Origin of the sequence: Chitinophaga tropicalis (assembly GCF_009758205.1) — a bacterium.
GTDB classification, from domain to species: Bacteria; Bacteroidota; Bacteroidia; order Chitinophagales; family Chitinophagaceae; genus Chitinophaga; species Chitinophaga tropicalis.
In genome coordinates this window covers 230,687-285,436 of the sequence record NZ_WRXN01000011.1, presented here as the reverse complement: position 1 = coordinate 285,436, position 54,750 = coordinate 230,687, and the positions used below count along the sequence as shown (strand labels likewise).

Here is a 54,750-nt window from a genome sequence, read left to right as displayed (position 1 = left end):
TACCTATCTCTATGTGAGTTAAGTACCCTTCCCAATGCTTTATTCTGATGGGCCGCCGTATACGGAACCGTACGTACGGTGGCTAGAGGGGACAGGTAGGGAACTAATCCCTACCTTCCTACTCAATCAGTTCCCTGCTATAATTAATTACTCTTGAAAGCTATCTTCTCCACAACCACTTCCAGCTTCTTCAATGCAGAAAGATCAGAACTGACTTTCTTATCCCCCGTCACCTGGTCGTATAATTTGGGATCCCCGGAATTATTAGCTTTAAACAGGATAGCTACTCCCTTACCATCTATGGCCCCACCATTCCAGCTGGCTACAGTTCCGCCATTATCCCATTCAAATCCATTGATCTTAAAGCTCCTGCCATTCACTTTATTCACTTTCTCCACAGGATCGCCTACTTTCAGCCCAAACGGAGATTTCCATTTTGAGCGTTCGCCTGCAAATGTCACACTGGGGGCATTATCTCCATCAAATACTACCTGCATTTCATTCTCTGTATCAGGAAACACATAATAGGCTTTTGCCTGGATTTCATTGCCCAGCAGGTCTGTGGCAGGGCGTTCCACAACATTATCCTTACCATATAATGCTTCCAGCTGTTCGGGCTGGCGTAGCTTGAAAATGGTCCTCACATCCCAGTTATAGGTATCTTCTGCAGGAGCAGCTGTTGCAGTAGCCGGTGTTGTAGTAGTTGTAGCAGGGTCCGTACCCGGAGTCACATCCGTAGAAGTGGAAGGTGCCGGTTCACTGCCTGGTTCCTGTGGTGCATTCGTTTCCTTCGCTTTAGCCAGGGCTGGTATATATACCGGTCTTGGAGAAGTGGCAGGAATAGCCCCGGTTTTATAGAGAGTGGATTTCTCTTCTGCCAGGTCTTTCGCCTCATTCTTAAATTTGTTCACGGTATATGTTGCCAGGGGGAACACACTGTTGTTGAGCAGGTTCAGCTTCCGGAGGTTAGCGATGAACCCCTGCCTGTTACAGTCGCTGAACTGGTAGAGATATTTCAGTGCCGCATCCAGGGCGGCAGGATCACTTTTAAGTTCGGTCATCGTCTTGTCTATATCCAGTCCGCCGGCCCCGCTTCTTGACATCTGTTCGGTAACAAAAAGTATCAGGGAGTCATCTCTCAGCTCATATCGCTTAGCCATTTTTGTAGAAAAATCCTCTGTAATGGTTTCTGTAAGTTTGGTCTGGGCAATTGATCCGAGCGGCAAAATGAATGCGATCAATACAATAATCCTTTTCATGCAATAAGCAATTTAGTGATGATAAACCCTCCGTTTAACGATCAGGATGGTTTACCATTACTAAATTATGTAATAATCCTGATTGTTAGCGTGGATACAGCTTTTTTACCTTCTGTATAGGCTGGAGGGTAAAAAAGATGGCCATTCCACCCGCCAGTAAACCAGATAGTACAGCCAGCATGGTGCCGTTAAAGCTGTAATTTTCCGGTAAAGAGACATGGATGCCAAGCATAGCGGCTAACGTAATACTCAGGGTAAATATTGCATTTACCCCTGCCGTTTTTAACATGAAGCGGATCTTCAGGGTTTTGCTGGATAACTGCTCGCTGATATATTCCCCTTCCAGCAGGGCAATAGTTTTCTTTAATATATCGAGAGTAATAAAAAAAGGCAGCAGGAGGGACATGGGTAAAAGGAACCTGGCCAGCGGGTGTTCCCCTCTGAACAGGTAAACATTATTCAGGTCGTCAAATCCATAATAGGGTACCAGGCCATTAATGACCAGGTTGGTGATGGCATAGATGAGCACCTGCTTCTGTGTGAATTTCTTTAGCGGCTGCATATTCATCAGTTACAGTTCCTGTAAAACAGATTCTTTTTCCTCCAGCAACGCCTGCATCCTGTCGCTAATGGCCCGGGCGTCCTTTTCTGCCAGGAAATGCTCACCGGAAATAAAGGAGAAATCTGCCTGGTCCCTGAATGTGCTTATTACCAGGGTGTTAGGATTTCTCCATGGAAAGCCTGCGCTGGGGCTATAAATGGTTTCAAGATGGAATGAGTTGTAGTTATCTGGAATATCCAGCTTGCCCATATTTGAAAGCGTCACATCATGATTGCCTTCCGTAGCTTTCAGAAATGCTATCATTTGCGGAGCGGAGGAATGGAAGTACTCGCTCATGAATAACAGCTCATGTATATTCATGCCATCTATTTTGGCTGTAAGGTCATTTTTCAGCATCCTGGTCTTTGTCCAGAAACCGGCCGTGCTGTCTTTTTCGACAGATAGCTCTGCAATTGGGGCAAAGGCGAACATCTGATCTTTTTTCAGCTCCGGCAGGAAGCGCCTGATATCTACCGGGCATATCACCCTGCCTTTGGCGGCATTGCCCATCACATGCTGGTATGCCTCCAGGAAGGCTACGGAGAAGGCTGCATGTAAAGATGTTTTCTCTTCTCTGCAACGGTTTACCAGTGCGCGGGAGGCCTCAGCATCCATCTTCCAGTGAACCATGTAACTATTACCGGGGGGCGTTTTAATACGCGGTGTTTTTAACCGGAGCACTATCCCGGCTATAGCCCTGATCATTCCGGCCTTGATACGCAGCCATTTATTGGCCAGCAAGGCAGGAGGCAGGAAAGCCTGTACAGAACTGAACGGTTCATATGGCGTCAGTACTGTATCCGGCTCATCAAGCACCTGTAGTATTTCCCGCATCAGGGTAAGTATGGAGGAACCGTCACAGATGCAATGTGCACAAACCAGCATTAATTCAGATACCTCTTCGCCCCGCAGCCATACCACCCTTGCCAGGGGCATTTTCCTGACCTGGAAAGAGTGATGCCATTCTGAGGCAGATACTGCCAGCCAGTCGTTGTCAGACTGCCGTTCCCGTATTTCAACAGGGATAGGTGGGATCTGTGTATCTGAAACAAAATATGGCCGTCCTTTCTCATCCTCTCTGATCACAACTTTTAAGAGCGCATGTTTATCCTGCACCTTTTTTAAAGCATTGGTAAGTCTTTCGGGAATAATATTGCCCCGCACTTTTGCCGTGAAAATACAGTTCACCGTGGCGCCGGCCTCCACAAACATGATCCGCTCGCCAAGTATTAAATATCTGTTCATTTTAAACGCTTATACTATAGCCACACCGGTTTGCGGCACAGGCAGTTCTCCCAGCAGGAGTGACATTGATTTTTCTTTGACGCTCAACGCTTCCATATAAGTAAGGAATACGTCGTTAGACACAAATGAAAAATCTATCTGCCCTTTATAGGTGGATGTAATAATTGTATTAGGATTGCCAAACGGGCCAATTACCGTGGGACTGAAAATTGTTTCTATTGCTATATTATCATACTTCTCCGGTAGGTCCAGTTTGCCCATATTGGAGAACATCAGGTCATAGTTCACCTTTCCGTAGGTAAGCACTTTCCTGATATGAGGTAGTGAACTATGCGCCTGTTCGAAAGGCAGCAGGAAATCGTACGGGTCCATCCTGTCCATTTTCTTTGAAACGATCTGTTGCAGCTCACGGACCTTTTCCCAGAAGGAAGCCCTGGATGGTGGTAATGACAGCGTAAGTGAAAGACCAAATGAAAAGATGGTATCCTGCCTGATCTCTTTCACAAACTTCCTGATATCTACAGGACAGGTGATCTTGTTCCGTGCCGTTTTACCTTTTACCTGCCGGAATGCCTCCAGGAAAGCTACGCAAAGTGCTGTATTGACCGTTACTCCCTGTGCTGTGCATTGTTTGAACAGGGCGGCAGATTGTGAGGGGCTGAGCTTCCAGTGCACCAGGTAATCCCTTTCCCTGTAAGAGCGGGGCTTATTCTGGGTAGTGGTCAGCGCTGCCAGTAATCTCAGGCCGGCCCTGATCAGTACTGCCTGGAAACGGGCTTTCAGCTTTCTGCTTTTACTGTTCAGAACTGTTGCCGGCACTATTTCTTCAATGGTACAGATAGAGCCATGTCTGCCTATATCCCTGGCGGGATTGTCCAGCAGGGCTACCAGGTCTTTGATCAGCATAAGGCCTGCCCCGCCATCGCACATGCAATGATGAAAAGCCATAACAAGATCTGACATACCGGTACCACTGATCCAGTGCAGCTTGATCAACGGACCGTTAGCGGTATCAAATACCGTGGCCCAGTCATTGATAGACTGCAGCACCCAGTCATCATCATAGAACTGTTCTGTAACGGTAACGGGTATTTCAGGACAGGATTCATTGACCGTAAAATAAGGAGTACCGTCCTTGCTACAGGTAATACCCGCCCTGAGCAGCGGATGTTTGGCCTGTAGCTTGTTCAGGGCATTACGTAAAAGTTCCATGGTGACAGTGCCTTTGATCCTTATTACAAAGACGCCATTAAAAGGGGTGCGGCCGTCACCCAGCATCAACCGTTCAAGAAACAGGAGTTTACGTTGCATTGTTAATGGATTACTGCTGAATGGATATGATATTGGTTGCCCGTTGTGCGAATGTTTCCAATAGTTCTACAGCTTTGTCATTACCACCTGCACTGATGAAAGTATCCCTGACACGTTGCGCGGCCTGGCGGTAGGCCGGATTTTCCAGTACTTCCCGCATAGCGGCTTTCAGATCGGGCACCCTTAAACGTTTATATCTTAGTTTGATGCCACAGCCGGCATTCTCTATTAAAGATGCCGTGTGGAAGTGATCATAGGCAATAGGGGTGATCAGCATGGGCAGTCCGTTCATGAATGCGTCGTTCACTGTATTAAAACCTCCGTGACAGATCACAGCATCCATTTGCGGCATCAAAGCAGATTGTGGTACAAACCCCTGTACAATGAAGTTGTCTGGCCATTGTGGGAAAATAGCCGGATCAGTGGCGGCTACAATGGTAACAGGTTCGTCTGCAAATGCTTCAACCAGTTTGGCAAAAAACTCCTTCCTGATATCTACCAGCAAGGTACCCAGAGATACAAATACTTTGGGGGATGTTACTTTTGATAAACGCTCCCAGTCAAACGGAGTATCATTAGGCCGTCCTTTTACCGGGCCTACAAACCGCATATGCGGCAGCGGATCGGTACTGCCGGCAAATTCTCTGGAGGTGAATACGATATTCATCTCGCGGGAGTGGATCACATATTCATCTGTATAGATACCAAATTCATGCTGCAGATTGCGGATCAGCTGCTGCTGCCATTCAAATATCTTAGGCGCCTGCATGGCGTCTCCGGTTACATCAGGAGGTACAGGCGTGGTAGTGACACAGGGAATATCTTTAAGATAGGCGGTAATGGCGCCGGCAAAAGTGATACAGTCGCTGACAATCACATCCGGCTGAAACTTATCAGCCACATGAGATACGCCGGGCACCATAAAACGGCAGAAGGGAATATAGGTGCCTTCCAGCGCCAGCTTTAATGTTTCCACACCTGACAGTTTAGGACCATCGTCCTGCATTTTCAGGATCTGCTGAATGGCTTCCTGGTAAGGGGCCAGTTGCTCATGAGGTACAATAAATTTGCCACCGGCAGGGATATGTGATGCTGACAGTTCCTGGATGCCTACCCAGATCACTTCGTGACCTTTGGCCAGTAAACTGCCTCCTACGCTTAACGTGGGACTGATATGCCCAAAAAAGGGCGGCACCACGAACATGAATTTTGCCATCTTGCACTTGCTTTTTTAATGATAGAAACGGTTACGGTAGAAGGCCTGTGAACCGGGCACTCCATAGGATTCATGCCGGGAGATCAGCTCTTCCAGCATAGTGGCGGCAGCAGCAGCTCCTCCTGCTTCTTCAAAAGAGCGTTGTATCAGCTCTGCTGCAATTTTATAGGAAGGGTCCTGTAATACACCATATACGGCATCTTTCAGGTGATTAGCCTTAAACCGCCTGTAGTTCAGTCTTATACCACTGCCGGCACTTACTACCCGGCCGGCCACGTGTGACTGGTCATAGGCAATAGGTATTACCACCAGCGGCAGCCCGTGCAGTAAGGTTTCACTAACGGTATTATGCCCGCCATGACATACTACGGCATCCAGGTGGGGCAGCAATTCCAGCTGAGGCACCCGCTCACTTACTATGAAATTGTCCGGCCACTTTTCAAAAAGCTGTTCATCTGAAACCACCACTACAGACAATGCTTCATCTGCAAATGCTTCTATCACTTTCCCGAAAAATTCTTTCTTGTAACAATGATCGAACGTAGTGCCGATAGATACCAGTATCCTGGGTTGCTTCATACTGTTGAAACGTTCCCAGTTAAATCCGCTGATGACAGAACGGTTACGGATAACCGGGCCTACAAACCTGTAAAATCCCGGGAGCCGCATATCACCGAAAAAATCTTTTGAGGTGAATACCATGGTCAGGGCCTCAGAGCATACAATACCCTTATCTCCCGGAATACCCAGTTCCTGCTGCAGCCCTGTTATCTGTTTCATTTCCCATTCATGAACACCTGGAAGATCGTCCATCATTTTAATGGCTGCCGGCGCCGTTACAGAAGTGGCATAAGGTATCCGGCGCTTGTAAGCGGCAATAGCGCCTGCAAACAGCTGATGATCGTTGATCACCACATCAGGTTTGAAATTTTCCAGCTGGGTAAGTATGCCGTCAAACATGAACCTGTTCAGCGGTATCAGTACATCTTCGTACAGGAATTTAATGCTTTCAATACCCGACACATTCTTTTTGGTGATCTGGTCAAGGTATTCTTCACTATTCTTTTTGTCGGCATCATCCTGGTCATATTCAACAAGCAACAGCTCTCCATACTTAGGCAGCCGGGTTATCAGGGAGGCGTCCAGGCTGATCCACGCAACGCGGTGACCGCGTTGCAGTAATTCGGCTCCAAGGCTTAGGGTAGGATTTACATGACCCGTCAGGGGCGGTACTATAAACGCAAAGCGTGCCATAATCTGTGGTTGATCTGTTTGATTTTAATCTGCCAGCCGGTGAAGAAATCTTTCAGCCGCTGACCAGTTTCGGCCGGCTGTTGTATAGGAACATTATGATCTCCCTCTATCAGCACCAGTTTGGAGCGTGGTATCCGGTGATAGAGCTTGCGGCCGGAAGAAAGGCAATTGGAATCCTTTCCGTAGATCAGCAGTGTGTCATGTGGTATCTGGTCAATGAACGGACTGGCAAAAAAAGACCGCTCATTATTCATATCCGCCTTGATAGATGTTTCATTGAACAGGTATTCATACATCTTATGGTTCTTGTCCAGCTGCCGCTTGCCCATACGCATCCTCGTAGTATCCGTATAGTTGTTGATATAATCTACCAGGAACTCTTTACTGTAAATTTCCATGATACCCCTTGTTTCATCGTCATTCGGATCAGGAGCTTCTATGATAGCCAGTTTCTTTACCCTTTCAGGATAGCGCATAGCGGTTTTTAACGCTACCAGCCCGCCAAAGCTGTATCCCGCCAGGTAAACTGATTTCAGGTGCATAGCGTTCATGAGGTCAAACAAATCGTCCGACATGGAATCCAGGTCATAACCATCGGGGCATTTTTCGCTCATGCCATGGCTTTTCATATCATACATCAGCACATGAAAATGCTGGGCAAGAATAGGCGCTATGTTGAAGTAGTAAACGGAAAGATTACTGAACATACCATGTACCAGCAATACTGTTTCCCGGGCGCCCTTGTTGAATTCCTGGATATGTACTGACCTGTTGTTTACTTTGATGACTGGCATGATTCAATGTATTTAATGATATGGTCCAGGGTAAGGTTGATCAGCTGGTCCAGGTCCATGCCTGACAGCCAGCCGGTAAAGTCTATATGCTCTCCGAAATGAGCTTTGACCTTTTCAGAGAATGATACGATCTCAATACTGTCCATCTCAAGGTCACGGGTAAAAGAGCTTTCACGGGAAATGTCCATGTCTTCCACAAATTCTTCTCCTATCACTTCAGTAATGAATCCTTTAAGTATGGCGAAGATCTCTTCGCTGTTTAATTTTTTTTGTGTAGTTATAGCGTCCATCCTATGATATAATTATTGTGTTTAAAAGTTTGAATGCTGATGTCTTTTATGCGTAGTATGTCTCCGTTAATTTCCTCTATCACATATGCTTTCGGATTGCCCTGAAGCCCTTTGCCAAGATATTTTCCATAAGCTTCTTTGGCCACCCAGCAGCGTATGGTCCATTCTGTTTTATCCCTTTGTGCTATCAGCGCAAGTTCTTCCGGCTGGAATACCAGTTCGCTGAACCCTTCACTCTGAGGCTTTATCTCTTCTATATCTATTCCTGCGGGAGTATGATAACGTGCCATCGCCACAGCTATTTTTTCTTTATGGGCGATGGAGATCTGTATACCATGGGTCATCTCTCCATGCGGGAAAGGCTTACCAGCGTCGTCAGATCTTATTTCGAACTCTATAGGATAATATGCTTCCTGCTTTTGCTGCAGCAAAGCCCTCACAGCATCTTTTGCAGCTGCCCGGCTGATGATCTTCTCCTTTCTTTTGTTAGGCAGCAGGGAACGCAGAAAGGCTTTTTCGTCCTGGTTGAAATAGCGCTTCATGATAAAGTCCCACGATACTACGCGCTGGTAGTTATGCCTGAACAGGAAAATACCCGGTACTATTTCTTCTGACATCCTGTTATGCAACGGCGACATGGAAACGCGCCACAGGGCTTCGTCTATTTCCAGTCTCGCATTCTGCCAGCCGGTGATGATGGCCCATACCTGCTGGTCTCTTTTCAGGATGAAATTGGCGGTGGCAAATTCATCTGTCAGCTCTGTCAGCTCACAGGTGCATTCAAACACGCCCTGCTGGTTCTGCATGTCACCATAGAAAGCTACTTCCTGGATCTTAACAGGAAATGCGATCCTGTCTTTCGGCAGAGTGAGTTGCAGCCATAGCCCGAACAGCTGACCTGCATTATCCAATAGTGATCCTTTACCCATACTGCCGGTTATAATACCGGTAATGCCTTTATCTCCTACGGTCACTATTTCACGGATGCCCTGGTAGGCAGGGCCGTGAAACATATGTTCTTCGTAGATCTGTCCGGGTGTTCTGGTAATGGGTAATGGAGTGCCTGTACTGAGCCGTGAGTACGGAGGCTGACTGTATTGCTCTGCTACGGTCACCTTTGCATTGGCATACTTTTCCATGTTCATGGAAATGGTGTCCTGGTCCAGCCATTGGCCGGTGATGGTTTCCCGGAAAGGAGACGCTACATTCATCCACTGGAATACCTGTATCTGTGATATTTTCTGAACAATGCTGCCTGGTGCATTTTCCAGCGCTATATCTGCAAACATTTCAAAGATCATGGTCATCGGAATTACCGGGTCCATATCATCCGGGCAATGCCATCCCGGTTTCTGCCGCAGCAGTGCATGATCTATGAGATAAGGCGTGTTCTGTAAAGAGATGTCCAGCTGCCTGCTTACCGCTTTTCTTACGGGAGGAGCCAGTGTAGTGGCAGTGTTAGTATTGTTGAACAATGCAATGATCTCTTCCTGTATAGCCGTGATCTCGGCATAGTTTTCTCTGAAGGCCTGCAATACAGGAGAGGAATATGCCGGCTCCGGCTGTTGTACGGCGGCTGGCCTGATATGTTTGAACGCATCTATCTCTGCTACAAAAGGAGAGCCCAGTTGCAGCTTCATAGGTACTCCCTGTGCTGGCTTATTGATACCCAGGAAGGAGAGGTCTGTTTCTTTTCCTTCTACAAACAGTGCCGCCAGCACTCTTTGTAATTGTTCTATTCCACCTCTTGTAGGAAGGTTGGCAGCTATAGAGCTGTATGGTTTGCCTTTCAGCGTATCATCCACAAAACCTACCAGTCCTCCGGACCCTGCCTGCACAAATACCCGGACGCCTTCTTCATACAGTTTCTCTGTCAGCTCTCTGAAGCGCACAGGTTTTATCAGGTGGTCAACGCTCAGTTCCTTTATGGCTTCAAAGTCTTCAGGATAGGTGCTGAGTGTTGTGGCAGACCATAACGGGATCTTTGTTTTCCGGAAGTTCACCTTGCTGATGCCTGCCAGTAATATATCCAGCTTGCTGGCTACAAACGGAGAGTGGAAGCCGGACTGGAAAGGAAGCAGCTGGTGGAAGATCTGTTGTTTCTGGAGAATGGGTACCAGCTCATCTACTGCTTCAATGGTACCGCAGAGGATCACCTGTTGCGGACAGTTGTCCATCGACAGATAGATGTCTTTAATACCTTCCATCAGTGGGGCCAGTCGCTCATATCCACACCCTGCCACGAGGAACCGGGTGTTCTTCTGTTCAAAGGAGGAAGGGTTCAGCTCCTGGAGCAGGGTAAGTACAGATGCTTCTTCTGCAAGGCCGGAAGAGCGTCCTGCCAGCCATTCACCCAGGCTGTGGCCTGCGTTCATGTCCGGCTGTATACCCAGCTGTTTCAGGGCTGCGTCCATGATAAAGCTCTTTTCCAGCAGTTGTATGGCAGAGTCAAATACACCGTCTTTTGAAGCACTGGCCTCTGTTGTATGGGGAAGGTCAAAGTAGCGTGCCACGCTGTCAATCTCCCCGCCGGATAAGCCGTCCAGGCCAGGGAACAGGAATGCTATCCTGCCTCCTTTGCTTATAAGCGGCTCATTTGTAAACCAGATATCCTGTTTGTTGCGCCAGGAGGTATCTCTGTCCACTATTTTGATGGCCTTGCGTATACGTTCCGGAGTAGGGTCAAACAGGGCTATCCTGTAGTTGCCTTTTCCCGGGTCTGTTTCCTGTGCTTCCAGGGCTTTTATGAGAGATTGTTTATCCTTTCTTGCCAGCAGGAGGACAGCGTCTTTTTTAGCAGGCCCCATACCGTTGAATAGTGTTCTGGCAGGAGTGCTGTGAGCTTCAACTACCACATGAGCGTTGATGCCGCCAAATCCGAATGCGTTTACGCCTGCCCGTTTAGGTAATCCTGACTGGTCCCAGTCCTGTACTTCCCTTACGGGCTCAAAACGTGTATGCTGCATAGCTTCCAGTGGCGCGTCACAATGCAGGGTAGGAGGGAGTTTGTTGTAGAACAGCCCCAGTGCGGTTTTGATCAGTCCTGCAATACCGGCTGCCGGCATTGCGTGGCCTATCATTGATTTGATAGAGCCGATACCTGCTTTGGGCAGTTTTTTATCATTGCCGAATACCTGTGCCAGTGTTTCCAGTTCTGTTTTATCGCCCAGGGGGGTGCCGGTGCCGTGTGCTTCTATATATCCTACTTCGGTTATGTCGATACCTGCCTGCTGCCAGGCTTGTGTGATGGCGAGCGATTGTCCTTTTACGGAAGGGCTCATCACGCTGGTGCCGGCTCCGTCGCTCGATACGCCGGTGCCTTTGATCACGGCATATACCCGGTCGTTGTCTTTGAGGGCATCTTCCAGGCGCTTCAGCACTACAAATCCGCAGCCTTCTCCTATCAGCAGGCCATCTGCCTGCTGGTCAAACGGGCGGATCTGCTGGCGTCGGGACAGGGCGCCCAGCTGGTGGAAAATGCTCCAGAAAGGAGCGTTCTGCGATACATGTACGCCGCCGGCAATCACCATATTGGCGCGGCCGGTACTGAGTTCCTGTATAGCATGGTCTACCGCTATCAGAGAGCTGGCGCAGGCAGCATCTATTGTGTAGGCTGCCCCGCCCAGGTTCAGGCGGTTGGCCACCAGGGAGGCTACCAGGTTAGGTATCAGGCCCATAGCGGTATCAGGTCCGAAACGTCCCTTCTTCACCTGGAACTCCCTTTTTACTTTATCGAGATCTTCCTGTTGCAGATGAGGTAACAGGGATTGCAGCAGTCTTACTATCTGCTCTCCTGTTCTTACTATCTCAATGGCCCTGGTAGCGCCGGCGCCGGGGTAGTTGCCTTTCCCGATAATGATGGCGGTTTTGTCCAGTGCAAGGTTCTTCTCAAAAACTGATGCATCCTGTAATGCCTGTCTGGCCAGGGAAAGGGCCAGCAGCTGTTCAGGTTCTGTGCCTTCCACAGCAAGCGGAAGGATACCGAATTGTATAGGATCAAAAAGCGCAAATTCATCGATGAAACCACCTCTTTTACAGTAAAAGCGATCTACTGTATCCGGCTGCTGACCAAAAAATGTATCATCCAGCCGGTTGGCAGGTACGGGCTGTATGGCATCGGTCTTTTGTATGATGTTCTGCCAGAATGAGTGTATGTTGCCGGCGCCGGGAAAAATACCCGACATACCTATAATAGCTGTGTCAACCTGTGTCTTCATGTCAAAGCTTTAGATGTGTTTATTCTGCCATTATCAGTACCTGGCTTTCGTTACCGTATTTCAGCTCATTCACGAAGGTTTCTATACCGGCCTTCAGTGGTATAAGGGCAATGCCCCTGCGTTCATATTCTTTCTCCAATGAAGGAGATACCATGCCCGTGCCTTTCCACGGACCCCAGTTGATGGCAGTCACTTTCCCTTTAATGGTTTTATTAAGTTCCCAGGCATATCTGTCAAGTACGCTATTTGCCGCCGCATAATCGGTCTGGCCCCGGTTCCCGTATACAGATGCTACGCTGGAGAACAGGATCACGAACTGCGTGTCCTGCCGTAGTTGTTCGGCAAGGATCCTCAACGGGGTCACTTTAGTGGAGAAGACTCTTTCAAAGGAATCGGGCGTTTTCTGACGGAATAGCTTGTCTTCCAGCAATCCTGCACCGTGTACAACACCATCTATCCGTCCATGTGTCTGGTATATCTGAGAGATAAGGTTCTGTAACTGGTCCTCATTCCTGAGATCCAGGGCCTGGTAAGCTACCGTTGCCCCGTTTGCCGTCAGCGCCGAAATGGTGCTGAGTATCTGGTTGGCCTTGTGAATATCAGCCGCCCGTTTTTCTATATCTGCAGGCTTCTGCAGCTGTCCTTCTTTTATGAGTTGCTTTTTGATGTCTTCTTTGGTCTGAAACGCGGTGTAGTTATTCAGCCCGCCCTCCCTGGGATCGGCAGACCGGCCTACCAGTATATAGTGGCAGGGATAGTCTTTGGAGAAACGCACCATCAGCTCTGCCGTAATACCCTGGGCGCCGCCAAGCACCAGTATGACGGAATCTTTGTTAAGGTCTATCTGAGGCTTCTCTGCCGGAGCCAGTGTTTCCGGTATCAGGTCATATACATGCCTGCTGCCGTTGTGATAGATAATTTCAGAAGGAGCGTCAGGATAGAGGATCTCTTCCAGCAGGAGGGCAGGGATTTGCTCCGGTTGCCAGCTGTCCATAAGACTGATACTTCTGCATTTGGTATGGTCCCACTCTTTATCAAGGCTTTTCAGGAACCCGGGATATCCCTGCACATGACGCAGGTTTTTCGTATGTCCTGCAGAGATAGCGTACACCCATTTTACATGATCTGCGTCCAGTGTTTTAATGGCAGTGAAAGCAGAGATGATATCCGGGCGGAGAGGAGAAGCAGGCCTGTCAATGATGATCAGGCCTTTGTATCCTTCCAGCAGGGCGTCTGTGCTTACAATGTCAGCCTCAGCGCCCTGTGCCTCCAGCCGGGCTTTAATGCCTGCGGGGATCTCGCTGCCATCGTCCATAATGGCAAACCTTTCTCCGCTGATATTGGTTTTTGATGATGGATCAAATGGGGCAGGTACAAGGGCAAACCGTATCCTCGATAAAGATGTGGGAGCAGTTGCCGGTACTGTAACTGTCACAGATGTGGTGGTAGTGGTTTCTGCGGGGATATTACCTGAAATCCAGCTTACCAGTCCGTTCAGGGTTTTGATGCCTGCCAGTGCCTCTGCTTTTTCGTCTGACTGTGGCAGTCCGCCTATCTTTATTCTCAGCTCTCCCAGTATTTCCATGCGTTTGATGGAATCAATGCTCAGATCTGCTTCAAGGTCAAGATCAAGGCCCAGCATATCCTGCGGATAGCCTGTTTTTTCACTCACCGTCAGCAGGATGGTACTGCGTATGTCCTGTTCTGTCCAGCGTTTACTTTCCGGCGCTGCGGTTGCGGGATGTTCAATGGCATGCTGCAGGGAAACTCCACCGGTATCTGATGGCTGGTCTACATTGTTGGCTATCCATTCCAGTAGTCCCTTCAGGGTTTTAATGCCGGCCAGCTGTTCTACTACTGTTTCATCACTTTTACCGCTGGATTTGAAGCCGCCCATCTGTGTTCTCAGTTCTCCGATAATCTCCATACGCTTAATGGAATCTATGCTCAGGTCAGCTTCCATATCCATTTCCAGTCCCAGCATTTCGTGTGGGTATCCTGTTTTATCGCTCACCACTTCTATCAGTATCCGTTTCACATCACGCTGACCATTTCCGTTGCCGGCTGGTACTGCCGGTTGGGGAGTTTGCACCGGCGGTAGCTCTTTTTTAGTGACCGCAGGTGTTTCCGGTATTTCGACATGGCTGATAGTTCTGGGAGTATGGCCCAGGTAACCCAGTATGACATCGCGCTGGGCCTGGACCAGGTATTTCACGCTGTTCAGGTATTCCTGCACCATCTGTTCTGCATTACCGCCGGGTGCCGCAACAGTCCGTACTTCGGTATTTTTCAACCTTACGGGCTGTAATACCGGCATGGCGCCATGAGCAGGCAGTTTGCCGGTGGCCGGTACAGATAGTTGTCCGTTCACATACCAGATAGTGCTGCTCTTTTTGTATTGTGCAGGTGTATCCAGGTCCAGCTTACGGGCATCCCTGCCTGTAAACAGCTTTTCCAGGTCCACGCTTCTGCCGCTGCTGAGGTATTGTGCAATAGTATTGAGCAGGAAAGCAATGGCATGCTGGGTTTTATCTTCTGTATTTAACAGCAGGGTGTCTTTATCTGTAATGGCGCGTGTGAGGTTGGTAAGCACTTTGCCGGGGCCCGTCTCAATGAATACCCTGGCGCCGGCAGCATACATCTGTTCTACTTCTTCAGAGAAGAGTACCGGCTGTACCAGGTGTGCGGCCAGCCTTTCCCTGATGCCTTCAGCAGTGTCAGGGTACAACGCTGCCGTGGTATTAGACCATACGGGGATAGTGGGTTTGCCGAACGCTGTATCCTTAATGGCTGTTTTGTACAGAGTGGCAGAACGGGCAATCAGCGGACTGTGAAAAGCGCAGGCCACCTCCATTTGTTTGAAGGAAATGCGTTGCTCTTTCAGTTGCTCCATTACCTTTTCCATGTCTTTGGTGGCGCCGGCCAGCACCCATTGCTGTGGAGAGTTGTGGTTAACAGCATATACACCACTGCCGGGTTGGGTAAACGGCGCCAGCGTTTCGGCAGTGCCGTTCACTGCTACCATCACGCCCTTATCGTCTTCAATGGCGTTCATGATGGCCTGGGCCCTTTTCTCGCTAAGGGGCACCAGTTCTTCTTCTGCAAATACATTGGCAAAGCAGAGTGCGGGAAGCTCTCCGTAGCTATGTCCGGCTACCATGTCCGGTACAATTCCCAGGTCTTTTAAAAAGGATGCCAGTGCCAGGTCTACTATGCCCAGCGCCGGTTGGGTGATGCGGGTGTCTTTGAGGGTTTCCTTTTGTTTTTCAGCAGCTTCGGTATTGAAGGCGGCAGAAGGGAAGATCAGCTTTTCATAAGCAGGATATTTTTTCAGCAGCCTGCGCATAACAGGGAAGGCTACGAAAAGTTCCCGGGCCATATTTACCCGTTGGCTGCCCTGTCCTGAAAACAGGAAGGCCACCTTACCGGCTACGGGATGTATGGGGTAGATCTCTTTTGATGTAGCGCCGGACAGGGCCAGATCTGTTTTCATGATCAGGTCTTCACGGCTGCCTGCCACTATGCTTAAACGCACAGGCGCATCGCTATAACTGGCAAGGCTGTATGCAATATCTTTCAGGGCAATGTTGTCATTGTAGTCCAGCAGGTCCCTCACAGACTGTAGTAGCCGGCGTACATCGCTGTCCTGTTCTCCGCGAAATACAAACAGCTCTGCCGGCCAGTTTTTGAGAACAGGGGTGTCTTCAGTCAGATTGCCATCGTTGGCAATCACCGCATGGAAGTTGGTGCCGCCAAACCCGAAAGCGCTCACGCCTGCCAGCCTGTTATCATCCAGCCATATGCCTGCTTCTTTATTGAAGAGGAAGGGGCTGGTATTTTCATTATAAAAACTGTTGGGCGCCTGTATATGCAGGGTAGGGGGCTTAACGCCATGATAAACAGAGAGTGCGGCTTTGATCAGTCCTGCAAGGCCTGCGGCGCATTTGGTATGGCCTATCTGGGTCTTGACAGATCCCAGGTGTGTTTGTCCGGCTATGGCGCCTGATTGTATCAGCATATCTGTCAGTGCGCTCAGTTCTGTTTTATCGCCCACCACGGTGCCGGTGCCATGTGCTTCTACCAGTCCTACGGCAGAAGGTGAGATACCGCTTTGTTCATACGCTCTTTCCAGTGCTTTTATCTGTCCGGCTTTGCGGGGAGCGGTAAGGCCCAGGCTTTTACCGTCGCTGGAGCCGCCAACACCTTTTATCACCGCGTAGATCTTATCTCCGTCGCGTTTCGCGTCAGTATAGCGTTTCAGCACTACCATGGCTACGCCTTCTCCCAGGGCAATACCGTCAGCCCCGGAGTCGAAGGTCATGCAACGTCCTTTTCTTGACAGGGCATGTGTGCTGGAAAACATCAGGTAATCGTTGATACCGTTGTGCAGGTCTGCTGCGCCGGCCAGCACCATCTCTGATTTACCCAGTATCAGTTCCTGGCAGGCCAGGTCTATGGCTGCAAGGGAGGAGGCGCAGGCGGCATCTACAGTATAGTTCCTGCCGCCCAGGTTCAGGCGGTTGGTGATACGGCCGGAAATGACATTGGCCAGCACGCCGGGAAAAGAATCTTCCGTGAGCTTAGGCAGTACTTCATCCAGTTCTGCAGGTATCTCTCCCAGGTACTGCCGGTAAAGGGACCTGAAGCCGTAGTTATTGGCCAGGTCATTACCTCCCTCAGCGCCTATGATCACAGATACATCTTCCGCATTGTAGTCTGTGCCCCCGTAACCGGCATTGTCCAGCGCCTGTTTGGCTACCAGTAAGGCCAGTAACTGGGTGGGGTCAATAGCAGCGAGCGACTGTGGAGGTATGCCGAATGCTACCGGGTCAAAATCTATACGCGGAATGAAGCCACCCCATTTGGAAGGTGTTTTATCCCCGTCATTGGAATTGCCGTCATAATACAGCTCTTTATTCCAGCGTTCGTCAGGAACTTCCGTAACACAATCTTTTCCTGCAAGTATATTGCTCCAGAACTCTTCTATATTTTTTGCACCGGGGTAGATGCAGGCCATACCAATGATGGCAACATCCAGCGCTTTGTCTGACAGCTGAACCGCCTCCGGCATTATAGCCTGCTGAATAAGTGTGAAATTATTTACCGCTACATCTTTATGTAATGCCACCATGGTAACAGCTTCGTTTCTCATGGCCGCTACCTGGCCTATCATGTACATACCTTCCTGCAGCTGCTGGAGAGTGTCTATCTGCACAAGGCCTTTGTCTGTCCGCTCTACGCCTTTGGCGGCTATCCTTAACCTGCCTACGTTCAGTGCTTCCAGCTGTGCCCAGATATCTTTTTTGTCAACATTGGCTGCCGCAAGCCTTTCTTTTTCCTTAATAAAATAATCTGTAAAAGGAGAATAGAGGCAGCGGGTTTCATGGCCGGGGGCTGTTTCCAGTAATACTGTGCCTTTGTGAAGAATGGCCTGGTCCTGGAATTGCTGAAGTATAGCGCCTGTTTCTACGGCTTCACGGGTATAGATATATGCAGTACCCATCAGTACCCCGATCTTTGCGCCTCTTGCTGAGAGGGAGGCAGTCATGACTGCAATAAAAGCGGCGGACAACGCATCATGGATGCCGCCTGCAAAGAAGATGTTCAGTTGTTCCACCTGTTCTTCCTGCAGGAGCCTTTCCACCTGTTTTTCCCATAATACGAGGCTTGACAGAGGGCCCACATGCCCGCCGCATTCTCTTCCTTCAAATACAAACCGCCTGGCGCCTTCTTTCAGGAACATGTCCAGCAGGGAAGCAGAAGGAACATGCAGGAAGGATTTGATACCCATCTGTTCCAGTTCTTTTGCCTGTGAAGGACGGCCTCCTGCTATCAGCACTAATGGCGGTTTAGCTTCTTTTATATAAGAGATCTGCTCATCCCGCAGTTCCTGCGGGGCAAAGCCCAGTATGCCTACGCCCCAGGGTCTGGAGCCGGCCAGCGCCTTGGTATCGCTGATCAGTTGTTGTGCTGTTGTGCCTTTCAGCAGGGATAATGCTACAAATGGCAAGGCTCCTGCTTCTGCTACTGCTGCGGCAAATGCAGGTACATCGCTTACACGGGTCATGGGCCCCTGGGCAATAGGATAGGTGATGTTCAATTCTTTTGCCAGCGGGTTGTCCGGGCTGATCACGTTCAGGGTTTTAGCCTGCTGGAGATGGCCGCGAATAGCTTCCTGTATGCCTGTTACCAGCCGGTCCAGTTTCCTGTACCGTTTTACCAGGTCTGTAGAAATAGCGATGTCCTGTCCAAGCGGAAGGTATCCTTTATCCAGGTCTGCAATGCCCAGGTAAGGTTCAAGATCTTTCAGTGTGGCCGTTTCCGGTAGCGCGGGAGAATTGGGTCGTACCAGTACCCTGTAATTATCTATGACACGGGTTTCATTACCATTCAGTTTGCTGCATACATTTTTAATGTCTGCCGGGGCTTTACATTCAGGAAAAAGCAGCAGCTGGCTATCCAGCACTATGCCGCTGGCGCCGGTAGCTATCAGCGCGGCGCTGGTATGTATACCTGCGCCTCCCTGTACCCATACAGGAATATCCGGAAAAGCTTTTATAGCCTGCTGGAACAGGATGAAGGAAGATTCAGCGCCTACTTTACCTGCACTTTCATTTCCTTTAACAATGATCCCGTCTGCCTTTGCTTTCTTTGCGATCTGTGCTTCACTGAGATCATGTACCTGGTAAAATAACTTTACATTTTTAGGCTTGCTGATAGTGATGCCAACGGGTGCTATAATAAGTGAGACTTGCTTAGGTAAACTGATATCAGCCATGGATGATGTTCCTATACAAACTCCAAAGGGCTGTTCATTCTTACTGCATAGGTCTTTGAGGGCCTGGGTGGCAAGGCTTTCGTTACGGCCCAGGTGAAGTACGGGGAATGCCTTTGCTTTTGCTAAAGCCAGCGCCAGCATAACGTCGGGTCTTTCTAATGGGGTGATCCCAATAATTGCAGGTCTTTCCATAATTTTTTTTTGGTAGGTGACAGGGCATACCTTTCCCATCTCACGATCCGGGGATCATGCGGGTGACAATACCGCTGAATAAAATCTGATTATAACTGACGATTCCGGGTAGCGCTTCGAATGACGTCTGGACAAAGCACTTCCATCCTGTTTTACGAACTGGGAAATTTCATACCGCGGATTTAATAAAGGCTAAACGACCGATTCTCTCACATGACCAACACAGTATGCTGTGTTGATATACCTATCACTGTTCATTATAAAAGGTTAAATACGCTTTCGCATAGCAGCAGCCAGATTTATATCACTTTTGACAGTGAATAATGATTATGTAATCCGGAAAACAGCACAAGCGGGATTTCTCCTCTGGATTTTTTCGCGTTGCGGGTTATAGGTTTCATACTAATTTTTAAAATGAATATGGTGACTAGGTTATTTGAGCAAAATTCTAATGAGTAAACTCTCAATGGCTAAATCTTAAAGGTCTGTTAAAACTAAAGAAATTATCTCAATTAAAGAAGGAGAAGATGCAAATAAATGGGCTGGAGTAACGGAATGATAATATTATAAATAATTCGATTGTATGAAGCTGCAGCAAAAAAAAAATAAGTGGAATACAATGAGATGGCTCACGTATTCCACTTATTTTTCGTGTTTATGGTGCTGTTTAATTGTCGGCAGACATTTTTCCCACTACCTTATAACCCCGTGAATTATCGGAGTTGATCACTTCCTGATAATACATGCCGTCCGGAGAAACATACAGTTGCTGCCCGTTGATTTCTACACCGCGGCTGCCCTCGGGTAAAGTTGCCATTACATCTCCCTGCACTGGTGCGGCATTGTCCTGCTGATTGCCGTTATTATTGTTATTGTTTTCATCTGTTTCCAGCTGACCATCTTTACCAACTACCACATACTTCCTTACATTATTCTGCATTACTTCCTGGTAGAGGGTGCCATTCTTTTCATAATAAGTGTTGCCGTTTATCTCTACTTGTTTTGAGCCATTTGGCAATTTAGGGATCACTACTCCCATAGGAGGGTCTACTACCTGGTACTGTTCGGAAGAAGAGGATGATGAAGAGCCCGCATATGGCTGATAGAAGAAGCCATCATAATAATAGTAAGGCCCCCAGGCTGTATTAAATGTAAGGAAGCCATAAGGCAGTACTCCTACACGGAAACCAATGGGCGGGCCATAATAGTGATAGTAAGGTCTGTAATAATAGTAAGGTCTTGGTGCGTAATGATAATATCCGCCATAGAAGCCAGGGCCTCCTATTCCTATCCCTACAGATACACGTGTGCGTCCTCCTCCTCTGTAGAAACCTCCTCGGTGTTGTGCATCGGCGCTGCTAGCTGTTGCCATGCTTACCAGGACCATAAGCGAGAACAACAGATATATTTTGTTTTTCATTTGTTGAGTGTTTTACACCTGCTCGTTGCAGTTTCTGATAATTAGATCATTATCTAACGCTAAGGTTTAAGAATTAGTCTATTTTAACAATTCCTGTACCAATTGTCAGAAGGGCTGATGGATAGAGAGTTAGCGTGGATGGGCCTGTTAATAAAGCTGGTTGCGCAGAATACGCCTGATCATCTGAATGGTGGTCCGGCTGATCTGGCCTTTGTATTTTTCGAGAATGGCTGTTTCACTTACGCCGGAGCCGAGGTCATTGACCACCAGGAGCCATTTACTAAGGAATTCGGAATTAGGGGTACGGTATTTCAGGAGGCGGCGTACGGTTTCTATTACGGCTTTGCTTACCTGTCCTTCATTCAGTTCAAATATTTCATCGGTGTTCAATCCCAGTTCTATATCCTGGGCCACGCGGGAATAATCCTGCAGGTATTTCTCATTCGCTTCCATGACCTGCAGCAGGGGATTGTCACTGTAGCGGATCACGGCATATTTCCTGGCCTGTTTGTGCAGTTCTGTCAAAGCATAGTTGCGGGCAATATTATCGCAGATCACCAGGTCGTCTTTACCCAGTTCAAACCATTCTCCTTTTACGCGTTTATGCTGGAAAACAATGTGCAGGCATTCCTCCAGTTCTGTCATGTTAGCGGAGGCATACTGCCTGATAACCCTGAACATAACGGGCAGGTGGGTATGATAGGAAGATAACCGCTTCTGAAGATCCTGGGTCTTCCCGATCTTATAGAGGTTCTTCCCTGTATTGATAATGTATACACACTTGCCAGTCAGTACCTGCTCCATGGGCTTGGTAATTAGAAAACGATTATCCGGGTTTAAAAACAAATCTATTGAAAATTTTATTGATGGCTGGTATCAGCAGGCAGAATAAAATAAAAAGCCGCCGGGAAATTATTTTTTGCACTATTGAAAATCAGTTCATTAATAACTTTTGGTTTTATTATGCGGCTCACCGCAATAATATAAATGTTGTAATAGTATTCGTAATATCATGTATTTCAATCAGTTATATTGTTTGTTTGACTTTTCTTCCTACATTGCACCTGTATACAACCCCGGGGAATAAATAAGTTTAAAACCACTAACACAATGGAACATTCAGGCATTATAGATATCAAAAATAATATGCTTCCCAATTACAGTGGATTGCTTTCTGCTGATAAACAATATATTTTCTGGAATCAGAAAAGATTCTCCAGGGACAAGCCCGGAGCGCGTTTTTATTTCATAAACCGCTGGAAAGGGGAAGCGCTGCGTGTAGTATTGAGTGAGGAGAAAGTATCAGGGAAGTATGATAAGGGTTCTGACATTTGGAGGTTCCATTACAATAACCAGGTACACAGTTCTTCCATAGGACCGGATTTTGTACGTCTGGATATACTTGAACGCAGGCGGGTGCCAGAAGAGTGGAAATGGCAGGCCCCGCTGGGCCGCAGCCAGCGGGCAGATATATGGAAGCCTGGTATCAAACCGGACAATAAGCGCATACTGAGAACAGATGATCTCATGAAGATATTCAATAACGGGCAGGGGCATGATGAACTGAAATATTGCAGGATGTTGTTACAGGAAAAGCTATCTCCCGGAGAGGGGAATTTTTCAGAGAAGAAAACCAGCTTGTTAAGCAACATCAGTTTCCAGGATGCACAGCGTAAAGTGCTTATGGCAATTAAAACCAAGCCATTCCTGATACTTGCAGGTGTAAGTGGAACAGGCAAGTCCCGGCTTGTCAGAACACTGGCTTACCGGACCTGTACGGAGAAAAGCCTGCGATATAAACACTGCCCCGGCAATTTTGAGTTGCTGAAAGTAAAATCCAACTGGCATGATTCAACTGAACTGTTAGGGCATCCTACACAGTTAGGAGGAATATTAAAATATGTGTCATCTGCTTTCATCCGTTTCCTGATAAAGGCATGGAAATATAAAGACGTTCCTTTCTTCCTATGCCTGGATGAAATGAATCTGGCCCCTGTGGAAAGATACTTTGCGGAATATCTGAGCCTGCTTGAAACCCGCAGGTATGATAATGACAGCATGAACTCTGATGCCTTTATCAGCAAAGAAGACATACGTCGTTATGCTGAAGCGGACAATGCTTTCTGGTCACAGCTGGAGCTTGATACAGATCCAGTATTACGCCGGCAGTTCCTGAAGTATGGCATCACACTCCCGCCAAATCTTATAGTAATAGGTACGGTAAACATGGACGAAACCACCCATACATTCAGCAGGAAAGTGCTGGACAGGGCAATGACCATTGAAATGGATATTGTGGATATGGAAGACGGGCTGCTTGAATATTCTCAAAGCTGGGAGTATCCTTCAGAATTTATTGCTCCGGGCTTTTTACTGGACCGTTTACCTGGCGGATATGATGCTTATCACAAAAATGTTACTGTGGGAAAACGGATCATCGATGAGTTAAAAGCTATTAATGAAGTACTGGAGCATTCTCCTTTCAGGATAGCGTATCGTGTAAGAGATGAAATACTGGCATATTGCGCCTATAACGCGGAAATTGCCGGCAGCAGTGAACAACATGGGGATTGGCTGAACACATGCCTGGACGAGATGCTTCTGATGAAGATACTATCGCGTATAGAAGGCAGCGAAGCAAAGTGCGGAGAGATCATAAAGAAGCTAATGCAGAAAGTTTATAACAAATTTCCCGGGAGTTATGGTAAACTGGAGAAAATGCAATGGCGGCTGAATAACTGGGGATATACTTCATATTGGCAATCATGAAAATACTAGGAATAAAGCACCGTGATTTCAAATTGCATGTATCTATATTCCGCCCTTCCCAGGACGATGAAACATTTGAAAGAACGTTCCGGACAGCAAAGAAGAATCACAGCCGTATAAATTTTACAACAACATATGAACTGACCGGGCCTGTGCAACAGTTTGACATCTGGCACCCGGACCAGCCGGGTTTGCAGGCAGGGCATCTGAATACGCCGGCGCTGCCTCTTTTCTTCGAAGACAGGTATTATAAATTTGTTATTGAGTTTGCTGAAGATATTGTTGAACCAATCATTTATTCCCGGTCTAAAGAAATTAAACAATCATTTACTCTTACCGTAACAGATGAAGAAAAGTATTTTCTTTCAGGTACACTTTTCTTCAATAATGACATTGGAACTTTTGACCTGGCATTATCTTACCGCAGAGGTACTGTTCAGCAAACAGCAATATTCAGGTTCGATGTATTCCCGGTAAAGCTGGATTTTAAAACGGATTTCCCCATAATAGTAAAAGGGATAGAAAAAGGTTATCCAAGGCTGGTATTAGACTATTTAAGGAGAACTTCTGTGCCTTTTGACAGCCTTTCCGGGCAGACCGACGATTTTTTGTGGTGGATAATATTCGGGAATATATATACCCGGTTATTGCAGAACCTGAGAGCTATCCTGGCAGACCCGTATAAGAGCATGGCTTCTGTTTACCTGTACCAGCAGCAGGAAGGGGCCTGGAGCGGAGATACGCTGATAGCTGAAAGGGCTATCAGGTATGAAGGAGAACCAGCTAAATTCCTGCCTGTCCAGGTATTTAAAGCAACAGAAGATAATAAAGAGAGCAGGCTGGTCAAACATATACTGGAAGATATTTCCTGCAAATTTGAGCCGATCTATAACGCTGTCAGGAAAGATATTGCAGGTAAAAGAATGACAGTTGAATTTAAAGCACAGCTGGATTTTGTAAGCCGGGTACTGTCTGAGATGCGGCATCACCCATTCTTCCGGCAGGTGGGAGAATTTAATGAGTTAGCGCAGCTTTCCTCCGTGATAGCAGAACGTTCTGCATATGCAGACCTGGTAAGAGAGTGGACGTATTTAAAAAAAGCATATAGCCTCTTTGAAGGTATTTTCCGCATGGAGCTGCGTGACATCAGCTATTTGTACAGGATCTGGTGTTTCTTCCGGATAGAGAGAATATTGAGAATATGCCTTGGCGCTCCTGTCAGGATCGAAAAGGTGCCTGAACTGTTTTCTGTGCAACTGAAAGAAAGGCAATGCAGGGAAATGAATGCAGGAGTTGTTTTTAAAGCGAAGAATGGAAACATAGTTGAATTGTTTCATGAGCTAAGTTATGATCTGAGAAAAAGAAGAAAGGAAGATGCCCTGATCATAACGCCTGATATTGTGCTCCGGATAAGAAGGGCGGATTGCCCGCGGAAAATAGCATATACCTCGATCTTTAACGCCAGCTATCAGTACGCAGCATCTGCAAACCTGAAGGAAGCACCTGATGAGCCGTGGCTGGAAGACCTTAAAAATATGAGTTATCTCAGGGATAAGATCTATTCCGGAGAACATCCGGGAAAGCAGGCTCCCGCTCTCAGAAAAGACTGGATGGGCGCCTATGTATTCTATCCGGGCAAAGGTACGAAGGAGCAACTGCGGCAAAAACTTGAATATGCGTGGGAAACAACCAACACAGGCGGATTAGCGCTCCGCCCGGGAGATGAAGATGGAGAAATGGCGTTGCGCTACTATATTGAACATCAATTACAAAAAGCGGATGATGTGATTGATGATATGCTGGTTGCACACGGAGAGAAGCTGCAACCTGGTGAAGGGGTTGTATTTATTGCATTCATTGGAGCCACGGATACTGCTATGATCAACTACCTGCTGAATGGAGAGGCGGAGCAGTTCGTGTATAAGGATTTTATTCAGCATATCGGGGATGGCGCTGTCCGTTATTTTGCCCCATATATAGAAGGGCAGGGTATTTCCTGCTTTTATGAGATATCCGGACATTACTGGAAGTCACGGAAAGAAGCCTTTGCTCCGGATCATCCGTTGTTTGAGAACAATACACGGAAATGTATGGTGCTGAAACTGGAACGCAAGGAAATATTGAACGGATGTTATAAGGTGAAGGGACGTATTAACAACAAGCGCTTCACTACATTGAAGCACCTTTTGAATCCTAAAGACGAGCATATTATTACCATTCCGGAACAACGCATAGCCCCGAAATGAATCTTATCTTAGTTGCATGAAATACAACATCCTCGGCAAATCAACCCTCAAGGTAAGCGAGATCAGCTTTGGCTGCATGTCTTTAGGTACAGACAGCACTGCTAACGCACAGCTTATTCATCGTGCGCTGGAGCTGGGCATCAACTTTTTTGACACGGCAGATCTTTACCAGCAGGGAGAAAATGAAAAGCAGCTGGGAAACGCTTTGAAAGGAAAACGTGCTGAAGCGTTGATCGCCACTAAAGCCGGCAACCAGTGGAACAGTGATGGCAGCTGGAACTGGAACCCACGCCCGGAGTATCTCAGGAAAGCGCTGGAAGACAGTCTCAGGAGGCTGCAAACTGATTATATAGATCTGTACCAGTTGCATGGCGGTACCCTGGAAGATCCTATAGACGATATCATTGCGTTGTTTGAGGAATTGAAGCAGCAGGGCAAGATCCGTTACTATGGGATTTCCAGTATCAGGCCCAATGTGATCAGGGAATATGTAGCCCGCTCCGGTATTGTAAGTGTGATGATGCAGTACAGCCTGGTGGACAGGCGTCCGGAAGAATCCTGTTTCCCGTTATTACAGGAGCATAATATCAGTGTGCTGGCAAGGGGAGGAATTGCAAAAGGAATGCTGGCAGGGAAGGAGCCTGCAGCATTTCTCAGTTATGCTGCAGAAGAAGTGGCAAGGGCGGCAGCAGCGGTGAAAGCTTTATCAGGGAAAGACCGGTCAGCCTCCCAGACGGCTTTACGTTTCGTACTTGCTCCGCCGGTAGTGGCTTCTGCTGTAACCGGTATAAGAACACCGGCGCAATTAGAAGAAGCAGCCGCAGTATCTGATACTCCACTGCTTACGGCAGGAGAAATAAGTTCATTGGGAAATGTGCTGAAAGCAAATAAATATGATCAGCACCGTTAAAAGCCGGCCATCAGCCATCTCCCTCAAAAAATTATCTCAGGCAATCTCTTTACTTCTTCTTAGAAGCCGGCCGCAGGTCACAGCCCTGCAAAAAATATTTCAGGTAAGCTCTTTATTTCTCTCTTAAGAACCGGAGAAATCTTTTTTAAATCTTCTTAAAAAGCCGGCCGCAGGCCTCTCCCTCAAAAAGAAATGCTTTTGCCGAAGGCAAAAGCATTTCTTTTTGAGCAGTTCTCTACTACCTATTTCTTCATACGTATACGATAATCCACCATCCCGTTAAATTTCGGAGATACGATGGACGTTGGCATTGACGCACGTTGCGTACTGCTGCCCTGTGTAGCTAGACGCTCACTGGCAGCTGTGCGGGCAAAGCTACCGGTACTGATATAGTTGAGTATCTGGTCAAGATGATCATCGTTGGTATTACCCCAGGGTACATTAATATAATCAGATGCTGTCTGGTCAGGGGTAATACCGGTGTAATATCCGCCGGAGTGATTGGCATTCTCAGTGGCAAAGTTGATGGCATAAAGGTCAGCCAGGTATTTTTCCTGGTGGTTGCTGTCATATTCAGAAATGGTGAAGGTGATGAAACCTACGGGTTTACCGTAAGTGGTGCTACCCACCAGCTTCACGTTCATGTAAGGCTTCAGATTGTTCAGCGTCAGTTCACTGGCGGATGCCGTACTGCCGGAAGTGATGAAGAAAACATTGCTGAGCGACAGGCCTCCTGTTGCGGAAGGGAAGTTTACGCTGGCCTCCAGCCCTACATCGTTGAGATTGGCGGTAAGTTTATCATTGTAGAGGTAGTAATACATTGGTTTACCGGCAGCGGAAGCTGGTGCAATAGCACTATCCAGGTATTCTGCCGTAGTAACGGAACCACCACCGTTATACCGCAGATCTACTATCAGGTTAGTGATCCCGGCCGATTTAAATTTGCTGAACAGGGCATCCAGCGTTGTTTTTGTCAGCGTGGCCGCACCTTTTGAGTTGTATGGGCTGGTGAAGGTATAGAATACAAAGTAACCAACCTTCTGCCCGTTTACTGTATAGGTGGTGTCAAACAATACCGGGTTGATATTATACGATCCTGACTGAAGCGAATAAGTAGCGGACGCATTGGTGCGTGCTTTGGTCACTTTCAGCGTTACGGAAGAAGAGTTATAGATGGCATTGATCACTTTGGTGGTCTTGGTGCCGGAAGAGCCATCGTATGAAATAGCGGTATCTCCGTTAATAGCCGTGATCTGGTCTCCGCGGGTCAGTCCCTGTACGCCGGCAGGAGAGTTTTTATCTGCATAAAGGATATACAGGTAGGTCTTGCTGCCATCAGAAGCGTAGCTTACTTCCATTCCGAAGTTGCCTGTTGCACTTATTTTGCCGCCAAATTCAGATACCCCGTCCTGCAGGGAGCTGGAAAGGGAACTATCACGGTCCAGGAAGCTGTAACGGTCAAGTACTGTGCTGCCTGTACCGGTAGAATAGCCTTTCATGGTTTCCAGGAGGGCATCGGCAGTAGAATAGGTACTGCTGGACGGGTCAAGCACCGGTACCTGGCTGTACCAGTAATAGGTGGGAAGATCTGTTGTTTTGTCCCTGCCACCATCTACATAGGTCACCTGCATAGTGCGGTACATGAGGTATTTCAGGGAATCTTCATCGGAAGTGAGGGTATTTGACGTCGTTGTGGTATTGTCGGCCTTCTTGCTATCCTTTTTGCATGCAGAAAATACGCTGCTGCAGAGTGCGCCTATTACTGCCACTTTGACTACGAACGTAAATTGTTTATTCATAATATCGGGTTTAGAGATGATGATCTTTAAAGTAACGGCAGATGAAACGCAGGTGGTACATTTTAAAATACAAACCTGCTTTTTGTCTGTTAAATGACTGAAATAACCGATCGGGTGTAACGTACAGGGCACACCGTTCTGTTTGACTACGAAAGCAGGGGTAAAGTTTAGTCGGTCTTTAACATATTGTATTTTTTTATAAGGGAATATACCTCATAAATCCGGTTTAGCTAAAACAATTTAGCCTGACTGCTGTCATACTTTTCACCATTTATAAAATAAACCGGTATCTTTCGTCTGAAAAGCTATTTTTACGATCTTATTACGCTAAAATTCCATATAGTCTCAACATGAAGAAAGTATTTTTCTCCGCCCTCATGCTGGCATCCTGCTGGGTGAAGGCGCAAACTGTGAACAGCGTCACAGATCCGGTAGAATGGGTAAACCCGCTCATGGGTACAGATTCAAAGGTTTCTTTGTCTACCGGCAATACCTATCCTGCTATAGCCACCCCCTGGGGTATGAATTTCTGGATGCCGCAAACCGGCAAGATGGGAGATGGCTGGGCTTATACCTATCATGCCGATAAGCTGCGTGGTTTTAAACAGACCCATCAGCCCAGTCCGTGGATCAATGATTATGGCCAGTTTGCTATTATGCCTGTAACCGGTAAGGTGAAATTCAAGGAAGATGACAGGGCCAGCTGGTTCTCTCACAAAGCAGAGATCTCCAAACCTTATTATTACAGTGTTTACCTGGCGGATCATGACGTGACCACTGAGATCACGCCTACAGAAAGGGCAGCGGCTATCCGTTTTACCTTCCCTAAGACTGACAGCGCATTTGTGGTGATAGACGCCCTGGACAAAGGCTCTTATATTAAAGTATTGCCGGCGGAGCGTAAGATAGTAGGTTATACCACCAAAAACAGCGGCGGCGTACCTGCTAACTTCAAAAACTACTTTGTACTTACTTTCGATAAGCCTTTTACTTATGTGGCTACCTGGAAGAACGGTCAGCTGACAAAAGACCAGGCGGAAGCCCAGGAGAATCATGTAGGCGCTGTGATAGGCTTTGCTACTATCAAAGGTGAAAAAGTGAATGTAAAAGTAGCTTCTTCCTTTATAAGCCCTGAGCAGGCTGCACTGAACCTGGAAAAGGAGATAGGCGGCAGCAGTTTTGATGTGGTGAAAGGAAAGGCAAAAGCTGAGTGGAATAAGGAACTGAGCCGTATTAAAGTGGAAGGCGGTACTTCTGAACAGGTAAGGACCTTTTATTCCTGCCTGTACCGTACCATGCTGTTCCCCCGCAAGTTCTATGAATATGATGCGCAGGGCAAAGTAGTGCATTACAGCCCTTACAACGGCCAGGTACTGCCGGGTTACATGTTTACGGACAATGGTTTCTGGGATACTTTCCGCGCTACCTTTCCCTTCTTTAACCTGATGTATCCTTCTATGAACGCGCATATCATGGAGGGGCTGGTAAATGCTTATAAAGAAAGCGGCTGGTTGCCTGAGTGGGCCAGTCCCGGTCACCGTGATTGTATGATAGGTTCCAATTCGGCTTCCATTATAGCAGATGCTTACCTGAAGGGTGTAACCGGTTTTGACATTAAGACTGCTTATGAGGCTATTCTCAAAAATGCAGATAATGAAGGTCCGCTTACATCTGTAGGGCGTAAAGGAGTTAAATATTACAACGAGCTGGGTTATGTGCCTTATGATGTGGACATCCGTGAGAATACAGCGCGTACGCTGGAATACAGCTATGATGACTTCACCATTTATCAGCTGGCTAAAGCGCTGAAGCGTCCGGCCGCTGAAATAGAACGTTTTGCAAAACAGGCGCGCAACTATCGTAATGTATTTGATGCTGAGACCAAACTCATGCGGGGTAAGAACAAAGACGGTAAGTTCCAGTCGCCCTTCAATCCTTACAAATGGGGTGATGCCTTCACAGAAGGTAACAGCTGGCATTATACCTGGTCTGTTTTCCATGACATTCAGGGCCTGATCAACCTGATGGGTGGCAAGCAGCAGTTTACAGGGATGCTGGATTCTGTATTCTCTATGGCGCCTGATTTTGATGACAGTTACTATGGTGGCACTATCCATGAGATCCGCGAAATGCAGATCATGAACATGGGGCAGTATGCGCATGGTAATCAGCCTATTCAGCATATGATCTACCTGTATAATTATGCAGGGCAGCCATGGAAGACCCAGTACTGGCTGAGGGAAGTAATGAACCGTCTTTATTCTGCAACGCCTGATGGTTACTGTGGTGATGAAGATAACGGGCAGACCTCTGCATGGTATGTATTTACAGCAATGGGCTTCTATCCTGTTTGTCCGGGTACACAGCAGTATGTAATAGGAGCGCCATTATTCAAAAAGACCACAGTTACATTGGAAAACGGCAAACAGCTGGTAATCTCTGCTCCGGCTAACAGCGAAACCAACCGTTATGTTAAAGCGGTGAAAGTGAACGGGCAGCCGTATACCAACAACTGGTTCGGGCATAATGAGCTGCTGAAAGGCGGCACTGTTACTTTTGATATGGATGCTGTTCCCAATAAGAACAGGGGTACTGCCGATAAAGATGTGCCTTACTCTCTTTCCCAGGAGCTTAAATAATTTATTCTTTTTTAGCTTGACTTAAAACGCTTTTGCCTGATGGCAAAAGCGTTTTTTTTTGAAACCGGATAATCATTAACTTAAGATAATGAAACAGATACCACGCTGGCTTTTCTGGATGATAGCCGTTACCGTTTGCAGCTGTGCTCCCAAACCCTATGCGGCAACCAATAAGGTGTACCGCAGGCAGGCAAAGCAATATGCTGAAGTAATTAAACAGACCCCGGCGCCTGTGCCAGTGGCAGGAATACCTGCTGTTACTTCATGGATAGGTACTACCAATTTCAATATGCGCAAGCCTAACTATGTTATCATTCATCATACGGCGCAGGGAAGCTGCGATACTACATTCCGTACGTTCACCCTGCCACGTACACAGGTCAGCGCGCATTACGTGATCTGCAGTGACGGAGCTATCAATCACATGCTGAATGACTACCTGAGGGCATGGCACGCAGGTGTGTCCAAATGGGGAAATGTGACGGACATGAACTCTGTTTCAATAGGTATTGAACTGGATAATAACGGACTGACGCCTTTCCAGCCTCAACAGATCAATAGCCTGCTGGTATTGCTGGATTCGCTGAAACACCGTTACAATATTCCTGCTGCCAACTTTATTGGCCATGCTGATATTGCGCCTGTACGTAAGGTAGATCCCAGCGCCTACTTTCCCTGGCAGCAGCTGGCGGAGAAAGGTTTCGGGCTCTGGTTCAAGGATACAGCTGCTATTATACTACCTCCTGATTTTAACAGCAAACAGGCGCTACGGCTGGTAGGATATGATACAAGGGATAGCGCTGCTGCTATCAGGGCATTCAAAAGACATTTCATTCCTGCCGATTCCACTACCGGTATTGACCTGGATGAAGGGGAGAAGAAGATACTTTTCAGTCTTATGCAACAGAGTGAATAATCAATCATCAACGTTATGAAAAATCTGTTTTTTTGTCTGCTCATTTTATGGACCATACCGGCAGCTGCACAGAAAGGCGACTGGTATACGTATAGCACCGGGAAGGCGTCTGTATGTCACATTAAGATAGATGATGAGGAACTGGTGGTAGAAAGAATGGACCCTGCTTTCCGGCAGCTGAAGCTTGCAGGAGCTGCAGGGAAGACAGAAGTGGCAGAGAAAATTGAAGTGAAACGGATCAACGCTAATGGCAGGAGTTATTTCATTCACCTGTCGTTCGATAACCTGTATTTCTGTACCACATTCAAATACTTTAAAAAAGAGGATTCATTGCAGATGTATTGTGCAGATGGAATAGATGATGGTTATCAAACCATGCAGGATGTTATGGCTGCCATAAAAAAAGATACCGGCACCCATTTCAGCATTACGCTTTACCGTAAAGAGAGGTTGGATGAACAGAAAAGAAAGCAGCCTATCACTAAAGTAACAGAGGAAGAGTTCAGTGCGGGGCTGCAGGGTTTTACCAGCCGCATGGACCAGTTCTGGCAGTATAGGGGGTATGGACGTTATGAACCCTTTCAGACATGGATGGGCCTTATCTACGGCAATGCCTTTGCCGAAGGTTTCGATGATAAGTTTAATAAATTATCTCTCACAGCCACTAATCTCAAAAAGCCTATTTCAGCTTTTGGCAATAACCCCGCTATCAAAAAACAGCTGAAAGACGCCGGTCTCCTGGAAGAAGATACGAAATAGGCAGGCCCTGAAAATTCATTACCGTTGACTATCAGTACTATTTGCACACCCCGTAATATTATTTTGCCCACTTAGTCTACTTGGTTTGTAGATTATTAAAAAGTATGTTAATTTTGCCCCTGTACTTAAAAAGCCATGCAAATAATGCGTATTGTCTGTAGATAGTAGTCACCTTGTAAGAACTTCATTCTGATAGTTTAAACGAACCAACTTTCTGTAGCCGCTGGTGGGACACAGCTGCATGGGGATTTTTTTGCCAGTTAAATTCTTCCAACTCTCATATCTAAATCTGATACAATGATCAAACAATTACAAAGGGCAGCCGGAATACTGCTGTTAGTGCTCTTCGGGCTGCAATCGGTGCAGGCGCAGGAAACCAGGGTCTCCGGCGTAGTCACTTCCCGTTCTGATGCACAACGCGTGCCTGGTGTTGTTGTAACTGTGAAAGGAACTAACCGTGGCACACAGACAGATGCTGATGGTAAGTTCTCTATTGCAGCCGGTCCGACAGACACCCTCCGCTTCTCTTTTATAGGATATACTACTGTAGAGCAGGTGGCAGGTAATGGTAAAGCGCTGAACGTTGCACTGGAAAGCGCTGAAAGCAAGCTCAATGAAGTAGTGGTAACTGCACTGGGTATTTCCCGTGAGAAGCGTTCACTGGGATATGCTGTACAGGAGCTGAAATCAAAAGATATTGCTGAAGCCAGGGAATCTAACCTGGTGAATGCGCTGGCAGGTAAAATAGCCGGTGTGACCGTTACCAACAGCCAGGGTAACCTGGGTTCTTCCCGTATCATAATAAGGGGGGAAACCTCTATCGCAGGTAATAACCAGCCCTTGTTCATTATAGATGGTATCCCGGTAGATAACAGCCAGCTGGGTATAGGTACAGGCCGTGACTTTGCCAACGCAATTGCAGACGTTAACCCGGACGATATCGAATCCCTGAACGTGCTGAAAGGACCTAACGCAGCGGCGTTATATGGCTCACGTGCTTCTGCCGGCGTGCTGGTTATAAAAACAAAGACCGGTCGCGGAGCTAAAGGCCTGGGTATTACAGTTAATTCCAGCGCTTCTGTTGAAAGCCTGCTGGTATTGCCTTCTTTCCAGAATGTGTATGGACAGGGTTCCGGCGGACAATTCTCTTACGTTGACGGTAAAGGCGGTGGTTTGAACGATGGTGTAGATGAGAGCTGGGGACCAAAGATGGATGGCCGTCTTATTCCGCAGTTCTTTTCTAACGGAGAGGCAGTGCCTTTTGTACCTCATCCCAACAACGTGAAGGACTTCTATGAAACAGGTTCTACTTTCAACAATGGCGTGTCTGTAGCCGGTAGCAACGATAAGCTGGATTACCGTTTCTCTTTCAACAATACCAAACAGTCAGGCATACTGCCTAACACCGGTATTACCCGCAATTCATTTGCCGTTAATACTACTTACCGTATAGCGCCAAAACTGACGCTGAGCACCTATGCCAACTACGTAAAAGCTGAAGCAGATAACCTGCCCGGTGTGGATGGCCGTCGCGGTAACAGTGTTACCCTGCAGTTCATATGGTTTGGCAGGCAGGTAGATACGCGTCTGCTGCGTAACTACAAGAACCCTGATGGTACAGACTTCAACTGGAACCATAGCTACTACAGCAACCCTTACTGGATACAAAATGAAAATACCGTAGGTCAGCAGCGTAACCGTTTCTTTGGCAACGCCCGTCTTTCTTACGAGATCACTGACTGGCTTTCTGCTAACCTGCGTGTAGGTACAGATACCTATAATGACAGGCGTAAATACAAGGTAGCATATTATACCAATGGTACGCCATACGGTTCCTATACTGAAGATGCCTATGCTGTAACAGAGACCAATACTGAGTTCACCCTGAACGCAAAGAAGAAGCTGAATACAGACTTCTCTGTAGATGGATTGATAGGAGGAAATATCCGTAACAATCAATATGAGAACAACTATCAGCAGGCGCCGAGGCTGGCGGTAAAAGGTGTGTATACCCTGAACAACTCCAGGGACCCGCTCATTTCCACCAACTACTTCTCCCGCCTTAGAGTATACAGCACATTCGCTTCCGCCCAGGTGGGTTTCAGGGATTATGCATTCCTGAACCTGACCGCGCGTAATGACTGGTCTTCTACATTGCCGGCAGGAAATAACTCTTATTTCTATCCTTCTGTAAATGCCAGCGTGGTATTAAGTGACGCATTGCATATCCAGAGCCGGGTGCTTTCTCAACTGAAGATCCGTGGTGGATGGGCGCAGGTAGGTAAAGACACTGATCCTTACCAGCTGGTCAACACTTATCCTTTTGGTCAGCCGTTCGATAACAATCCGCTGCTCACCGTAAATGATAAATTCCTGAAAAAAGATCTCAAACCTGAGATCACAAAAGCGACAGAGGTAGGTCTGGAAGCCAGCTTCTTCGACAACCGTATCAGAACTGACGTTACTTATTATTCCTCCAGCAGTTATAACCAGATATTGCTGGCAGATGTAAGCGCCACTACCGGCAACCTGAAGAAACTGCTGAATGCCGGTAAGATCAACAACCATGGTGTGGAAGTAACGCTGGGCGTTACGCCGGTATCTACTGCTTCCGGTTTCCGCTGGGATGTGAACCTTAACTATGCAAAGAATATCAGTAAAGTGGTAGAGCTGGATAAAGAAGGTTTCCTGAATGATTATGTGCTGGGAAGCTCCGGCAACATGCAGGTGCTGGCAAGTAAAGGAAAACGTTATGGCGCTTTATATGGTAAGGCCTATAAACGTGACGACCAGGGAAGGATACTGGTAAATGCTTCCGGCGCTCCGGTAATTGATGACAATAAAAAAGTACTTGGGTATTATACTCCCAAATGGACCGGCAGCATCAACAATGCTTTCTCCTTTAAGGGCTTCTCTCTCAGCTTCCTCATAGATACAAGACAGGGTGGCTCTATCTGGTCAGGCACCAACTATACCGGTATCTATACCGGCGTACTGGCTGCCAGTCTGCCCGGACGTGATGAAGAACACGGAGGCCTGCCTTACTATTATGCCGGCAATAACCAGCAGTCAAAACCTGTACAGCTGGAAAACCATACAGCAGCAGCGCCTAACGGAGAAACAGTATATCACGATGGTATCATCTTCAATGGTGTAACTGCCGATGGTAAACAGAATGATGCCATACTGCCTGCGCAGCGTTATTACAAAGCGGTATACAGCAGCTCTCTGAACGAAAGCAGTGTTTACAGCGCATCCTTTATCAAACTGCGTGAAGTAAAACTGGGTTATGCACTGCCACAGGAGCTGGCGCACCGCTGGGGATTACAGGATGTGAACATCACTGTAACAGCGCGTAACCTCTGGTATATTGATAAAAAGGTGCCTAACATAGATCCTGAAACTGCTTTCAATACGGGCAACGGGCAGGGGCTTGAAACCTTACAGATCCCTACTGTACGTAGCCTGGGCCTGAACCTGAAAGTATCCTTCTAATCACATTAATGCTGACAACAATGAAATTATTTAAGTATATATTTTGGCTGGCAGGAGCGGGGTTGATATTGACCGGCTGCCAGAAAGAACTGGAAAAAATCAACAGGAACCCTAATGAGTCGGAGACGGTACAACCGGACTACCTGTTGACCAATGGTATCAAAACTAACGTGGATACCTATTGGGGAAATGATGCGGCATTTGAAACAAGCCTGCTGTATGTACAATACTGGGCTAAAATACAGTATACTGATCCTGACAGGTATATTCCTGCTGCTACCAGTATACAGACCGTGTGGAACAACTTCTATGCGCAGGGTGTGGAAGATTTCACTACGCTGGCAGCGTTGGGTGACAGTCTGAACAATCCTAACTACAAGGCTGTAGCTATTATTATGCGCAGCTGGATCTTCCAGGTGCTGACAGACCTGTATGGAGATGTGCCTTACAAACAGACCGCTGATATTGAGAAATACCTGACCCCTCAATACGATAACCAGCGGGATATTTACCTGGGCCTGCTGGCTGAACTGAAAACTGCTGCAGGTCTTATCAATACCTCTGCAGATGGTATTGCAGGTGATATACTGTTACGCGGTGATCTGCTTAAGTGGAAGAAATTCGCCAATTCCCTGCGTCTGCGTATAGCGCTGCGTATTGCAGACCAGGAGTTTGATGCTGCCAAAGCGGTATTTGACGAGATAGGAGCAGATAACAGTAACCTGATAGCCAGTAATGATGAGAACGTGAAGCTGAACTATCTTGCTTCTCCCAATCAGAACCCGGTGGCAAAGAACAGGGAAACGCGTAATGACTACAGGATCAGTAAAAGTGTTGTAGATAAGCTGAATGCGTTGAATGATCCCCGTCTTACTATTTATGCTGCTATGCCGAGGGATACCAACAAGATCATAGGTGTAACAAACGGATTGCCTACAGATTCTGCTTCCCGTCTTGGCTTTAATAAGACCTCAGATGTGGGGGCTGTATTTACAGCTGCCAGTGCCCCGGCGGTGTTGTTCAGTTATGCTGAGCTGTTGTTCATTAAGGCTGAAGCTGCACAACGTGGTTTGCTGGCAGGAGAGGATGCAGCTACCCTGTATGCGGCGGCTGTTACTGCTTCCCTGAAACAATATGGTGTGAGTGATGCTGCTGTTGCAACTTACCTGTTGCAGCCTTCTGTTGTATATAATGCTGCAAACTATAAACAATCTATAGGCGACCAGAAGTGGCTGGCGTTGTTTGGAGATGGCCTGGCTGGTTTTGCAGAGTGGCGCAGACTGGATTATCCGAAGCTGCCTGCTGCTTATACTGGTGTGCTGGGAGGTAAGAGCCCGCTGAGGTTAACTTATCCTTCTTCAGAGCAGGCGTTGAATGGGGTGAATTATAAGGCGGCTGTAGCTCATCAGGGGGCGGACCAGCTTATTACACGCCTTTGGTTTGATAAGGAATAGAGTTTTCCCGTTTGCGTAAATCATTTTCCGTTTTTGCTATATATAATTGCAGTGGAATGATGAGTTTTGTATTATCAGATACACACTTGTTCAATTGTAATAGTAAAAAGTGATGAATAGGCCCGGTCCCGTTTCCACGGAACCGGGCTTTAAATTTATAGTACGGGTGTTCTCCCGCCATCTACAGAGATATTGGTACCGGTTATATAGCTGGCTGCAGGCGTAGCCAGGAAGGCGGCCGCAGCGGCCACTTCTTTCGGGGCGGCGAAACGTTTCATGGGAATCTCCCGGATCATTTCTTCTTCAATAGTGGCAACAGGTACGTTGCGTTTGGCCGCTATGCTCTCTATCAGTGTTTGTAGTCTTGCTGTACTGGTGGAACCGGGCAGAACATTATTTACTGTTATTCCGTAGGGTGCAAGTTCTCCTGCCAGTGTTTTGGCCCAGGCAGCTACAGACCAGCGTACGGTATTGGAAACGCCCAGGTTCCTGAGAGGCGCTTTTACAGAAGCAGAAATAATATTGATAATACGTCCGTATCCTGCCGCTGTCATTCCTGCTATTACTGCCTGGACAAGTATATGATTGCAGACCAGGTGTTGCTGGAAGGTATCTGTGAACTCATGTATCTCTGCCTCCATGATGGGGCCACCTTTGGGCCCGCCGGTGTTATTTACCAGTATATGTACTGTTTTCTTTTCTGTGATCTCTTTGATGGCATTTTCCACCTGTTGGGTGTCTCTGAAGTCGGCCACTACATAGGAGTGTTCCTGCAGCTGTTCTGTAGACAGGCTGCTTACAGCCGCTTTCAGGCTTTCCCTGTTCCTGGCCACCAGTATACACTCAGCTCCCAGTGCCGCCAGCTCTGCTGCGGTTGCTAATCCAATGCCTTGTGTGCTTCCACAGATCACAGCGGTTTTTCCCTTTAACGAAAGTTCCATACTCTTGCTTAATGACTAATTACTCAATGGTGGGCAATAACACGTTGGTTTTCACCAGGCTAAGATAGTGCATATGTGGATTATACACGCACGTATATACGTTTTTTGTCCAGCACTTTACCTACGCTCCAGCAAAGCAGCATAAAAACTAACGCAAATAACAGCGATCCGGGTTTGCCGGGGGCCAGCCGCTGGAAGATATTTACATTAATCCACCTGTATACGCTGATCTGGCTCACCTGGATAAAGTACATGAAAATAACAAGCACTTCAGACAGGAGGTAAAGGAACAGGGGGTTTTTACCGAATACGGTAAAAAAGCCGGTCCATTTAACCTGTTTTTTATGGTCTATTACATAGTTAAGGATAGCCAGTATAAGCAGGTCTATACCTACCGTATAAAGTACGTAGGAGCTGGTCCACAGTTTCTTATTGATAGGGAATGCCAGGTTCCAGACCAGAGCTGCTGCTATGAGCAGGCATCCTGCCTGTAATAGTCGTGTAAGGCTGGTGCCGGTACTTCCTGCTTTTTGTAAATAAAGCCCGGTATAATAACCGGCAATGACATTGACGATAGCGGGCAGGGTGCTCAGCAAGCCTTCGGGGTCAAAAGGAATGCCTTCTCCGTGATAAAGGTGCTTATCTCCTAAAACAAATTTATCTGCCGCCAGGGCTGCGTTGCCGGTCAGGCTATAGTCTCCGGAAGCATACATAATGATCCAGTATCCAACCAGGAGCAGGCCGCTTACTATCCATACGGCCTTTTTGGGCAGGTAGTAGATGAGCAGGGAGGCCAGGCAGTAGCAGAGGGCAATACGCTGTAAAACACCGAGTATGCGGGTTTCTGCAACAGGGATGAATTCCCACCCGGTAGCTGTGTGCCTGACAAAAGGCAGCCAGTACATGAAGTAGCCCAGCAGGAAAATGAGCACTGTACGGCGTAAGATCTTAGCCAGTACTGCTTTGCTTTCCATCTGCTCAAATTTGCGCATGCTGAAGCTCATGGCGTTACCTACCGCAAACAGGAAGGAGGGGAATACCATGTCTGTAGGGGTACAGCCATTCCATTTTGCATGGGTCAGTATGTAATAGGAGTCCTCCCATCCCGGTGTATTCACAATGATCATGAAGCAAACCGTTAGCCCCCTGAATACGTCCAGCGGCAGAAAACGTTGCGGTGTAGGTTTTTGCATAATTTATAGTTGGATTGTTATAAATATAATACAACGGTTTTGGATTCTGGTAGTGCATGGGTTTGAAATTTTTAGTGGTATGGGGCGTGAAAAATTGCTCAAAGAGATTGCTTTTTTATACATTAGTACTAAACGTTCCACTGATTGAACAACAAAGTCACCATAGCAGATATTGCGAAAGAGCTGAATTTAACCGGCGCCACTGTTTCCCGGGCACTTAACAACCGCAAAGGCACCAGCGAAGAAACACGTAAAATGGTACAGGAAGCGGCAGAGCGTATGAACTACCGCCGGGACAGGATTGCCTGGTCGCTCCGGTCGGGCCGTACCAATATTATTGGTGTGATCATTCCCAGTGCGGAGATCAACTTTTTCGGTTCTGTAGTTCATGGTATAGAAAGCATGGCTAACCAGCATGGTTATAATGTATTGATCTACCAGTCAAATGAGCAGCCGGAGTATGAAAAGAAGGGGATAGAAACTTTCCTTAGCACCCGGGTAGATGGCATACTGGCTTCGATAGCGAAAGAGACAATGGAGTTCAGTCACTACCTGGAGATCAGGGAAAGGGGGGTGCCGCTTGTATTTTTTGACCGTGCCAATGACAGTCTGAACATCCCTTCTGTGGTGGTGGATGACTATAAGGGCGCGTATTATGCCACGGAACACCTGATAAGGCAGGGATATAAAAGGATAGCCCATATTGCAGGGCAACAGCATCTTAAGATATTCAAGGACCGGCTGGAGGGCTATAAGGCGGCGCTGGCCGCTTATGGTATACCGGTGGAAGATGAGCTGGTGTATTTCGGTAACGTATCCATTGATGCCGGGCGCCAGGCTATCCAGCATCTCCTGCAGTTGCCCAGTCCGCCGGACGCGGTCTTTGCGGTGGAGGACTTTACGGCCCTGGGGGCAGTAAAGGAGCTGAAGGACCAGAAGGTAGAGATCCCGGCAGAATTTGGGGTGATAGGCTTTGCTAATGAATCGTTTGATGAACATATAACTCCAAGTCTTTCCAGTATAGATCAGCAAACTGTACAGATGGGGAAGGAGGCTTTCCGCCTGTTGATGGAGCTGATAGCTGATGGAGAGAGCACAGGGGTGCAGACCAGGTCTAAAATTGTGCTGGAGCCTGTACCCCGGTACCGGCAGTCCTCACAACGCTCAGGAAAAATATCGTAAAAGAGGGACCGTACACTGCCATAATTTCAGTGTATGGAATTGCCGGGATTGCCGGTTTTAGCCGGTTTTTACAGGCTTTATGTGGCGCACTTTAGCTACCGCAGTTCATACACTATCCATACTTTATAGTAGCCTTTAAGTGGGGGTATCCATATAGTATCGTAGCATTTGACCAATATCCTGACAATTTTTCCGAAAGATGGGACAGTTTACAGCCAGCTGGAAATTTCGAACGGATGAATTACACCAGCATCTGAAATTTGCAAAATTGAAAGTAAACGATTACATTTAATGTCTATTCCACATTCTTTTTAACACAAAAAACTAGTTATCAACGAATTAAGTGAAAAAGCCGCTTTAGGCAGGAAATAGAAAGAACACGTTTTTGAGGAGAAGTATTGTAATCGTTTACGTAAATGAAAAAGAAATGAATAATTCCACGAAAAAATATCGTTGCCAACTATTCCTTTCTCACAGACATTATCCACAAAAATGAAACATATAACACGTAACACATTTAAAATTCAAAACAGTGGAGCAAGCAAAACTGAACGCTTTTTGTCAGCAGCACTTTGACCAGGAGCCTGTAATTGTAAAGGCTGCGGGGCGTATTAACCTGATCGGGGAACATACGGATTATAACAACGGCTTTGTATTGCCGGCTGCTATTGACAAGGGTATTTATATGGCGATAGTAAAGCGCAATGACAACAAAATAGTATTGCATGCGCTGGATGTGAATGACCAGTACCAGGGTACGCTGGAGCAGCTGAAGCCTACGGCGCAGCAATGGCCTGATTACCTGCTGGGGGTTGTTCAGCAGCTGCAGATGGGGGGATATACGCTGGGTGGTTTTGAGTGTGCTTTCTGTGGTAATGTGCCTTTGGGCGCCGGTCTTTCATCGTCAGCGGCTCTTGAATGTGCTACTGCTTTTGCGCTCAATGAGCTGTTCAGCCTTGAAATAGACCGTATAGATATGGTAAAGCTGGCGCAGGCGGCAGAAAACCAGTTTGTGGGCGTGCGTTGTGGTATCATGGACCAGTTTGCAAGTATGTTTGGCAGAAAGCAACAGCTGATAAAGCTGGATTGCGGCTCGCTGGATTATGAATACATTCCGTTCAACTTTGATGATGTAAGCCTTGTGCTGCTGGATACCCAGGTAAAACACTCCCTGGCGTCTTCAGAATATAATACCCGCCGTGCGGAGTGTGAGGCCGGTGTGGCGCTGATCCAGCAACATCATTCCCATGTAAAGAGCCTGCGTGATGCAACGGTAGAGATGCTGGATGAATATGTAAAGAAACATAACGCCACTACCTATAACCGTTGCCTGTACGTAGTAGAGGAAATACAGCGTTTACAGGACGCCTGTGAGGACCTGCAGCGTAATGACCTGGATGCTTTTGGTAAAAAGCTGTTCATTACCCATGAAGGGTTGGATAAGCTGTATAATGTAAGCTGTCCTGAGCTGAACTGGCTGGCAGAATTTGCCGGCAAACAGAGTGGTATCCTGGGTGCACGTATGATGGGGGGCGGCTTTGGTGGCTGTACTATCAACATCGTGAAAAAATCTGCCGTATCTGCCGTACTGGAGAAAGCAGCAGCCGGTTATGAGCAGCAGTTCAAAACGCCGTTAAAGGCTTATGTAACCAGTATAGAAGACGGTTGTCATACCATCGTGAATGATCTAGTGAATAATTAAGTATTGAATAAGTAATAAAGTGTTTGCATGAGCAATACTGCCGGAGCATTGAATGAAAGCAGTTTTTTCAGAAGCTGATGCAGACACTTTATTTTAAACGTTTCTCAGAGAATGTCAGAACATACCTTTGATCTAACAGCACATCCTCATACCCGCCTGAATATCCTTACAGGTGAATGGGTATTGGTGTCTCCTCATCGTTCCAAACGTCCCTGGCAGGGAAAAGTAGAGGCGCCTGGATTGGCGCAGCGTCCCGCCTATGTAGAAGATTGTTATCTGTGTCCCGGCAATCACCGTGCTGATGGAACACAGAATGCTGCCTATGACGGGCCTATTGCCTTTACCAACGATTTTTCCGCATTGCTGAATGACACGCCATCAGGCGGCGCCAATGAAGACGGGCTGCTGGTAGCACGCTCTCAGAAAGGTATTTGCCGGGTAATCTGTTTCAGTCCCCGTCATGACCTTACATTGCCTGAAATGGAAATGCCTGATATCCGTAAGGTAGTAGACCTGTGGCAGAATGAGCTGAAGTCTCTGGCAGCGGTGCCTTACATTAAGTATATACAGATCTTCGAAAATAAAGGGGAGATCATGGGCTGCAGCAATCCGCACCCGCATGGTCAGATATGGGCTTCTGAAGATGTGCCGATGGAAATTGAGAAGGAGACCCGTCAGCAGCGTAATTATTTTCAGCAGCATGGACGCAGCCTGTTGTCTGCCTACCTGGAAAAAGAACTGAAAGAGGAAGTAAGGATCATTGCGCAGAATGAACATTTTGTGGCAGTAGTGCCTTTCTGGGCAGTATGGCCTTATGAAGCAATGATCATCAGCCGCAGGCATGTACAGCATATCATGCAGTTCACAGACGTGGAAAAAGATGGTCTGGCAGATATCCTGAAAAGGCTCACTACCCGTTATGACAATCTTTTCCAGACATCTTTCCCTTATTCTGCAGGTATGCACCAGATGCCTTTCAACGATGGGGAAGACCATTCTGAATGGCATTGGCATATGCACTTCTATCCGCCGTTGCTGCGCTCTGCTACCGTAAAGAAATTTATGGTGGGATATGAGATGCTGGCACATCCTCAGCGTGATATTACACCTGAATATGCAGCCGCCCGTTTAAGGGAGTTGCCAGAAGTGCATTACAAAACCGCGGAGGTGTTTGCTTAATGCTAACTCATCTCATTTAACTTATATTTTTTTTGGATTCAAATGTGCAGGGGCTGCTGTTGAGCGGCCTCTTTCTTTTTTTATAGTATCATTCTTATACCACCAAAATAATTCCTTCCAGGTGCGGGATTATAGTACCTCGATCCCACGGCGTTCAGATCATTCCCCAGGCTGTAGAACTGGTCCAGCAGGTTATCTGCGCCGGCATAGAGTGTAAAGCGGTTATTAATATCCCAGCCGGCTTTGCATTGCAGCAAATGATATTGTCTGGCAAAGGCGGTATTGGCATCATTTAAGGGCAGCCTGTCTGTAAAGGTATACTGGCTGTAAAGGGAAATATGTGCCGGGAATTGCAGCAGCAGCCCACCGGTAGCAATATGTCTGGGCACGCCTGTCAGCGCGTTCCCCGAATAATCTTTACCGGCGCTGGTATAATCGCTGAATTCAAAATGGCTGTAGGTATAGCTGCCCTGCAGCTTTATCCCCCTGATGAAAGCGGTTTTGCGGGGTTGCAGCAGCCAGGCTGATGCCTGTAATTCTATGCCGGTCTGTTTTGTGCCTCCGGCATTGCTGAAGAATTCATTGCCATTATCGCGCAGGTTGCGCACAATGGCATTCTGCAGCTTATAATAGAATAGAGTGGCATCTGCCTGGTAACGGTTATTCCGGGTGTTCATACGAAGGCCTGTCTCATAGTTCCAGCCGGTTTCAGCCTGCAGGCTGGTATTTATGATGTTATCTGACGGACGGACCTCCGCAATGGAGGGAGGGGAGTAGCCTCTGCTCACGGTAGCGCGGGCGGCCAGTTCGGGGGTGATGAGATAGGAAAGGGAAAAGCGGGGCATGAGCTCTGCATCAAACTGTTTTCTGCCATTACCGCCGGCAGCAGCATCATTGAACCGGAAGCGGTAATAGTTGAGGCTTAAAGCTGCTTCTGCCACCCATTGTTTACCCGGGCGCAGGGTAATACTGGTAAAGTAGAAATATTGCCTGGCGGTAATATCACTAGCTGCCTGTAAGGTATCTCTCTTACCGGCGTTGTTGCCATAATTATCAATATCGGTACCGGTTTGCTGCCATTCCAGGCCGGTGGTCCAGTCTAAACGGATATTGGTGTTGGCAACGGGTTGGTCCTGCAGGGTAATATACGTACGTACGCCGGCGGTATTCTCATCTCTTGCTTCGAAGTTGGTAATGAAGGGATTCTCAAAATGGGTGTTACTACCGTATACGGCTATTACATGCTGCCAATGTTCTGCAAAGCGGGAGGTGTGTACAAGTCCGCCGAAGGCGGTCTTATTCCTTACGCCTGCCTTTTGTGTAACGGCTCCGGGTAATGCCGGCGTTGCCGGTCTTGCCGCTTTGGGATCTGCCATGGCCTGGGCCTCGGTAAGTCCGCCGGGAGTACGGTAATCCAGGTCACTGTAAAAGCCAACCAGTTTGAGCTGGTTATGTGTATTATATTGCCATTGCTGTACGGTCTGTATATAATATCGTTCAAGGGCGCTGTTGGTACGGTAGCCATCAGCGCGTTGATATGCCTGGTAAATGTTTGACCTGTAATTGCCCCATTGCTGCTGCCAGCCGGCCTGTTCATGGAACAGGCCATAGCTGCCTCCCTGTATATCTGCTTTGATATGATTGCTGTCTGCCAGTGTGCCTGCAGGATGAAGCCGCACCACGCCTCCTGAGTTGGCGCCAAACTGGCTGCCATCGGGCCCTTTCAGTACTTCTATTGCCTGGAAGCCACCGGGATCGGTGAGGTTCAGGTATGTATTACCTCCTGCATCGGTAAGGGGCAGCTCATCCATATATATCTTCACATTGCGTATGCCAAAAGGAGAGCGTAACAGGCTGCCTCTCAGTGAGAGACGGTAACTGCCGGGCGACCGTTCCTCCATGCGTACGCCAGGAACTGTATTCAGTGCAGGTAATAAAGTGGCGCCCTGTTGCAGCTGCAGCTGTTGGGATGTCAGTACAGCACTGCTGGAAGGCACCTGCAGTAAGGAGTATTGTTTGCCGGGATAAGCCCGTACTACTACTTCCTGCAGCTGGGTGGTATCTGCGGTGGATTGTGCGAAAGATGCCAGTGGTAAGAGGCAACAGGTCAATAAAGGTTTTATCATTATCAGATATCTTCTGTATGATTCAAAGCTAATTGTAATTTCCTTCCAGACAGGAAAAATGTTTTTTTAAAAAAATGCAATCATGAATTTGGAAATATAAATGGTTGCTGTATATTTGTCTACAGAATCAGTAGACTATTAGAAATTACCACCACCGGAGAGAAATGCTGAATACTCTCCATGCTCTGCCTCACCAATAGAGTAGTTTTTTCAGCACGTAAAAATCAAAAACTGTTTATAAGATGCACATGCATAAACAACGTGGTGGTTTTCATAATGTGACCATTTGTGTTAACAAAGTTCTTGCTTGCTTAAGCTGTAAATAAAAATGCCGGTCTGGTTGGCGGGGAAAGTGTATTGCAGATTTATTGGTGGTAAATTATATGTAATATACTCCCGCTTCCCCTGGCATTATCTCACAGAAAATATTCCTTACATTATTTCATTATAAAAGTCATTTATCATAACAGGTATTGTTATGCTCTGAAAAGTAGTGAATACTTCCTTTAGCAAATAGGTGATCCCAAGCCGGATATCAATCTGGAATGGTGTACGTTACCCCAAAAACAGTTTTACCTTTTCATGGTATTAAGGCCCGCAGTATCAATGCGGGTCTTATCTTTTTACAGGAGATCATAAAGATTTTTTAAAATCTCTTATGGAAAAATATTTCACCTGCATCTCTATTGTAAATGTTTATCCCATGAATACAACGAACAACCAGAGAACAGATTTTCTCGACATTCTTTTTGAGGGACGTAACAAAGACTATGGTGCATATGATCTCCGGAGAACAGCAGACAGGCGGGTGCGCAATGCCATTGTAGGCACGGCTTCCATTGCTTTGGTGATCATTGGCGGATATGTAGTGAATAATAAGCTGATGGCTGCGGAAACGCCTAAACGAATTGTAGAAGTTTTTGATACACCTGAAATGAAGCAGCTCACTGAAGAGCCGGAAAAGCCTGTAACACCGCCACCTCCGCCTCCTTCCGCTCCTCCACCGCCGGCCGCTTCATCCGTTAGAGTTACCCCTCCGCAGATTGTAGAAGATGATAAGGTCCGTCCTGAAGATGAAGTGCTGCCGGTAGACAGTATGTTCAATAAGAGGATAGATGTGGTAAATGCTGTTGGTGATCCGAACGGTGCAGATAACAATCCGTTTGTGGGTACTCCCGGTGGTAGCGGGCCGGTTGTAGAACCTCCGAAGACAGAGGTGCACAGTGATCCTTTAACCTGGGTGGAGGTCATGCCTAAATTTCCCGGTGGAGAAGAGGCCTTAGGGAAATATCTCAGCAGGAATATACACTATCCGCAGATGGCTATAGAAAATGGTATTGAAGGAAAAGTATTTGTGCAGTTTGTAATAGACAACGAAGGAAAGATCAGTCATGTGGAGACTGTAGGCGCTCCTAAAGGCGGAGGACTGGAGCAGGAAGCTATTCGTGTGGTAAAGTCCATGCCTAAATGGATACCCGGCCGTCAGAATGGCCAGTCTGTAAGTGTCAGATTTAATTTGCCAATTGGCTTTCAGATAAACTAAAAGAGGAAACAATACTGACCATTTTTTACTCATTCATTTTACTTGTTTAACACAACTATCTCTCAACAAACGGGGGGACATGCAAAAGGCCACGGACCTGTTCCGTGGCCTTATTTATTAACATTTATATAAAAACCCATTGTAGTTTTTTAGCATGTAGTGAGTTAAATTTGACATTCTCTAAAAAAAACGGAATTCAGCTAAACTATTTCTAGTTTGTGAGGATTTTATACTAATTTTATCTCCCGGTTAGCTAGGGATCATTAAAAATTACGAAAATTAGTTATGGAAGCACCGGTTAATAACACCTTGCAATTGTTCAAGAGTCTGGTCGGCACCAAGTTCCAGTTATACAATAGTCTTTTTACTGCATTGCCTTTCCATAAGGTAGAGAAAACCGGCGTCTTCCTTTCACTGTTCCTTATTCATTGTGAAGAAGGATATGGGAAGGAGAAAAGTCCCCAGGAAGTGCTCAGTTCTTATTTCAGGCAGTATACCACCTGCAGCAATGAACAACAGGAAATAGACCTGATGTTCCGTTTTATACAATATGCTGAAAGGCAGGTGGTATTGTTCGATGCATTGGAAGATGCCGCTTTCCGCAGCATCCATGATATGCATGGAGCCGGCTCTCTCAGTCACCTGTTGTCTGAGATCACGGCAGAGCAGGCGGAAGAGCAGCTGGCAAAGAAGCTGCAGGACTTCTCTGTAAGGCTGGTACTGACAGCTCACCCCACACAGTTTTATCCCGGCAGTGTACTGACTATCATTAATGATCTGTCCCGTGCGCTGATCAATGAAAATACTTCCCAGGTAAATTCTTACCTCCAGCAACTGGGCAAAACTCCTTTCTTCAAGAAGGAAAAGCCAACACCATATGATGAAGGCGTGAGCCTGATATGGTTCCTGGAAAATACTTTCTACCCGGCCGGAGGCCGTATCGTATCCAAGCTGAAGTCGCAGTTCCCGGGCGTTGTCAATGGCAACAATCCGGTGATCAGGATGGGCTTCTGGCCTGGCGGCGACCGTGACGGGAATCCCTTTGTTAATGCAGAAACTACCCTGCGTGTGGCTGACGCCCTGCGCACCGCTATTATAAAATGTTATTACCTGGATGTGCGCCGTCTGAAACGCAGGCTCACTTTCAAAGGAATTGAGCATGAGCTGCAGGCGCTGGAACAGCAGCTGTACAGCAACCTGTTCATTCCTGGCCAGAAAACAAATCTTACCCGCCAGGAAATACTGGACACGCTGGCAGGCATCCGCATGATACTGATAGAAGAGAATAATGGTCTCTTCCTTACCCTGCTGGACGACCTGGTAAGCCGGGTAGAACTTTTCGGGCTTTTCTTTGCTACCCTGGACATTCGCCAGGACAGCTCAGTTCACGGTCCGCTGCTGGCTGCCATTGCCGCTGCTTCTGACGTACTGCCGGCCAATTACAAAGATCTGTCTGACAATGAAAAGATCAGCGCATTGCTGAAAGTAGACAGGCCTGCCGATGCATCCCTGCTGAAGGACCCGTTGCATAAGGATACACTGGCTACTATTGCCGCAATAGAAACTATCCAGCAGAACAATGGTGAATTTGGCTGTCATCGTTATATTATCAGCCATAGTACCAGCGCCCTGGATATTATGGAGGTATATGGCCTGTTCCTGCTGAGTGGCTGGAAGAAAGAGGCATTGAGCGTTGATATTGTGCCGCTGTTTGAGACAATAGACGATCTCCGTGCCGCCGGCGATGTAATGCGCGCATTGTATGACAATACCGCTTACCGGGAGCACCTGGAGCGCCGCTCTAATAAACAGACCATCATGCTGGGCTTCTCTGACGGTACCAAGGATGGTGGTTACCTGATGGCCAACTGGAGCATTTATAAGGCCAAAGAAGAACTGACCCGTATTTCCCGTGAATATGAAATTGATGTGGTATTCTTTGACGGCCGCGGGGGCCCTCCTGCAAGAGGTGGTGGTAAGACCCACCAGTTCTATGCTTCCATGGGAAAAAATATTGCCAATAAGGAAATACAGCTTACCATTCAGGGGCAGACCATCAGTTCCAATTTCGGTACTGTAGATTCTGCACAGTTCAATATGGAACAGCTGGTACATGCCGGTATTGCCAATGAGCTTTTCTCTTCCAGGGAAAAGACATTGACGGAGGAAGAAGAAAGCCTGCTACAGGCGCTGGCAGATGAAGGATATGCAGCTTTTAATAAGCTGAAGCACCATCCTGACTTCCTGGATTACCTGGACCATGCCAGTCCGCTGCGTTATTATGCAGAAACAAATATAGGCAGCCGTCCGTCCAAAAGGAATGCAGCCGCCAAGTTAAACCTGAATGACCTGAGGGCAGTGCCTTATGTAGGCGCCTGGAGCCAGATAAAACAGAATGTGCCTGGCTATTATGGCGTAGGCGCTGCACTGGAGCAGCTTGAAAAAGCCGGTAAATGGGATGCCCTGGTAAAACTGCATAAGAATTCCCTTTTCTTCCGCACGCTGCTGGACAACTGCCAGATGGCCATGAAGAAAAGCTATTTCCCGCTCACGGCCGCCTATGGTAAAGATCCAAGGTTTGGTGAAGTATGGAATATGATCTATAATGAATATCTCCGTACCCGTGAATATATTCTCAAGCTGGCAGGAGAACCTGAGCTGATGGCTTCCAGTCCTATAGACCAGTTATCTATCCAGATGCGTGAGCGTATAGTGCTGCCGCTGCTGACGGTACAGCAGTATGCATTGTCCCGTATCCGTGAGCTGAATGAGTCAGGAAATGGGAATGGATTGAAAGAAACATATGAGAAACTGGTAGTACGCTGTTCTTTCGGTATTATCAATGCCGGAAGGAACTCTGCATAAAAGACCTGGTTTAAAACTACTTAAAAAGCTTTTGCCTCCCTGGGGCAAAAGCTTTTTTTTTGATAGAGAGAGCAGTTAAAAATTCGTAAATTAACAGCTCAGGAAGGCACTAAAATATCTTAACCCATTTCAGATCAATTTATAATCAACCAACATGCATTTAACAGCAAGGGAAACAGAAAAACTGTTGTTATACCTGGCGGGGGAACTTGCGGAGAAAAGGAAGGCCAGAGGAGTGAAACTGAATTACCCGGAAGCTATAGCGCTTATAAGCAGCCGTTTACAGGAAGCGGCAAGGGATGGACTGACAGTGGCAAAACTGATGCAGTATGGCGCTACTATCCTTACAAGGGAAGATGTCATGGAAGGCGTACCTGAAATGATAGACGAGATCCAGATCGAAGCTACTTTCCCGGACGGCTCCAAACTGGTAACGGTACATCATCCAATAAGATAAATCTTATTGGGAGTAGTCTGGCCTGCTGGCCAGACTGAGACATTATTCTTAAACCTGTAATTCAATTTTCATGATACCAGGAGAATACTTTATTGCCCCCGGTACTATCAATGCCAACGCCAGCCGCGATACCGCTACTGTAAAAGTGGTCAATACGGGCGACAGGCCTGTGCAGATAGGCTCTCATTGCCATTTCTTTGAGGTGAACCGCATGCTGCTGTTTAACCGGGAGGCTGCCTTTGGCATGCGGCTTAACATCATGGCAGGTACGGCGGTGCGTTTTGAGCCAGGAGAAGAAAAGACTGTGGAGCTGGTGGCATTGGGCGGCGCCCGGAAAGCCTTTGGTATGAACAACCTGGTAAATGGCAGTACTACAGACACCGGCGCCCGTGAAAAAGCTATGGAAAAGATCAATACGCTGAACTTTAAACATCAACCCGAATGAGCCTGCATATTAACCGTGACCGCTATGCGGCAATGTATGGTCCCACAACAGGAGATAAGATCAGGTTGGGAGATACAGACATCATCATTGAAATAGAAAAAGACTACACTGTATATGGAGACGAAGCCAGATTTGGCGGAGGTAAGACCATCCGCGACGGTATGGCACAGTCGTCTACCGCCGTTAGAGATAATGGTGTGCTGGATATGGTGATCACCAGTGTGATGATCATAGATCACTGGGGGATAGTGAAAGCAGATATTGGTATTAAAGACGGAAGGATAGTGCGTATAGGCAAGGCCGGTAACCCGGATACGATGGATGGAGTAGATCCTGACATGATCATCGGCGCATCGACCGAAGTACATGGCGGCGCGGGCCTGATAGCTACTGCCGGAGGTATTGATACGCATATTCACTTTATCAGTCCCCAGCAGATCACCCATGCCCTGCATAGTGGTATTACCACGATGATAGGTGGTGGCACCGGTCCGGCAGATGGTACCAATGCCACTACTGTTACTCCCGGCAAATGGTTCATCCGTAAAATGCTGCAGGCTGCGGATGCTTTTCCTATGAACCTGGGTTTTCTTGGTAAGGGGAACTGTGCAACAGAAGCGCCTTTGTGGGAACAGATAGAGGCAGGCGCTTTGGGATTGAAGATACATGAAGACTGGGGCTCTTCTCCCGCGGTAATAGATGCCTCTCTGAAAGCGGCAGATAAATACGATGTCCAGGTAGCTATTCATACAGACACACTCAATGAATCCGGTTTCCTGGAAGACACCATTAATGCTATCAAGGGCAGGGTGATCCATACTTACCATACTGAAGGCGCCGGCGGAGGGCATGCTCCTGATATAATCAGGGCCGCCATGTATCCCAACATACTGCCATCTTCTACCAATCCTACGCGGCCTTATACGGTCAATACAATAGATGAGCACCTGGACATGCTGATGGTATGTCATCACCTGGATAAGAGTGTGCCGGAAGATGTGGCCTTTGCAGATTCCCGTATTCGTCCGGAAACCATTGCTGCAGAAGATATACTACATGATATGGGCGTATTCAGCATGATGAGCTCAGACTCCCAGGCTATGGGAAGGGTAGGAGAGGTGATCATCCGCACCTGGCAAACAGCCCATAAAATGAAACAGCAACGCGGCGCTTTGCCGGAAGACGGTAACAATGATAACTTCCGGGCTAAGCGTTATGTGGCGAAATATACCATCAATCCGGCTATTACACATGGTATAGCTGCGCATGTGGGATCTCTGGAGCCTGGTAAACTGGCTGATATTGTGTTGTGGAAACCTGCGCTGTTCGGCGCCAAGCCGGAGATGATCATTAAAGGAGGCATGATCATCAGCAGCCGGATGGGAGACCCTAATGCGTCTATTCCTACTCCGCAGCCTGTTATGTACAGGGAAATGTTTGGCGCCTTTGGCGGCGCATTGCATAAGACCTGTGTCACTTTTGTTTCGCAGGCGGCGGCGGGAAAGAACATAGCCCAGGAATATGGTTTGCAGAAGATAGTATTACCGGTAAAGAACTGCCGGAACATTGGTAAGAAAGACCTGATCCATAATAACAGCACACCGGAGATCACAGTCAACCCGGAAACATATGAAGTCTCTGTAGATGGAAAAGTGATCACCTGCGAGCCGGCAGAAGTATTGCCGCTGGCGCAGAGGTATTTCCTGTTTTAATATAAGCTATGATCATTGCAGAGAACATATTAGGCAATAGCCGTACAATAGCGCTGGGGAACAGGCGTATAGACCAGCTGCATATTGAATGGTTTGAAACCGCTAAGAGAGTGCTGCGCCGGTATACGGAAGGCAGGCAGGAAATAGCGTTGCGATTTATGCGGGAAGCGCCGCAATTACAACAGGGAGATATTGTGTGGATGGATGAGCAACGGGCTATTGTCATTAACATACAACCGGCAACGGCTATTGTACTCAGGCCCGCCGGAATGGCTGAAATGGCAGCCATCTGTTACGAGATAGGCAACAAGCACCTGCCACTTTTCCTGGAAGGAGAAGAAGTACTGGCGCCTTTTGAGGAACCGTTGTTCCGCTGGCTGGAGGCCCGTGGTTATGCTCCTGTAAAGGAGCAGCGTATCCTTTCCAATATGCTGCGCAGTAATGTGGCGCCGCATGATCATGGCGGCAGCGGTTCATTATTCAGTAAGATCATGCAGCTGGCTTCAAAATAGATATCAATGCAACCATGGTTACCATACCTGCTTCATCTTTCTGATCCTACTTTACCGGTGGGAGCTTATACACATTCAAACGGACTGGAAACCTGTGTACAGCAGGGGTTAATAAAGAATGCAGCAGATGCCGGCGTATATATCCGCAATATGCTGGAACATAATATGCCTTATAATGATGCCCTGTTTGTGTGCCTGGCATATAAAGCAACGGAGGCGGCAGATGTGGAAGCATTATTGTTGATTGACGAAGAGTGCACTGCCCTGAAAGCGCCGCAGGAGCTAAGGCAGGCCAGCCGGAAGCTGGGAGTGCGTTTATTGAAGGTATTATCCCCTTTAATTAAGCATACTATCGCTGACGCATATATGCAGAAGGCTGACGGGCATTATTGTATTGCCTTTGGCCTATATGCCTGCCTGTCCGGTATTCCTTTACAGGAAGCGCTGACAGCATTTTATTACAATGCTGCTACCGGTATGGTCACCAACAGTGTAAAGCTGGTGCCGTTAGGGCAACAACAGGGACAGCAGATCCTTTATTCCCTGTTGCCATTATTACCACAGCTGGCAGAGCGGACGCAATCCATTCCCCGCCACCTGGCAGGGCGTTGCAGTGTTGCTTTCGATATCAGGAGTATGCAGCACCAGCGCCTGTATTCACGATTATATATGTCATAATATGCAGACACGCTCATATATCAAAATAGGTGTGGCAGGGCCTGTAGGCGCCGGTAAGACCGCGCTGATAGAAAGGCTTTCCCGCCGTATGCATGAAACATACAGCCTTGCCGTGATCACCAACGATATTTATACAAAAGAAGATGCTGAGTTCCTGGTGAAGAACAGCCTGTTGCCTGCAGAGAGGATCGTAGGCGTAGAAACGGGTGGTTGTCCGCATACCGCTATCCGGGAAGATGCCAGTATGAACCTGGAAGCTGTGGAAGAGATAGCCGCGAAGTTTCCTGATGTAGAGATCATCTTCATAGAAAGCGGTGGAGATAATCTGTCTGCTACATTCAGTCCTGACCTGGCAGACCTTACCATCTTTGTAATAGATGTGGCGGAAGGAGATAAGATACCCCGTAAGGGAGGCCCGGGCATTACCCGTTCAGACCTGCTGGTGATCAATAAAACGGACCTTGCCCCTTATGTAGGCGCCAGCCTGGAAGTGATGGAGCGGGATGCCCGTAAGATGAGGCAGGGAAGACCTTTTGTATTTACCAACCTGGTAAGCCTGGAGGGGCTGGACGCTGTAACGGGCTGGATCAAAAAATATGCATTGCTGGAAACAGTGGAAGAACCCGGGCTATTACAATGATCAGCGAGTTA

At 47.4% G+C, this 54,750-nt stretch carries 36 protein-coding genes (1 of these 36 running past the window's edge); 20 read left to right on the top strand and 16 right to left on the bottom strand.

Going from position 1 to position 54,750, the window contains the following annotated elements; translation table 11 throughout:
• Positions 1-143: 143 nt before the first annotated feature.
• The 12 genes from GO493_RS22935 to GO493_RS22880 all read right to left on the bottom strand — a co-directional run bounded on the left by GO493_RS22935 (position 144) and on the right by GO493_RS22880 (position 21,381).
• Positions 144-1,259: a hypothetical protein gene (locus tag GO493_RS22935; protein ID WP_157308562.1), complete on the bottom strand. Its 1,116-nt coding sequence runs from the start codon at positions 1,257-1,259 to the stop codon at positions 144-146.
• An 85-nt stretch (positions 1,260-1,344) separates the two neighbouring features.
• Complete coding sequence (locus GO493_RS22930) at positions 1,345-1,821, bottom strand: hypothetical protein (RefSeq protein WP_157308561.1); 477 nt, start codon at positions 1,819-1,821, stop codon at positions 1,345-1,347.
• 9 nt (positions 1,822-1,830) lie between these two features.
• Complete coding sequence (locus tag GO493_RS22925) at positions 1,831-3,105, bottom strand: condensation domain-containing protein (protein ID WP_157308560.1); 1,275 nt, start codon at positions 3,103-3,105, stop codon at positions 1,831-1,833.
• A gap of 9 nt (positions 3,106-3,114) precedes the next feature.
• Positions 3,115-4,416 carry a condensation domain-containing protein gene (locus GO493_RS22920; protein ID WP_157308559.1) on the bottom strand — a complete coding sequence of 434 codons (1,302 nt, stop codon included), beginning with the start codon at positions 4,414-4,416 and terminating at the stop codon, positions 3,115-3,117.
• 10 nt (positions 4,417-4,426) lie between these two features.
• A complete protein-coding gene (locus GO493_RS22915) occupies positions 4,427-5,632 on the bottom strand; it encodes a glycosyltransferase (protein ID WP_157308558.1) in 1,206 nt (401 codons plus the stop codon).
• Positions 5,633-5,647: 15 nt separating this feature from the next.
• Complete coding sequence (locus GO493_RS22910) at positions 5,648-6,886, bottom strand: glycosyltransferase (protein WP_157308557.1); 1,239 nt, start codon at positions 6,884-6,886, stop codon at positions 5,648-5,650.
• A complete protein-coding gene (locus GO493_RS22905) occupies positions 6,865-7,680 on the bottom strand; it encodes an alpha/beta fold hydrolase (protein WP_157308556.1) in 816 nt (271 codons plus the stop codon). Before GO493_RS22905 ends, GO493_RS22910 begins: the two co-directional genes overlap by 22 nt.
• Positions 7,662-7,970, bottom strand: coding sequence for an acyl carrier protein (locus GO493_RS22900; RefSeq protein ID WP_157308555.1), 309 nt, complete (start codon positions 7,968-7,970; stop codon positions 7,662-7,664). Before GO493_RS22900 ends, GO493_RS22905 begins: the two co-directional genes overlap by 19 nt.
• Positions 7,958-12,187, bottom strand: a complete 4,230-nt coding sequence (locus tag GO493_RS22895; RefSeq protein ID WP_157308554.1) for a type I polyketide synthase — start codon at positions 12,185-12,187, stop codon at positions 7,958-7,960. The genes GO493_RS22900 and GO493_RS22895 overlap by 13 nt, the downstream gene beginning before the upstream one ends.
• Before the next feature lie 19 nt (positions 12,188-12,206).
• Entirely contained in the window at positions 12,207-19,157 is a 6,951-nt protein-coding gene (locus GO493_RS22890) for a type I polyketide synthase (protein ID WP_157308553.1), read from the bottom strand.
• Positions 19,158-19,824: 667 nt separating this feature from the next.
• On the bottom strand, positions 19,825-20,577 hold the full coding sequence (locus tag GO493_RS22885) for a DUF6515 family protein (RefSeq protein WP_157308552.1): 753 nt from the start codon (positions 20,575-20,577) through the stop codon (positions 19,825-19,827).
• A 147-nt stretch (positions 20,578-20,724) separates the two neighbouring features.
• Entirely contained in the window at positions 20,725-21,381 is a 657-nt protein-coding gene (locus GO493_RS22880) for a GIY-YIG nuclease family protein (RefSeq protein ID WP_157308551.1), read from the bottom strand.
• A 306-nt stretch (positions 21,382-21,687) separates the two neighbouring features.
• Between GO493_RS22880 and GO493_RS22875 the strand changes: the two genes are divergently transcribed.
• The 3 genes from GO493_RS22875 to GO493_RS22865 are packed head-to-tail and all read left to right on the top strand — an operon-like array spanning position 21,688 to position 26,502.
• Positions 21,688-23,346 carry an McrB family protein gene (locus tag GO493_RS22875; RefSeq protein ID WP_157308550.1) on the top strand — a complete coding sequence of 553 codons (1,659 nt, stop codon included), beginning with the start codon at positions 21,688-21,690 and terminating at the stop codon, positions 23,344-23,346.
• Positions 23,343-25,592: a DUF2357 domain-containing protein gene (locus GO493_RS22870; protein WP_157308549.1), complete on the top strand. Its 2,250-nt coding sequence runs from the start codon at positions 23,343-23,345 to the stop codon at positions 25,590-25,592. The genes GO493_RS22875 and GO493_RS22870 overlap by 4 nt, the downstream gene beginning before the upstream one ends.
• A 16-nt stretch (positions 25,593-25,608) precedes the next feature.
• A complete protein-coding gene (locus GO493_RS22865) occupies positions 25,609-26,502 on the top strand; it encodes an aldo/keto reductase (protein ID WP_157308548.1) in 894 nt (297 codons plus the stop codon).
• Between the two features lie 242 nt (positions 26,503-26,744).
• Here the strand turns inward: GO493_RS22865 and GO493_RS22860 are convergent, their stop codons facing one another.
• Positions 26,745-28,301: a S41 family peptidase gene (locus GO493_RS22860; protein ID WP_157308547.1), complete on the bottom strand. Its 1,557-nt coding sequence runs from the start codon at positions 28,299-28,301 to the stop codon at positions 26,745-26,747.
• Between the two features lie 350 nt (positions 28,302-28,651).
• Here GO493_RS22860 and GO493_RS22855 point away from each other — a divergent pair, with 350 nt between their 5' ends.
• The 5 genes from GO493_RS22855 (at position 28,652) to GO493_RS22835 (ending at position 37,564) form a co-directional block, all read left to right on the top strand.
• Entirely contained in the window at positions 28,652-30,940 is a 2,289-nt protein-coding gene (locus GO493_RS22855) for a GH92 family glycosyl hydrolase (RefSeq protein ID WP_157308546.1), read from the top strand.
• 88 nt (positions 30,941-31,028) lie between these two features.
• Positions 31,029-31,856 carry an N-acetylmuramoyl-L-alanine amidase gene (locus tag GO493_RS22850; protein WP_157308545.1) on the top strand — a complete coding sequence of 276 codons (828 nt, stop codon included), beginning with the start codon at positions 31,029-31,031 and terminating at the stop codon, positions 31,854-31,856.
• A 15-nt stretch (positions 31,857-31,871) separates the two neighbouring features.
• A complete protein-coding gene (locus GO493_RS22845) occupies positions 31,872-32,615 on the top strand; it encodes a hypothetical protein (RefSeq protein WP_157308544.1) in 744 nt (247 codons plus the stop codon).
• 297 nt (positions 32,616-32,912) lie between these two features.
• Positions 32,913-36,110: a SusC/RagA family TonB-linked outer membrane protein gene (locus GO493_RS22840; RefSeq protein WP_157308543.1), complete on the top strand. Its 3,198-nt coding sequence runs from the start codon at positions 32,913-32,915 to the stop codon at positions 36,108-36,110.
• A gap of 20 nt (positions 36,111-36,130) precedes the next feature.
• Positions 36,131-37,564: a SusD/RagB family nutrient-binding outer membrane lipoprotein gene (locus GO493_RS22835; protein WP_157308542.1), complete on the top strand. Its 1,434-nt coding sequence runs from the start codon at positions 36,131-36,133 to the stop codon at positions 37,562-37,564.
• Between the two features lie 155 nt (positions 37,565-37,719).
• Here GO493_RS22835 and GO493_RS22830 read toward each other — a convergent pair whose 3' ends face one another.
• Both GO493_RS22830 and GO493_RS22825 read right to left on the bottom strand, forming a co-directional pair.
• Positions 37,720-38,505 carry an SDR family oxidoreductase gene (locus GO493_RS22830; RefSeq protein WP_157308541.1) on the bottom strand — a complete coding sequence of 262 codons (786 nt, stop codon included), beginning with the start codon at positions 38,503-38,505 and terminating at the stop codon, positions 37,720-37,722.
• Between the two features lie 80 nt (positions 38,506-38,585).
• A complete protein-coding gene (locus GO493_RS22825) occupies positions 38,586-39,698 on the bottom strand; it encodes an acyltransferase family protein (protein ID WP_157308540.1) in 1,113 nt (370 codons plus the stop codon).
• A 144-nt stretch (positions 39,699-39,842) separates the two neighbouring features.
• Between GO493_RS22825 and GO493_RS22820 the strand changes: the two genes are divergently transcribed.
• The 3 genes from GO493_RS22820 (at position 39,843) to GO493_RS22810 (ending at position 43,761) form a co-directional block, all read left to right on the top strand.
• Positions 39,843-40,880 carry a LacI family DNA-binding transcriptional regulator gene (locus tag GO493_RS22820; RefSeq protein WP_157308539.1) on the top strand — a complete coding sequence of 346 codons (1,038 nt, stop codon included), beginning with the start codon at positions 39,843-39,845 and terminating at the stop codon, positions 40,878-40,880.
• A 532-nt stretch (positions 40,881-41,412) separates the two neighbouring features.
• Entirely contained in the window at positions 41,413-42,582 is a 1,170-nt protein-coding gene (galK, locus tag GO493_RS22815) for a galactokinase (protein ID WP_317165459.1), read from the top strand.
• Between the two features lie 111 nt (positions 42,583-42,693).
• On the top strand, positions 42,694-43,761 hold the full coding sequence (locus GO493_RS22810; RefSeq protein ID WP_157308538.1) for a UDP-glucose--hexose-1-phosphate uridylyltransferase: 1,068 nt from the start codon (positions 42,694-42,696) through the stop codon (positions 43,759-43,761).
• Between the two features lie 80 nt (positions 43,762-43,841).
• On the opposite strand, the gene GO493_RS22805 is transcribed toward GO493_RS22810, so the two are convergent.
• Complete coding sequence (locus GO493_RS22805; RefSeq protein ID WP_157308537.1) at positions 43,842-45,887, bottom strand: TonB-dependent receptor; 2,046 nt, start codon at positions 45,885-45,887, stop codon at positions 43,842-43,844.
• Between the two features lie 703 nt (positions 45,888-46,590).
• Between GO493_RS22805 and GO493_RS22800 the strand changes: the two genes are divergently transcribed.
• From GO493_RS22800 to GO493_RS22760, 9 genes are all read left to right on the top strand, one after another.
• Positions 46,591-47,430, top strand: a complete 840-nt coding sequence (locus tag GO493_RS22800; RefSeq protein ID WP_198315802.1) for an energy transducer TonB — start codon at positions 46,591-46,593, stop codon at positions 47,428-47,430.
• 285 nt (positions 47,431-47,715) lie between these two features.
• A complete protein-coding gene (locus GO493_RS22795) occupies positions 47,716-50,295 on the top strand; it encodes a phosphoenolpyruvate carboxylase (RefSeq protein ID WP_157308535.1) in 2,580 nt (859 codons plus the stop codon).
• A 154-nt stretch (positions 50,296-50,449) separates the two neighbouring features.
• Positions 50,450-50,752, top strand: a complete 303-nt coding sequence (gene ureA / locus GO493_RS22790; protein ID WP_157308534.1) for an urease subunit gamma — start codon at positions 50,450-50,452, stop codon at positions 50,750-50,752.
• A 70-nt stretch (positions 50,753-50,822) separates the two neighbouring features.
• Positions 50,823-51,197, top strand: coding sequence for an urease subunit beta (gene ureB, locus GO493_RS22785; protein WP_157308533.1), 375 nt, complete (start codon positions 50,823-50,825; stop codon positions 51,195-51,197).
• Entirely contained in the window at positions 51,194-52,909 is a 1,716-nt protein-coding gene (gene ureC / locus GO493_RS22780; protein WP_157308532.1) for an urease subunit alpha, read from the top strand. The genes ureB and ureC overlap by 4 nt, the downstream gene beginning before the upstream one ends.
• 8 nt (positions 52,910-52,917) lie before the next feature.
• A complete protein-coding gene (ureE, locus tag GO493_RS22775; RefSeq protein ID WP_157308531.1) occupies positions 52,918-53,421 on the top strand; it encodes an urease accessory protein UreE in 504 nt (167 codons plus the stop codon).
• A gap of 6 nt (positions 53,422-53,427) precedes the next feature.
• A complete protein-coding gene (locus GO493_RS22770) occupies positions 53,428-54,099 on the top strand; it encodes an urease accessory protein UreF (protein ID WP_157308530.1) in 672 nt (223 codons plus the stop codon).
• A gap of 1 nt (position 54,100) precedes the next feature.
• Positions 54,101-54,739 carry an urease accessory protein UreG gene (gene ureG / locus GO493_RS22765; protein ID WP_157308529.1) on the top strand — a complete coding sequence of 213 codons (639 nt, stop codon included), beginning with the start codon at positions 54,101-54,103 and terminating at the stop codon, positions 54,737-54,739.
• On the top strand, positions 54,736-54,750 hold the 5' end (the start) of the coding sequence (locus tag GO493_RS22760) for an urease accessory protein UreD (RefSeq protein WP_157308528.1). It continues 759 nt past the right edge of the window; only the first 15 of its 774 coding nucleotides appear in the window; the start codon lies at positions 54,736-54,738; its stop codon lies off the right edge, out of view. The genes ureG and GO493_RS22760 overlap by 4 nt, the downstream gene beginning before the upstream one ends.

Coding starts and splice junctions, on each gene's coding strand:
- GO493_RS22935 (WP_157308562.1), bottom strand. CDS start 1,259: ATGAAAAGGATTATTGTATTGATCGCATTCATTTTGCCGCTCGGATCA.
- GO493_RS22930 (WP_157308561.1), bottom strand. CDS start 1,821: ATGCAGCCGCTAAAGAAATTCACACAGAAGCAGGTGCTCATCTATGCC.
- GO493_RS22925 (WP_157308560.1), bottom strand. CDS start 3,105: ATGAACAGATATTTAATACTTGGCGAGCGGATCATGTTTGTGGAGGCC.
- GO493_RS22920 (WP_157308559.1), bottom strand. CDS start 4,416: ATGCAACGTAAACTCCTGTTTCTTGAACGGTTGATGCTGGGTGACGGC.
- GO493_RS22915 (WP_157308558.1), bottom strand. CDS start 5,632: ATGGCAAAATTCATGTTCGTGGTGCCGCCCTTTTTTGGGCATATCAGT.
- GO493_RS22910 (WP_157308557.1), bottom strand. CDS start 6,886: ATGGCACGCTTTGCGTTTATAGTACCGCCCCTGACGGGTCATGTAAAT.
- GO493_RS22905 (WP_157308556.1), bottom strand. CDS start 7,680: ATGCCAGTCATCAAAGTAAACAACAGGTCAGTACATATCCAGGAATTC.
- GO493_RS22900 (WP_157308555.1), bottom strand. CDS start 7,970: ATGGACGCTATAACTACACAAAAAAAATTAAACAGCGAAGAGATCTTC.
- GO493_RS22895 (WP_157308554.1), bottom strand. CDS start 12,187: ATGAAGACACAGGTTGACACAGCTATTATAGGTATGTCGGGTATTTTT.
- GO493_RS22890 (WP_157308553.1), bottom strand. CDS start 19,157: ATGGAAAGACCTGCAATTATTGGGATCACCCCATTAGAAAGACCCGAC.
- GO493_RS22885 (WP_157308552.1), bottom strand. CDS start 20,577: ATGAAAAACAAAATATATCTGTTGTTCTCGCTTATGGTCCTGGTAAGC.
- GO493_RS22880 (WP_157308551.1), bottom strand. CDS start 21,381: ATGGAGCAGGTACTGACTGGCAAGTGTGTATACATTATCAATACAGGG.
- GO493_RS22875 (WP_157308550.1), top strand. CDS start 21,688: ATGGAACATTCAGGCATTATAGATATCAAAAATAATATGCTTCCCAAT.
- GO493_RS22870 (WP_157308549.1), top strand. CDS start 23,343: ATGAAAATACTAGGAATAAAGCACCGTGATTTCAAATTGCATGTATCT.
- GO493_RS22865 (WP_157308548.1), top strand. CDS start 25,609: ATGAAATACAACATCCTCGGCAAATCAACCCTCAAGGTAAGCGAGATC.
- GO493_RS22860 (WP_157308547.1), bottom strand. CDS start 28,301: ATGAATAAACAATTTACGTTCGTAGTCAAAGTGGCAGTAATAGGCGCA.
- GO493_RS22855 (WP_157308546.1), top strand. CDS start 28,652: ATGAAGAAAGTATTTTTCTCCGCCCTCATGCTGGCATCCTGCTGGGTG.
- GO493_RS22850 (WP_157308545.1), top strand. CDS start 31,029: ATGAAACAGATACCACGCTGGCTTTTCTGGATGATAGCCGTTACCGTT.
- GO493_RS22845 (WP_157308544.1), top strand. CDS start 31,872: ATGAAAAATCTGTTTTTTTGTCTGCTCATTTTATGGACCATACCGGCA.
- GO493_RS22840 (WP_157308543.1), top strand. CDS start 32,913: ATGATCAAACAATTACAAAGGGCAGCCGGAATACTGCTGTTAGTGCTC.
- GO493_RS22835 (WP_157308542.1), top strand. CDS start 36,131: ATGAAATTATTTAAGTATATATTTTGGCTGGCAGGAGCGGGGTTGATA.
- GO493_RS22830 (WP_157308541.1), bottom strand. CDS start 38,505: ATGGAACTTTCGTTAAAGGGAAAAACCGCTGTGATCTGTGGAAGCACA.
- GO493_RS22825 (WP_157308540.1), bottom strand. CDS start 39,698: ATGCAAAAACCTACACCGCAACGTTTTCTGCCGCTGGACGTATTCAGG.
- GO493_RS22810 (WP_157308538.1), top strand. CDS start 42,694: ATGTCAGAACATACCTTTGATCTAACAGCACATCCTCATACCCGCCTG.
- GO493_RS22805 (WP_157308537.1), bottom strand. CDS start 45,887: ATGATAAAACCTTTATTGACCTGTTGCCTCTTACCACTGGCATCTTTC.
- GO493_RS22800 (WP_198315802.1), top strand. CDS start 46,591: ATGAATACAACGAACAACCAGAGAACAGATTTTCTCGACATTCTTTTT.
- GO493_RS22795 (WP_157308535.1), top strand. CDS start 47,716: ATGGAAGCACCGGTTAATAACACCTTGCAATTGTTCAAGAGTCTGGTC.
- ureA (WP_157308534.1), top strand. CDS start 50,450: ATGCATTTAACAGCAAGGGAAACAGAAAAACTGTTGTTATACCTGGCG.
- ureB (WP_157308533.1), top strand. CDS start 50,823: ATGATACCAGGAGAATACTTTATTGCCCCCGGTACTATCAATGCCAAC.
- ureC (WP_157308532.1), top strand. CDS start 51,194: ATGAGCCTGCATATTAACCGTGACCGCTATGCGGCAATGTATGGTCCC.
- ureE (WP_157308531.1), top strand. CDS start 52,918: ATGATCATTGCAGAGAACATATTAGGCAATAGCCGTACAATAGCGCTG.
- GO493_RS22770 (WP_157308530.1), top strand. CDS start 53,428: ATGCAACCATGGTTACCATACCTGCTTCATCTTTCTGATCCTACTTTA.
- ureG (WP_157308529.1), top strand. CDS start 54,101: ATGCAGACACGCTCATATATCAAAATAGGTGTGGCAGGGCCTGTAGGC.